This is a genomic window from Filibacter tadaridae (assembly GCF_900609045.1).
Lineage (GTDB): Bacteria > Bacillota > Bacilli > Bacillales_A > Planococcaceae > Sporosarcina > Sporosarcina tadaridae.
The window spans coordinates 1-57,304 of the sequence record NZ_UXAV01000043.1 but is presented as its reverse complement, the minus strand read 5'-3'; the positions used below and the strand labels follow the sequence as shown (position 1 = coordinate 57,304).

Annotated in this window: 57 protein-coding genes, 1 rRNA gene and 1 riboswitch; of the genes, 39 read left to right on the top strand and 19 right to left on the bottom strand. The window is 41.4% G+C overall.

From position 1 onward, the window contains the following. The first annotated feature begins 277 nt into the window (after window positions 1-277). The 18 genes from FILTAD_RS12770 (at window position 278) to FILTAD_RS12685 (ending at window position 19,079) form a co-directional block, all read left to right on the top strand. Window positions 278-1,303 carry a methionine ABC transporter ATP-binding protein gene (locus FILTAD_RS12770; RefSeq protein WP_124071357.1) on the top strand — a complete coding sequence of 342 codons (1,026 nt, stop codon included), beginning with the start codon at window positions 278-280 and terminating at the stop codon, window positions 1,301-1,303. After that, the gene (locus FILTAD_RS12765) at window positions 1,296-1,964 is read left to right on the top strand and encodes a methionine ABC transporter permease (RefSeq protein ID WP_124071356.1); all 669 of its coding nucleotides are present in this window, start codon (window positions 1,296-1,298) and stop codon (window positions 1,962-1,964) included. Before FILTAD_RS12770 ends, FILTAD_RS12765 begins: the two co-directional genes overlap by 8 nt. Before the next feature lie 27 nt (window positions 1,965-1,991). After that, the gene (locus FILTAD_RS12760) at window positions 1,992-2,837 is read left to right on the top strand and encodes a MetQ/NlpA family ABC transporter substrate-binding protein (RefSeq protein ID WP_124071355.1); all 846 of its coding nucleotides are present in this window, start codon (window positions 1,992-1,994) and stop codon (window positions 2,835-2,837) included. 278 nt (window positions 2,838-3,115) lie between these two features. Next, on the top strand, window positions 3,116-4,345 hold the full coding sequence (locus tag FILTAD_RS12755; protein ID WP_124071354.1) for a dicarboxylate/amino acid:cation symporter: 1,230 nt from the start codon (window positions 3,116-3,118) through the stop codon (window positions 4,343-4,345). Between the two features lie 241 nt (window positions 4,346-4,586). Continuing rightward, a complete protein-coding gene (sufC, locus tag FILTAD_RS12750) occupies window positions 4,587-5,366 on the top strand; it encodes a Fe-S cluster assembly ATPase SufC (RefSeq protein WP_124071353.1) in 780 nt (259 codons plus the stop codon). 19 nt (window positions 5,367-5,385) lie between these two features. Next, the gene (gene sufD / locus FILTAD_RS12745) at window positions 5,386-6,693 is read left to right on the top strand and encodes a Fe-S cluster assembly protein SufD (protein ID WP_124071352.1); all 1,308 of its coding nucleotides are present in this window, start codon (window positions 5,386-5,388) and stop codon (window positions 6,691-6,693) included. Further along, window positions 6,693-7,922: a cysteine desulfurase gene (locus FILTAD_RS12740; protein WP_124071351.1), complete on the top strand. Its 1,230-nt coding sequence runs from the start codon at window positions 6,693-6,695 to the stop codon at window positions 7,920-7,922. The genes sufD and FILTAD_RS12740 overlap by 1 nt, the downstream gene beginning before the upstream one ends. Beyond that, window positions 7,912-8,349 (top strand): Fe-S cluster assembly sulfur transfer protein SufU, encoded by a 438-nt coding sequence (gene sufU / locus FILTAD_RS12735; protein WP_124071350.1) that lies wholly within the window; start codon window positions 7,912-7,914, stop codon window positions 8,347-8,349. Before FILTAD_RS12740 ends, sufU begins: the two co-directional genes overlap by 11 nt. A gap of 21 nt (window positions 8,350-8,370) precedes the next feature. After that, entirely contained in the window at window positions 8,371-9,768 is a 1,398-nt protein-coding gene (gene sufB, locus FILTAD_RS12730) for a Fe-S cluster assembly protein SufB (RefSeq protein WP_124071349.1), read from the top strand. A 169-nt stretch (window positions 9,769-9,937) separates the two neighbouring features. After that, entirely contained in the window at window positions 9,938-11,314 is a 1,377-nt protein-coding gene (locus FILTAD_RS12725) for a bifunctional metallophosphatase/5'-nucleotidase (protein WP_124071348.1), read from the top strand. A 109-nt stretch (window positions 11,315-11,423) separates the two neighbouring features. Further along, window positions 11,424-12,134, top strand: coding sequence for a sporulation protein YunB (yunB, locus tag FILTAD_RS12720; RefSeq protein ID WP_124071346.1), 711 nt, complete (start codon window positions 11,424-11,426; stop codon window positions 12,132-12,134). 418 nt (window positions 12,135-12,552) lie between these two features. Next, window positions 12,553-12,733, top strand: a riboswitch (Lysine riboswitch). A gap of 139 nt (window positions 12,734-12,872) precedes the next feature. After that, on the top strand, window positions 12,873-14,447 hold the full coding sequence (locus tag FILTAD_RS12715) for a Na+/H+ antiporter NhaC family protein (protein ID WP_124071344.1): 1,575 nt from the start codon (window positions 12,873-12,875) through the stop codon (window positions 14,445-14,447). Window positions 14,448-14,634: 187 nt separating this feature from the next. Further along, window positions 14,635-16,176, top strand: coding sequence for a sodium-dependent transporter (locus FILTAD_RS12710; protein ID WP_124071342.1), 1,542 nt, complete (start codon window positions 14,635-14,637; stop codon window positions 16,174-16,176). Between the two features lie 12 nt (window positions 16,177-16,188). Then, window positions 16,189-16,296: a methionine/alanine import family NSS transporter small subunit gene (locus FILTAD_RS12705; protein ID WP_124071340.1), complete on the top strand. Its 108-nt coding sequence runs from the start codon at window positions 16,189-16,191 to the stop codon at window positions 16,294-16,296. 145 nt (window positions 16,297-16,441) lie between these two features. Then, window positions 16,442-17,401 carry a lipoyl synthase gene (lipA, locus tag FILTAD_RS12700; RefSeq protein WP_124071338.1) on the top strand — a complete coding sequence of 320 codons (960 nt, stop codon included), beginning with the start codon at window positions 16,442-16,444 and terminating at the stop codon, window positions 17,399-17,401. An 18-nt stretch (window positions 17,402-17,419) separates the two neighbouring features. Continuing rightward, window positions 17,420-17,740, top strand: coding sequence for a YutD family protein (locus FILTAD_RS12695; protein ID WP_124071336.1), 321 nt, complete (start codon window positions 17,420-17,422; stop codon window positions 17,738-17,740). A 122-nt stretch (window positions 17,741-17,862) separates the two neighbouring features. After that, on the top strand, window positions 17,863-18,312 hold the full coding sequence (locus tag FILTAD_RS12690) for a DUF86 domain-containing protein (protein WP_124071334.1): 450 nt from the start codon (window positions 17,863-17,865) through the stop codon (window positions 18,310-18,312). 2 nt (window positions 18,313-18,314) lie between these two features. Further along, the gene (locus tag FILTAD_RS12685; protein WP_124071332.1) at window positions 18,315-19,079 is read left to right on the top strand and encodes a TIGR01457 family HAD-type hydrolase; all 765 of its coding nucleotides are present in this window, start codon (window positions 18,315-18,317) and stop codon (window positions 19,077-19,079) included. 39 nt (window positions 19,080-19,118) lie between these two features. Here the strand turns inward: FILTAD_RS12685 and FILTAD_RS12680 are convergent, their stop codons facing one another. Beyond that, on the bottom strand, window positions 19,119-19,355 hold the full coding sequence (locus FILTAD_RS12680; protein ID WP_124071330.1) for a YuzB family protein: 237 nt from the start codon (window positions 19,353-19,355) through the stop codon (window positions 19,119-19,121). 140 nt (window positions 19,356-19,495) lie between these two features. Here FILTAD_RS12680 and FILTAD_RS12675 point away from each other — a divergent pair, with 140 nt between their 5' ends. Continuing rightward, window positions 19,496-20,563, top strand: a complete 1,068-nt coding sequence (locus tag FILTAD_RS12675; RefSeq protein WP_124071328.1) for an NAD(P)/FAD-dependent oxidoreductase — start codon at window positions 19,496-19,498, stop codon at window positions 20,561-20,563. Window positions 20,564-20,662: 99 nt separating this feature from the next. On the opposite strand, the gene FILTAD_RS12670 is transcribed toward FILTAD_RS12675, so the two are convergent. Then, on the bottom strand, window positions 20,663-20,992 hold the full coding sequence (locus FILTAD_RS12670) for a YuzD family protein (protein WP_124071326.1): 330 nt from the start codon (window positions 20,990-20,992) through the stop codon (window positions 20,663-20,665). A gap of 86 nt (window positions 20,993-21,078) precedes the next feature. On the opposite strand from FILTAD_RS12670, the gene FILTAD_RS12665 reads away from it, so the two are divergent. From FILTAD_RS12665 to FILTAD_RS12650, 4 genes are all read left to right on the top strand, one after another. Further along, window positions 21,079-21,315, top strand: a complete 237-nt coding sequence (locus tag FILTAD_RS12665; protein WP_124071324.1) for a NifU family protein — start codon at window positions 21,079-21,081, stop codon at window positions 21,313-21,315. A 251-nt stretch (window positions 21,316-21,566) separates the two neighbouring features. After that, a complete protein-coding gene (locus FILTAD_RS12660; protein WP_124071321.1) occupies window positions 21,567-21,929 on the top strand; it encodes a HesB/IscA family protein in 363 nt (120 codons plus the stop codon). A 405-nt stretch (window positions 21,930-22,334) separates the two neighbouring features. Continuing rightward, window positions 22,335-23,552, top strand: a complete 1,218-nt coding sequence (locus FILTAD_RS12655; RefSeq protein WP_124071319.1) for an NAD(P)/FAD-dependent oxidoreductase — start codon at window positions 22,335-22,337, stop codon at window positions 23,550-23,552. A gap of 176 nt (window positions 23,553-23,728) precedes the next feature. Then, window positions 23,729-24,058 (top strand): YuiB family protein, encoded by a 330-nt coding sequence (locus FILTAD_RS12650; protein WP_124071317.1) that lies wholly within the window; start codon window positions 23,729-23,731, stop codon window positions 24,056-24,058. A gap of 56 nt (window positions 24,059-24,114) precedes the next feature. Here the strand turns inward: FILTAD_RS12650 and FILTAD_RS12645 are convergent, their stop codons facing one another. After that, window positions 24,115-24,591: a divergent PAP2 family protein gene (locus FILTAD_RS12645; RefSeq protein ID WP_124071315.1), complete on the bottom strand. Its 477-nt coding sequence runs from the start codon at window positions 24,589-24,591 to the stop codon at window positions 24,115-24,117. Window positions 24,592-24,753: 162 nt separating this feature from the next. On the opposite strand from FILTAD_RS12645, the gene FILTAD_RS12640 reads away from it, so the two are divergent. Both FILTAD_RS12640 and FILTAD_RS15985 read left to right on the top strand, forming a co-directional pair. Next, window positions 24,754-26,259 (top strand): leucyl aminopeptidase, encoded by a 1,506-nt coding sequence (locus tag FILTAD_RS12640; RefSeq protein ID WP_124071313.1) that lies wholly within the window; start codon window positions 24,754-24,756, stop codon window positions 26,257-26,259. Between the two features lie 66 nt (window positions 26,260-26,325). Further along, window positions 26,326-26,601, top strand: a complete 276-nt coding sequence (locus tag FILTAD_RS15985) for a hypothetical protein (RefSeq protein WP_124071311.1) — start codon at window positions 26,326-26,328, stop codon at window positions 26,599-26,601. A gap of 48 nt (window positions 26,602-26,649) precedes the next feature. Here the strand turns inward: FILTAD_RS15985 and mnhG are convergent, their stop codons facing one another. The 8 genes from mnhG to FILTAD_RS12595 form a co-directional block, all read right to left on the bottom strand. Further along, window positions 26,650-27,033, bottom strand: a complete 384-nt coding sequence (mnhG, locus tag FILTAD_RS12630; protein ID WP_124071309.1) for a monovalent cation/H(+) antiporter subunit G — start codon at window positions 27,031-27,033, stop codon at window positions 26,650-26,652. After that, entirely contained in the window at window positions 27,017-27,298 is a 282-nt protein-coding gene (locus tag FILTAD_RS12625) for a Na(+)/H(+) antiporter subunit F1 (protein ID WP_124071307.1), read from the bottom strand. Before FILTAD_RS12625 ends, mnhG begins: the two co-directional genes overlap by 17 nt. Further along, window positions 27,295-27,774, bottom strand: coding sequence for a Na+/H+ antiporter subunit E (locus tag FILTAD_RS12620; protein ID WP_124071305.1), 480 nt, complete (start codon window positions 27,772-27,774; stop codon window positions 27,295-27,297). The genes FILTAD_RS12625 and FILTAD_RS12620 overlap by 4 nt, the downstream gene beginning before the upstream one ends. A 6-nt stretch (window positions 27,775-27,780) precedes the next feature. Next, window positions 27,781-29,265: a Na+/H+ antiporter subunit D gene (locus tag FILTAD_RS12615; protein ID WP_124071303.1), complete on the bottom strand. Its 1,485-nt coding sequence runs from the start codon at window positions 29,263-29,265 to the stop codon at window positions 27,781-27,783. Continuing rightward, window positions 29,258-29,599 carry a Na(+)/H(+) antiporter subunit C gene (locus FILTAD_RS12610; protein WP_124071301.1) on the bottom strand — a complete coding sequence of 114 codons (342 nt, stop codon included), beginning with the start codon at window positions 29,597-29,599 and terminating at the stop codon, window positions 29,258-29,260. Before FILTAD_RS12610 ends, FILTAD_RS12615 begins: the two co-directional genes overlap by 8 nt. Next, a complete protein-coding gene (locus FILTAD_RS12605) occupies window positions 29,599-30,021 on the bottom strand; it encodes a Na(+)/H(+) antiporter subunit B (RefSeq protein ID WP_124071299.1) in 423 nt (140 codons plus the stop codon). The genes FILTAD_RS12610 and FILTAD_RS12605 overlap by 1 nt, the downstream gene beginning before the upstream one ends. Continuing rightward, on the bottom strand, window positions 30,008-32,416 hold the full coding sequence (locus FILTAD_RS12600; RefSeq protein WP_124071404.1) for a Na+/H+ antiporter subunit A: 2,409 nt from the start codon (window positions 32,414-32,416) through the stop codon (window positions 30,008-30,010). The genes FILTAD_RS12605 and FILTAD_RS12600 overlap by 14 nt, the downstream gene beginning before the upstream one ends. Window positions 32,417-32,662: 246 nt before the next feature. Next, on the bottom strand, window positions 32,663-33,679 hold the full coding sequence (locus FILTAD_RS12595; RefSeq protein WP_124071297.1) for a DUF1646 family protein: 1,017 nt from the start codon (window positions 33,677-33,679) through the stop codon (window positions 32,663-32,665). Window positions 33,680-33,835: 156 nt separating this feature from the next. On the opposite strand from FILTAD_RS12595, the gene FILTAD_RS12590 reads away from it, so the two are divergent. Beyond that, entirely contained in the window at window positions 33,836-34,405 is a 570-nt protein-coding gene (locus FILTAD_RS12590; protein WP_124071295.1) for a YufK family protein, read from the top strand. 23 nt (window positions 34,406-34,428) lie between these two features. Here FILTAD_RS12590 and FILTAD_RS12585 read toward each other — a convergent pair whose 3' ends face one another. Together FILTAD_RS12585 and FILTAD_RS12580 are read right to left on the bottom strand one after the other, a co-directional pair. After that, window positions 34,429-36,282, bottom strand: coding sequence for a transglycosylase domain-containing protein (locus FILTAD_RS12585; RefSeq protein WP_124071293.1), 1,854 nt, complete (start codon window positions 36,280-36,282; stop codon window positions 34,429-34,431). Window positions 36,283-36,360: 78 nt separating this feature from the next. Beyond that, complete coding sequence (locus tag FILTAD_RS12580; RefSeq protein ID WP_124071291.1) at window positions 36,361-37,587, bottom strand: MFS transporter; 1,227 nt, start codon at window positions 37,585-37,587, stop codon at window positions 36,361-36,363. Window positions 37,588-37,875: 288 nt separating this feature from the next. Here FILTAD_RS12580 and FILTAD_RS12575 point away from each other — a divergent pair, with 288 nt between their 5' ends. Together FILTAD_RS12575 and FILTAD_RS12570 are read left to right on the top strand one after the other, a co-directional pair. Next, window positions 37,876-38,466: a peptidylprolyl isomerase gene (locus tag FILTAD_RS12575; RefSeq protein WP_124071290.1), complete on the top strand. Its 591-nt coding sequence runs from the start codon at window positions 37,876-37,878 to the stop codon at window positions 38,464-38,466. 42 nt (window positions 38,467-38,508) lie between these two features. Then, window positions 38,509-38,727, top strand: a complete 219-nt coding sequence (locus FILTAD_RS12570) for a hypothetical protein (protein WP_124071288.1) — start codon at window positions 38,509-38,511, stop codon at window positions 38,725-38,727. A gap of 26 nt (window positions 38,728-38,753) precedes the next feature. Here the strand turns inward: FILTAD_RS12570 and FILTAD_RS12565 are convergent, their stop codons facing one another. Beyond that, the gene (locus FILTAD_RS12565; RefSeq protein ID WP_124071286.1) at window positions 38,754-39,929 is read right to left on the bottom strand and encodes a MalY/PatB family protein; all 1,176 of its coding nucleotides are present in this window, start codon (window positions 39,927-39,929) and stop codon (window positions 38,754-38,756) included. An 82-nt stretch (window positions 39,930-40,011) separates the two neighbouring features. Between FILTAD_RS12565 and FILTAD_RS12560 the strand changes: the two genes are divergently transcribed. Beyond that, window positions 40,012-40,260 carry a DUF1871 family protein gene (locus FILTAD_RS12560; protein WP_124071284.1) on the top strand — a complete coding sequence of 83 codons (249 nt, stop codon included), beginning with the start codon at window positions 40,012-40,014 and terminating at the stop codon, window positions 40,258-40,260. Window positions 40,261-40,336: 76 nt separating this feature from the next. Here FILTAD_RS12560 and FILTAD_RS12555 read toward each other — a convergent pair whose 3' ends face one another. Next, window positions 40,337-41,659 carry a sodium-dependent transporter gene (locus tag FILTAD_RS12555; RefSeq protein ID WP_124071282.1) on the bottom strand — a complete coding sequence of 441 codons (1,323 nt, stop codon included), beginning with the start codon at window positions 41,657-41,659 and terminating at the stop codon, window positions 40,337-40,339. 130 nt (window positions 41,660-41,789) lie between these two features. On the opposite strand from FILTAD_RS12555, the gene FILTAD_RS12550 reads away from it, so the two are divergent. The 4 genes from FILTAD_RS12550 to yugI all read left to right on the top strand — a co-directional run bounded on the left by FILTAD_RS12550 (window position 41,790) and on the right by yugI (window position 46,793). Next, on the top strand, window positions 41,790-42,344 hold the full coding sequence (locus FILTAD_RS12550) for an RNA polymerase sigma factor (protein ID WP_124071280.1): 555 nt from the start codon (window positions 41,790-41,792) through the stop codon (window positions 42,342-42,344). Beyond that, window positions 42,334-43,623: a hypothetical protein gene (locus tag FILTAD_RS12545; RefSeq protein WP_124071278.1), complete on the top strand. Its 1,290-nt coding sequence runs from the start codon at window positions 42,334-42,336 to the stop codon at window positions 43,621-43,623. The genes FILTAD_RS12550 and FILTAD_RS12545 overlap by 11 nt, the downstream gene beginning before the upstream one ends. A 357-nt stretch (window positions 43,624-43,980) precedes the next feature. Further along, window positions 43,981-46,119 (top strand): RNA polymerase sigma factor, encoded by a 2,139-nt coding sequence (locus FILTAD_RS12540; protein ID WP_124071277.1) that lies wholly within the window; start codon window positions 43,981-43,983, stop codon window positions 46,117-46,119. Between the two features lie 299 nt (window positions 46,120-46,418). Then, window positions 46,419-46,793: a S1 domain-containing post-transcriptional regulator GSP13 gene (gene yugI, locus FILTAD_RS12535; RefSeq protein WP_124071275.1), complete on the top strand. Its 375-nt coding sequence runs from the start codon at window positions 46,419-46,421 to the stop codon at window positions 46,791-46,793. A gap of 35 nt (window positions 46,794-46,828) precedes the next feature. On the opposite strand, the gene FILTAD_RS12530 is transcribed toward yugI, so the two are convergent. After that, window positions 46,829-48,148, bottom strand: a complete 1,320-nt coding sequence (locus FILTAD_RS12530) for an AAA-type ATPase lid domain-containing protein (protein WP_345788906.1) — start codon at window positions 48,146-48,148, stop codon at window positions 46,829-46,831. A gap of 139 nt (window positions 48,149-48,287) precedes the next feature. On the opposite strand from FILTAD_RS12530, the gene pruA reads away from it, so the two are divergent. The 3 genes from pruA to FILTAD_RS12515 all read left to right on the top strand — a co-directional run bounded on the left by pruA (window position 48,288) and on the right by FILTAD_RS12515 (window position 52,419). Continuing rightward, on the top strand, window positions 48,288-49,832 hold the full coding sequence (pruA, locus tag FILTAD_RS12525; protein WP_124071273.1) for an L-glutamate gamma-semialdehyde dehydrogenase: 1,545 nt from the start codon (window positions 48,288-48,290) through the stop codon (window positions 49,830-49,832). A 69-nt stretch (window positions 49,833-49,901) separates the two neighbouring features. Continuing rightward, the gene (locus FILTAD_RS12520) at window positions 49,902-51,095 is read left to right on the top strand and encodes an ornithine--oxo-acid transaminase (protein WP_124071271.1); all 1,194 of its coding nucleotides are present in this window, start codon (window positions 49,902-49,904) and stop codon (window positions 51,093-51,095) included. A 79-nt stretch (window positions 51,096-51,174) separates the two neighbouring features. Then, complete coding sequence (locus FILTAD_RS12515) at window positions 51,175-52,419, top strand: Glu/Leu/Phe/Val family dehydrogenase (protein ID WP_124071269.1); 1,245 nt, start codon at window positions 51,175-51,177, stop codon at window positions 52,417-52,419. A 45-nt stretch (window positions 52,420-52,464) separates the two neighbouring features. On the opposite strand, the gene FILTAD_RS12510 is transcribed toward FILTAD_RS12515, so the two are convergent. Then, window positions 52,465-52,698 (bottom strand): DUF378 domain-containing protein, encoded by a 234-nt coding sequence (locus tag FILTAD_RS12510; RefSeq protein ID WP_124071267.1) that lies wholly within the window; start codon window positions 52,696-52,698, stop codon window positions 52,465-52,467. 120 nt (window positions 52,699-52,818) lie between these two features. Here FILTAD_RS12510 and FILTAD_RS12505 point away from each other — a divergent pair, with 120 nt between their 5' ends. Then, entirely contained in the window at window positions 52,819-53,982 is a 1,164-nt protein-coding gene (locus tag FILTAD_RS12505) for an iron-containing alcohol dehydrogenase (RefSeq protein WP_124071265.1), read from the top strand. Between the two features lie 51 nt (window positions 53,983-54,033). On the opposite strand, the gene FILTAD_RS12500 is transcribed toward FILTAD_RS12505, so the two are convergent. Together FILTAD_RS12500 and FILTAD_RS12495 are read right to left on the bottom strand one after the other, a co-directional pair. Continuing rightward, entirely contained in the window at window positions 54,034-55,035 is a 1,002-nt protein-coding gene (locus FILTAD_RS12500; protein ID WP_124071263.1) for a cation diffusion facilitator family transporter, read from the bottom strand. A gap of 12 nt (window positions 55,036-55,047) precedes the next feature. Further along, window positions 55,048-55,770, bottom strand: a complete 723-nt coding sequence (locus FILTAD_RS12495; protein ID WP_124071261.1) for an MgtC/SapB family protein — start codon at window positions 55,768-55,770, stop codon at window positions 55,048-55,050. A gap of 123 nt (window positions 55,771-55,893) precedes the next feature. Here FILTAD_RS12495 and FILTAD_RS12490 point away from each other — a divergent pair, with 123 nt between their 5' ends. Both FILTAD_RS12490 and FILTAD_RS12485 read left to right on the top strand, forming a co-directional pair. Continuing rightward, complete coding sequence (locus FILTAD_RS12490; protein ID WP_124071259.1) at window positions 55,894-56,796, top strand: DMT family transporter; 903 nt, start codon at window positions 55,894-55,896, stop codon at window positions 56,794-56,796. Window positions 56,797-57,136: 340 nt separating this feature from the next. Then, a 16S ribosomal RNA gene (locus tag FILTAD_RS12485) occupies window positions 57,137-57,304 on the top strand; the annotation flags it as partial.

Here is a 57,304-nt window from a genome sequence, read left to right as displayed (position 1 = left end):
CATAAGACAGTTTGCGAGGAGGCGTACTTCAGCCACCACAGCAAAATGACTTATGACCCGAGCGTCTGGCGCCTGTAGCTAGACAATGAAAAGCGAAAGGCGCCTGCTAAGACGCGACAGGCATAAGACAGTTTGCGAGGAGGCGTACTTCAGCCACCACAGCAAAATGACTTATGACCCGAGCGTCTGGCGCCTGTAGCTAGACAATGAAAAGCGAAAGGGACCTGCTAAGACGCGACAGGCACTTAACAAAGATAAACTTCCAGAGGTGAAAAAGATGATTCATTTAACAGATATTACTAAACGGTTCGGAGAGGGACCAGACAGTATTTCAGCAGTCGATAATGTAACGCTCGAAATTGCGGATGGTGAAATTTTTGGCATCATCGGCTATAGTGGTGCAGGAAAAAGTACATTGATCCGATTACTGAACGGGCTTGAAATGCCAACATCAGGGCATGTCACAATAGGCGGTCGTAAAATATCGGCGATTAAAGGCAAGGAACTACGGGAAGCACGTCAAAAAGTGAGCATGATTTTCCAACACTTCAACTTACTTTGGTCACGTACTGTAAAGGAAAATATCATGTTCCCACTTGAAATTGCAGGTGTTCGAAAAGCAGATCGTGAGCGAAAAGCAGCGGAACTAATAGACCTTGTCGGTTTGAGTGGTAGAGAAAATGCCTACCCTTCAGAGCTATCAGGGGGGCAGAAGCAACGTGTAGGCATTGCCCGCGCACTTGCGAATGATCCCGAAGTGCTACTTTGTGACGAAGCAACATCGGCACTAGACCCTGAAACAACAGATTCAATTCTTAACCTACTGACAGAAATCAATGAAAGATTAGGACTTACAATTGTATTGATAACGCATGAAATGCATGTCATACGAAAAATTTGTCACAGAGTTGCGGTAATGGAAGCGGGAAAAGTCGTTGAGATAGGGGATGTCCTTAAGGTGTTCCAGGAGCCGCAAGAATCAATTACGAAACGATTCGTATCTCAGATTACAGAACCTGTTGAAGCAAAACAGGCAATAGAACATCTTAAAGAAGAAATCCCTTCTGGCACACTTATCAAGCTTGTTTTTGTTGGTGAGCGCACAGAACAACCTGTATTGGCAAGCCTTATCCGAGAATTCACTATCGATGTAAATATCGTACAAGGGAATATAACTCATACCCACGGTGGTGCATACGGCACACTTATTCTTCAACTAGTCGGGGATGCAGAAGTCATTGGCAAGGCAATCCAATATCTTAATGAAAAAGATGTCCGGACGGAGGTGATCAGCAATGTTTGAAAACCTTTTTCCGAATGTTGACTGGACGGCGATGTGGGAGGCGACTAAAGAGACGCTCTATATGACAGCTGTCTCAACATTCCTCACATTTGTCATCGGACTTGTACTTGGTGTTTTACTCTTTTTATCAGGACCTGGTCAACTATGGTCAAATAAGATTGTCAATACGATTACTGGAGCGATTGTCAATCTGTTTCGGTCAATTCCATTCATCATTTTAATCATATTACTTATTCCATTTACGCAATTCATTATCGGTACGGTCCGTGGACCAAACGCAGCGTTGCCAGCACTTATTATTGGTGCGGCCCCGTTTTACGGACGAATGGTCTTAATTGCCTTACAGGAAATCGATAAAGGTGTCATTGAGGCTGCGAAGTCGATGGGAGCTAAAACTAGGACAATCATTTTCAAAGTACTTTTAGCGGAATCCATGCCTGCACTTATTTCGGGAATTACAGTAACATCAATTGCGCTCGTGGGTTACACTGCGATGGCAGGAATCATTGGTGCGGGTGGTCTTGGTACACTTGCCTATTTGGATGGATTCCAACGAAACCGAGCAGACGTAACGCTTATGGCGACTATTCTTATTTTAATTGTTGTGTTCATTATCCAATTCATTGGAGACCTAGCAGTGAAGAAAATGGATAAGAGATAAAATCACAGAGAAAAGAGGAGATTGTATATGAAGAAATTATTGACAGGAATTCTATTGGCAGTTCTCGTACTTGCATTAGCAGCTTGCGGGACAAAGGATAACGAAGGGGATAAAAATGCAAGTGACGGGGAAAAGAAAGAAGATACAAAAATTGTTGTTGGTGCATCCAATACCCCACATTCAATCATTCTTGAAGAAGCAAAACCTTTATTGAAAGAAAAGGGTTTCGATCTTGAAATCGAAAAGTATCAAGATTATGTTTTACCAAACAAAGACCTTGAATCGGGAGAAATTGATGCAAACTATTTCCAACACATTCCATACTTTGAAACGCAAATTGCTGATTTCGGCTATAAATTTGCAAACGCAGGTGGCATCCATATTGAACCAATCGGCGTTTATTCTAAAAAATATAAGTCGCTTGAAGAATTACCTGAAGGTGCAACAATTCTAATAAGTAACTCAGTTGCCGATCATGGACGAGTACTTGCAATGCTTGAAACAAAAGGTCTAATCAAGCTCGCTGATGGGGTCGATAAAGCAAAAGCTGAAGTAAAAGATATTATCGATAATCCGAAAAATATTGAATTTGACGCAGACTATGAAGCAGCACTATTACCAACAATGTTCAAAGAAGGTGAAGGTGATGCTGTACTTATCAACTCGAACTATGCAATCGATGTGGGGCTAAACCCACTTGAGGATTCAATAGCGATTGAAGATACAGACTCTCCGTATGTCAACATTATCGCTGTAAAAGAAGGCGATGAAAATAATGAAGCGATTAAAGCATTAGTAGAAGTGTTAAAATCAAAAGAAATCCAAGACTTCATCATGAAAGAGTGGGGCGGCTCAGTCGTACCGGTAAAATAAGAAGAAGTAATCCGCCAATCAATTTGATTGGCGGATTTTTTTAACCCTTTTTAGTTAATGGCATTCAGTTTTAATACTTTAATAGGGTAGAAGAAAATATGTTGTTCCACTAGTTGAAAGGTTATGATAGTCTAAATGAGAATACTATATATGTTGAACGTATGATTCTATATAATCTCCAAGCGCCAAGCGTTGTTGAAAGAATTCTTTATGTCAACATATATAGCTACTTTCTTTCAACCAATATACATAGAATAACTTAAAAAGGAGGCATTTTGATGAAATTTAAAATCGGTCTTATTTGGCGCATTATTATTGCGATTGCGCTAGCAGTTGGGCTTGGAATCCTTATTCCGAAGATTCATGAAGGTTTTGGGGATTGGTTCGTAAGTTTATTTGCGACATTTAACATGATTTTCGGTGGCTTTCTGAATTTCATTGTTCCGTTAATCATTATTGCATTCATAGCGCCCGGGATTGCTAAACTTGGTAAAGGTTCCGGGAAGTTGTTGGGGTTTGCAACAGTAATCGCCTATGCTTCTACAATTGTTGCGGGGATCTTCGCATTCTTAGTGGCATCGACAGTATTGCCCGGATTTATCGATGGTATTGGAAGTGCGGGTATTGACAACGCGGGTAGAGCTCCGGGAGAAGCATTTTTCGAATTGGAAATGACACCTGTCATGGGGGTCATGACCGCCTTGATCTTCGCATTCTTGTTCGGTATAGGAATGGCTTCGATTGGCAGTAAATCATTGCTTGCCGTGTTCGATGAATTTAATGTTCTCATCGAAAAAGTGATAACATACGTTATTATCCCGCTATTACCCATACATATTTTCGGGATATTCCTCAATATGACGTATACCGGAGAAGTGGGTAAAGTTCTATCCATATTCGCGATGGTGTTCGTCATGATTATCATTCTTCACCTTCTTATGCTGACGATTCAATACACAATCGCAGGTTCATTGTCCAAACGGAACCCGTTTATGCTGATGAAAACGATGGCACCTGCTTATTTCACTGCACTCGGGACACAATCGTCTGCTGCTACGATACCGGTTACATTGAGGCAGGCACGTGAAACTGGCGCATCTAAACGAGTAACGGACTTCACAATCCCGTTATTTGCAACAATTCACTTATCGGGAAGTACAATTACACTCGTCTCTTGTTCAATTGGCGTCATGCTGATGAATGGATCACCCGTTGAATTTGCGAAGTACTTGCCATTCATCTTCATGCTGGGTGTCACAATGATAGCAGCTCCTGGTGTTCCAGGTGGCGCTGTTATGGCGGCGACTGGACTTCTTAGCACAATGCTAGGTTTTGATGAATCGATGGTTGCACTCATGATTGCTCTTTACATGGCACAGGACAGCTTTGGAACAGCGACTAATGTAACGGGCGACGGCGCACTAGCTATGATTGTTGATAAGTTCACAAAAAAAGTGGATGGAATTGACAGTGAAACAGATGATGATCCGGAACAAGTAGCTCTATAATGAAAAGCCGATGCTTCGTGCATCGGCTTTTTAGATGACATTGATTCTCAATGAAATGTGGACATATGAAAGTATCTGAGAATAAGTGAAAAGCCTTTGTGTAAGTCTTGAATTAAGTATAATCAGTTCAAGCCTTATCATTCTTAATGATTTGCAAGGGACTGCATTATCAGTTAAGATTAGAATGATACTAAATAGAGAATGGATATCCATTCATCTTTAACATATTGGAGGTATTGGAATGTCGACTTTGGAAATTAAAGACCTTCACGTAGAAATTGAAGGTAAAGAGATATTAAAAGGCGTCAACTTGACGATCAATACAAATGAAATCCATGCAGTCATGGGGCCGAATGGTACAGGGAAATCCACTCTTGCATCAGCAATCATGGGTCATCCTAAATACGAAGTGACTTTAGGTACAGTTACACTTGACGGTGAAGATGTTTTAGAAATGGAAGTGGACGAGCGTGCTCGCGCTGGAATCTTCTTAGGCATGCAGTATCCAAGCGAAATTACGGGTGTTACGAATGCCGACTTCTTGCGTTCAGCGATTAACGCACAACGTGAAGAAGGCAACGAAATTCCATTGATGAAATTCATTCGTGAAATGGATAGCAAAATGGAAATTCTTGAAATGGATGAAGATATGGCGACTCGTTACTTGAACGAAGGTTTTTCAGGCGGCGAGAAAAAACGTAACGAAATCCTTCAACTTACGATGTTGAAACCTAAATTTGCAATACTAGATGAGATTGACTCAGGTCTAGATATCGATGCATTGAAAATTGTTTCAAAAGGCATCAATGAAATGCGCGGAGAAAAGTTCGGTTGCTTAATCATCACGCATTATCAACGTCTTCTTGACTACATTACACCAGACAAAGTCCATGTAATGATGCAAGGGAAAGTTGTGAAATCCGGTGGCGCTGAACTAGCTCAGAAACTCGAAGAGCAAGGGTATGACTGGATCAAAGAAGAACTAGGTATTGTAGACGAAACTGTCGAGCTAGAAGTTTAAGAAAGGGGGACGATTCAAAATGACGGTTGAAACTAAAGTGGCATTGACCGAACAGGACGTCCACTCCTATTCCGTGAAAGTGAATGAAGCTGATTGGATGGCGGATTTCCGTACAAACGCATTAGCAAAAGTGGAACAACTTCCAATGCCGAAACCAGATAAAACAAAGATTGATAAATGGAACTTCACGGAGTTCCCTGTGCATGCAGTGGAATCTTCCTTGTATGCCGCGTTGAGCGAGCTTCCTGAAGAAGCACGTGCAATTGTCGATGCAGACGAACAAAAAAATATTTATGTGCAACATAATAACACACCAGCATATCTTTCACTTTCTGAAGAGTTGAAAGTACAGGGTGTTATCATGACAGATATTTTCACTGCATCTCGCGAGCATAGTGAGCTTGTGAAAAAGTATTACATGACAGATGGCGTCAATGTGGATGAAAATAAGTTGACTGCACTTCATGCAGCACTTATGAACGGCGGCGTTTTCGTATATATTCCAAAAAACGTTGTCGTTGAAAAGCCACTTCAAGTATTATTCCTACATGATAATGACGAAGCGTCTCTTTTCAACCATGTTCTTCTAGTTGCAGAAGCAAATAGTAAAGTGACTTACGTTGAAAACTACTTGTCGACTGTAGACGAAGCAAAAGGATTAGCGAACATCATTTCCGAAGTGTTTGCAGGCGATAATGCACAAATCACTTACGGTGCGGTTGATGTTCTTGCAAAAGGATTCACAACATATGTAAATCGTAGAGGAGTCGCAAGTCGTGATAGCCGCATTGACTGGGCACTTGGCTTGATGAACGATAGTGATACGATTTCTGAAAATATAACACAACTTATCGGCAATGGTTCACATTGTGACATGAAAACTGTCGTTGTAGGCCGCGGTAAACAAAAACAAAACTTCACGACTGAAATTGTCCATTTCGGACTTGATACTGAAGGGTTCATCTTAAAACACGGTGTCATGCTGGATGAATCATCCGCAATCTTTAACGGAATCGGACGAATTGCAAAGGGCGCAACTAGATCGAATGCTGTTCAAGAATCACGCGTTCTTATGTTCAGTGAAAAAGCACGCGGAGATGCAAACCCGATTCTTCTTATTGACGAAGATGATGTAACAGCGGGTCATGCTGCTTCGGTTGGTCGTGTAGACCCACTGCAATTGTTCTATTTAATGAGCCGTGGGATTTCGAAACACGAAGCGGAACGTCTTGTCGTCCATGGTTTCCTTGCGCCAGTCGTTAGTAAATTACCGATCGAAGGCGTTAAGAAACAATTGACGGAGGTTATCGAAAGGAAAGTGCGCTAATGCTCAACAAGGAGATCCGCAAACATTTCCCGATACTTGACCAAGAAATTAATGGCCATCCACTTGTTTATCTAGATAGTGCTGCGACATCCCAAAAGCCTCAGCAAGTAATAGATGCGCTTAGCAACTACTACAGTTTGGATAATTCAAATGTCCACCGGGGTGTGCATACACTCGGAAACCGGGCTACAGAAGGTTATGAAAATGCACGTGATAAAGTGCGTGCATTCATTAATGCAAAATCAACAGAAGAAGTTATTTTCATGCGTGGAACGACGACTGCACTAAATATGGTAGCACAAAGTTATGGACGAGCTAATGTAGGTGAGGGCGATGAAATCGTCATTACCTATATGGAGCATCATTCCAATATCATACCTTGGCAACAGTTGGCGAAAGAAAAAGGGGCAGTATTAAAATACGTCAATCTTGAAGAAGACGGTACACTGTCACTTGAAAAGGTTCGCGAAGTCATTACAGAACGGACTAAGATCGTTTCCATTATGTATGTCTCCAATGTATTAGGGACCATGAATCCAATAAAAGAAATAACCGAAATTGCTCATTCACATGGTGCTGTCATGGTAGTTGACGGCGCTCAAGCTGCTCCGCATTTGAAAATTGATGTTCAGCTTCTTGACTGTGACTTTTTAGCCTTTTCAGGCCACAAAATGTGCGGTCCTACTGGCATCGGTGTTCTCTATGGCAAAAAGGAATTACTCAACAACATGGAACCGGTTGAGTTCGGCGGCGAAATGATTGATTTTGTCGGCCTTTATGATTCAACGTGGAAAGAGCTCCCTTGGAAATTTGAAGGTGGTACACCGATCATTGCAGGGGCAATTGGTCTAGGCGCTGCAATCGATTTTCTTGAGGAAATCGGGATGGATAACATTGAACGCCATGAACACGAACTCGCAGGCTATGCGATGAAACGCATGTCTGAAATTGAAGGACTTTCAATTTACGGTCCGCTTGATCCTGGGAAACGTGCAGGGATGGTCACATTCAATCTGAATGATGTACATCCACATGACGTTGCAACTGTACTTGATATGCACGGAATTGCTGTTAGAGCAGGTCATCACTGCGCACAGCCGCTTATGAAGTGGTTGGAAGTGTCGTCCACTGCACGCGCCAGCTTCTATATTTACAACACGGAAGAAGACGTTGACCGCCTCGTGGACGGACTCCGCATTGCAAAGGAGTATTTCAACGATGTCTATTAAAAATTTAGATCAGTTATATCGCTCGGTTATTATGGACCACTATAAGAACCCGAGAAACAAAGGAATCATCGATGAAAGCAATGTAACTATCGATATGAATAATCCGACTTGTGGAGACGTCATTCATTTGACGTTGCAAGTGGACGATGGCATTGTGAAAAATGCCAAATTCGATGGCGAGGGCTGCTCGATTTCTATGGCATCTGCGTCAATGATGACACAGTTAGTCATAGGTAAGAAAGTAGATGAAGCCTTACAAGCTGCGCATACTTTTTCAGACATGATGCTTGGTAAAGAAGTCGACGACACAATGGACCTTGGAGATCTTGAAGCGCTAACTGGCGTTTCCAAATTCCCTGCACGCATTAAATGTGCAACACTTGCGTGGAAGGCAATGGAAAAAGGGGTCGGAAGCGACTCTGAGTAAATTGAGGACGGAGGAATATTAATGGCTAAGAAAATGCCGGATATCGGCGATTATAAATATGGCTTTGCTGATAAAGACGTCTCTGTTTTCCGTTCGAAACGTGGCTTGACACGTGAAATCGTTGAACAGATTTCGCAAATGAAACAAGAACCTCAATGGATGTTCGACTTTCGCCTAAAAGCGTTGGACTTGTTTTATAAAATGCCAATGCCACAATGGGGCGGAGATCTAAACTCCCTTAACTTTGACGAAATTACGTATTACGTAAAACCGTCTGAAGCAACAGAACGTTCATGGGATGAAGTTCCAGAAGAAATCAAACGCACGTTTGATAAACTCGGAATTCCTGAAGCTGAACAAAAATACCTTGCAGGTGTTTCTGCGCAATATGAATCTGAAGTTGTTTATCACAATATGAAAGAAGAACTTACAGATTTAGGAATTGTGTTTAAAGATACGGATTCAGCTTTGAAAGAAAACGAAGAGCTGTTTAAAAAGTATTTCGGAAAAACAATTCCAAGTGCAGATAATAAATTTGCCGCACTCAATTCAGCTGTTTGGTCCGGCGGATCATTCATCTATGTACCACCGGGTGTGAAAGTGGATACACCACTTCAAGCCTATTTCCGCATCAACTCGGAAAACATGGGGCAGTTTGAACGTACACTTATTATTGTGGATGAGGGCGCAAGCGTTCATTACGTTGAAGGCTGTACAGCTCCTGTTTACACAACAAACTCATTGCATAGTGCGGTTGTAGAAATCATCGTTAAAAAAGATGCATATTGTCGTTATACGACTATCCAGAACTGGGCGAACAACGTTTATAACCTTGTTACAAAACGTGCTGTTTGTGATGAAAATGCAACGATGGAATGGATTGATGGTAACATCGGTTCAAAACTGACTATGAAATACCCTGCAGTCATCCTTAAAGGGGAAGGCTCGCGTGGAATGACATTGTCCATTGCAATTGCCGGTAAAGGCCAACACCAAGATGCAGGCGCTAAAATGACGCATTTGGCTCCAAATACGTCATCTACAATTGTATCGAAATCGATTTCACAACATGGTGGTAAAGTAACCTATCGCGGGATTGTCCATTTCGGACGAAAAGCGGATGGTGCACGTGCAAATATCGAGTGTGATACGCTTATCATGGATGACCAGTCAACATCGGATACAATTCCATATAATGAAATCTTTAATGATAATGTCTCACTTGAGCACGAAGCGAAAGTTTCCAAAGTTTCAGAGGAACAACTCTTCTACTTAATGAGTCGCGGTGTTCCGGAACTTGAAGCGACGGAAATGATTGTTATGGGCTTCATCGAACCATTCACAAAAGAATTGCCGATGGAATATGCTGTAGAGATGAACCGTCTCATTAAATTCGAGATGGAAGGTTCAATCGGGTAACTATAAACAACTCAAAAGCCGGCCCATGTGGTCGGTTTTTTTGCATTCAATTCAATTTCCGCAGAGCAAATAAGCAATGTGGTAAACTAGTCATACTGCTTTAACTATATTTTGTGTGGGTTCAAGACTAGCTGAATAATTGATGGTTTATGGGGGTGAAGGCTAAACAATGGAAAATAATATAGATAAAATCCACATCTATCACACAAATGATATACATAGTCATTTTGAAAGTTGGCCTGAAATAAGCAGGTTTCTTCAAAGTCGAAAAAGCCTGCATGAATCGGCTGAAGAGAGCTGTTTTGTGTTTGATATTGGTGATTATGTAGATCGGTCGGATCCATTTACGGAAGCGACAAATGGGAAAGGGAACGTCGAACTGTTAAATAGGGCCGGGTATGATGCAGTTACGATTGGTAACAACGAAGGCATTACGATGTCCCATGACGCGTTGACTTCCCTCTATAAGGATGCACAGTTTGATGTAATCCTAGGTAATTTATTTAAAGATAATGGGGAAAGGCCTGAATGGCTGGTACCCTATAAACTATACAGCACAGCAAACGGAACAAAGGTGGGCATCATCGGTGCAACCGCAGAATACCAACTGTTCTATTCAAAATTAGGATGGCAAATAACTCCACCACGGGAGCAGTTGAAAAAGCTAGCAGAACAAATTAAGGGTGAAACGGATCTACTAATCTGCTTATCACATATGGGTATTGGAGAAGATGAACGCTTAGCAAACGAGTGCAATTGCATTGATGTTATTTTAGGCGCCCATACCCATCATCTTTTCCATGAAGGAAAACAGATTAATAATTCCTTATTGGCAGCAACGGGGAAATACGGAGAGTATGTCGGGCATGTAACGATAGAATATAATTGCGCTACCCATCAAATAAATCACCAAGAAGCAAAGCTTTATCAAACTGAACTATTGGAGAAATCAACAATTGATAGGGAAGACTTTATTTACCTGATGGAAATTGGAAAAGGGAGATTAACGGAACCCGTTTTTTACAATCCTAAACAAATGCCACGAAAACTATTTTCCGACGGACCGCTAACATCATTTTTCAGTAAAGCGCTTCTTTCCTATACAAAAGCAGACTGTGTCATGTTCAATGCAGGTATTTTCCTTGATGATTTGGAAGAAGGATGGGTGACCCGAGGTGATTTGCATTCAATTCTGCCGCATCCCATCAACCCGTGTACCATTACCTTGGATGGGGCGGATTTGGCGGAGGTTTATGAGCTTTCGTTGAATGAGGATTTACCTGATATTCAAGTTAGAGGGCTTGGTTTTAGAGGTGCTCAAATGGGTGCAATGATTCGTGAACGACTTTATAAAGACGGGGAAGGCCAGCTGTTTGCCGGGAATCAGAAGGTTGTTGCTGGACAGAACTATACGCTCGCTACACTTGATATGTTCACATTTGGATTTTTCTTCCCATCACTCAAAGATGCAGAAATTGAGTATTATATGCCAGAATTGATACGCGATGTCTTTGGATGGTATGGAATGGAACACTTTAAACATTGACAATGGAAGAATGAACGGCTCCCCTGCTGCATAATGTGAAGCAGGAGGAGTCGTTTTGAAATTTCAGGGGCAAGTTAGTCGGAGGTCCAGACGTAAAAAGAGGAAAATTATGCCGTTCCTGATTCCAGCAATTATACTTGCAATTGTTCTGTTTTTCATTTTTATAAACGCAAGACTCACCCCGACATACGTTCGATATGCAGAAGTACAAACGAAAAAAATTGCTTCTCATGTTATTAACCAAGCAATCAGTTCTAGGACCGCAAATGTACTGGAAGTAAATGATGTTATCGAGAATATCCCGTCGGAAGGAGGGACAGTAACCACAAAGTTCAATACGGACGTTATTAATAGAGTGATGTCCGAGACGCATAAGCTTGTAGAAATGCATCTCAAACAGGTTGAAGCGGGGAATATTGAACTATTACCGAAAGAAGATAATATCGAATTCGATCCGCAAGCGATGGAAGATCAAGGTGGAGTGGTTTTCTTTGTGTCACTAGGGCAGGCAACGAATATTCCGTTACTAGGAAACCTGGGACCGAAAATCCCGATACGTTTCCATGTTATCGGTGAAGTCCATTCGACTATAGAGCCCACAATCACGGAGTTTGGAATCAATAGTGCATACGTGGAAATAAATGTTCTCCTTACAGTGAATGTGCAAATCATTGTTCCTCTTGCAACAAAGAAGAGCTCCATAACACAAAAGATTCTAGTAGCGTCGGGTTTAACGCAAGGCGTAGTTCCAGATATCTATACGAACGGCGGAGAAGGACCATCCTTCGAAGTACCAATGAAATCTGGCGGTGGACAGTAAAGAAAAGTTCCAGCGCCTGGGTAGGGACGACAGCCATAAGACGGACCTGCTGGGCGGCGTCCTTTGCCGCCCAGCAGGGTTGGCTTATGACCCGAGTCCCTAGGCGCTGGAACTAGCCAGTAAAGAAAAGTGATAGCGCCTGAGTAGGGACGAAAATTCCCAATCAAATCCCTACTAAAATTAGATTTTGTGAACCTATCTATGTTAACTAATTACTCTATATAATCTCCGGAGAAGGCGCCTACCGGGGTAGCCGAAGCAATAAGACTAACAGCGGTCTTCTGTCTGGGCTTATTGCGGGAGGCATCCCCAAGCGCCAAAGCGGTGTTGAGAAGATTCAATATGTCAACATAAATATCTTTAAAAAGAGTTGAAACTGCATCCGATTATTGTTAGTCTAATATAGAAATGAAAATATCGATTAGGTAGAGGCTGCATTGCTTATCAGTCACACACGAGAGAATGACATCTATGACCGTGCGTAAAAGGAAGCTTTGCCGAAGTTTGATGGGATCGTCGAATCCATCAGGCTGGGGTCATTCCAAATAGGGATGGCACTGTCATATGTCTAGATAGACATATGATGAGCTACAAATCGTGGGTTAGATAAGCAGTATCAATTATCCGACAAACGAAACGTAGATAAGGCCGGCTCCTAACGCATGCAACTAGTGCGTATAGTAGTCGGTTTTTTATTTCCCTAAAGGGCCTCATCCTGACGAAATGGAGGAATTTGAAATGGTTGGAACATGGGTATCGATTTTACCACCACTTATCGCAATTGTAATGGTATTGGCTACAAGGCGTGTATTGCTATCACTTGGCGCGGGTATCGTTGCAGCTGCCATTCTAGCAGCGTCATTCGCACCTGCAGAATCGGTACAGAATTTGTGGACTGCAATGATTGTCTCTTTCTGGTCTGACGGTGAATTGAATACGTATAACATTTTCATCATGCTATTTGTACTTTTACTTGGTGTTATCACTGCATTCGTAAGTTTGTCAGGAGGCAGTAGGGCATTTGCTGAATGGGCTGTAAGTCGCATTAAAACAAAACGCGGCGCTAAACTATTAACGGTAGTACTTGGAATTGCGATTTTTGTAGATGATTATTTTAACGCACTTGCTGTAGGGCAGATCTCACGTCCGATTACGGACCAACATCGTATTTCACGTGCGAAGCTTGCTTACTTCATCGATTCCACATCGGCACCTATTTGTGTTATTTCGCCGATTTCAAGTTGGGGTGCTTACTTAATTGGTCAGCTTGCTATTATTTTAGGCGGCGTTGCGGCAATCAGTTACTCACCGTTGTCAGCATTCGTCATGATGGCCCCGATGAATTTTTATGTGGTAGCAACGCTCGCAATGGTGGTGTTCCTTGCTTTTACAAACTTTGATCTTTTTGAAATGAAAAAACATGAACAACGTGCAACTGAAACGGGAGAACTTTATGATCCCGAGAAAGAAATTCCCGGTCAACTTAAAGAAGACTTTCCGATTCATAAACATGGACGTGTACGTGATTTGGTTCTACCAATTGTTGCGCTAGTAGCAGTAACTTTTGCTATGATGGTCTGGACGGGGTATGTAGCAGGTGGATCAATGAACATCTGGTCTATATTTGAAAATACGGATGTACCGAAAGCATTGCTTACTGGCGGTCTTACAGGTACTGCAATAGCCGTAATTCTTTACATGTCGCAAATGAAAAAGAACGAAACTGCAACACCTGCCCTAATTGGTCGTGCGTTTTCCAGTGGTTTGAAAGCGATGATGCCCGCAGTATTAATACTCATATTTGCTTGGGCATTGACTTATCTAATCGGGTTATTGGAAACAGGGTTATATTTATCTGAAGTTGTGACCAAAGCGAACCTGCCTGTTGCGTTCCTTCCAGTCATTATTTTTATTCTTGCGGGGTTAATGGCATTTTCTACAGGTACGTCTTGGGGGTCATTCGGTATACTATTACCGATTGCAGGTACAATTATGATAGATGCAGCACCGGAAATGTTATTACCGGCACTTGCCGCAGTTCTTGCAGGCGCAGTTTTCGGAGACCATTGTTCACCAATTTCCGATACTACCATTCTTTCTTCAACTGGTGCGGGTTGTAATCATATGGATCATGTGGCTACACAATTGCCATACGCACTGATTTGTGCAGGGATTTCTGCAGCGGGTTACATTGTTTTAGGAATTACGGGGTCGGTATGGTTAGGCTTACTTACAGTAATTTTAATTCTCGCTATACTATTTTCAGTTTGGACGATAAAAGCTAAAAAGGCTGCAATGCAGCTTTCCTTATAATTTCAGGTAAAAAAGCGGTGTTCAGTCACCGCTTTTTTATTATCCTAAATATAGTAGTTTGATATAAAAAAATTTTGACAACAGTCTGTTATTCATTTATACTAACTTTAAATCATATAATAATCTGAAAATATCAAACTTTCTATTCTTCATTCCAGGAGAATGAAAGGGAAAAGGGGGAGAAAAAATGGAACAACGTTCGCAGTGGGGTACAAGGGCCGGATTCATAATGGCTGCAGTAGGTTCAGCGGTTGGTCTTGGCAACATATGGCGTTTTCCCTACGTCGCATATGAAAACGGTGGTGGCGCATTTTTCATACCATACTTATTTGCACTATTAACGGCGGGTATACCGATTTTAATAATGGAATTTACAATGGGTCACAAGTATCGTGGCTCGGCACCGTTGTCTTTTTTCCGAATGAGTGGAAAAAAAGCGGAGTGGATAGGGTGGTGGGGCATATTCGTCGCATTTGTAATCTCTACCTATTACGCGGTCATCATCGCATGGGCGATGAAGTATACCGTCTACTCGTTCAACTTAAGATGGGGGAAAGACACGGAAAGTTTTTTGTACGGCAATGTACTGAATTTGGCTGAAACACCTGGCCAAGCGGGTGGATTTGTTCCGGGAGTCGTGTTCCCATTATTACTCGTTTGGCTAATTGCATTTATCATTTTGTTTGCGGGAGTTAAACGGGGAATTGAGTTGGCAAACAGGATCTTCATTCCCACATTGGTCGTCGTCTTCTTACTTGTCGTGATAAGGGCCGTTACACTAGATGGGGCAATGCTCGGTCTGGATGCTTTCTTCAAACCGGATTTAACTAAATTGCTGAATCCTACGGTTTGGGTAGCTGCTTACGGGCATATTTTCTTCAGTTTATCAATTGCTTTTGCAATTATGATTACGTATTCGAGCTACTTGCCTAAGAAGTCTGATATAACAAACAATGCATTCATTACAGGGTTTGCAAACTCAGGCTTTGAGCTTCTAGCAGGGATTGGTGTTTTTGCAGCTTTAGGCTTCATGGCAACACAAGCGAATGTCGCAGTAGGGGAAGTTGCTACCGCCGGAGTTGGTCTTGCGTTCGTTGTGTTCCCGCAAATTATCAATGAGATGCCGGGATTCAATGGGTTTTTCGGAGCCCTGTTCTTCCTATCTCTCGTTTTAGCGGGACTTACATCACTAGTCTCCATTTGTGAAACATATATCGCAGGTATTTCCGATAAGTTTAATATCTCACGAAAAAAAGCTGTTATTATTGGAGTAATAATTTCTGGGTCTGTTTCTACACTATTTGCGACACGAGGGGGTCTCTTCTTCCTAGATGCAGCAGACTACTTCATCAACCAATTCGGTGTTGCAGCACTTGGTCTAGTTGAAGTAATCATGATTTCGTGGGTGTTCAAGAAATTGGGTACGTTCGAAAATCATGCAAATTCGGTATCGGATATCCAACTTGGCGCATGGTGGAAAATTTGTTTAAGCGTTGTGACACCAATTGTCCTTGGATACATGATGTTCGGACTTTTGAAGATCAATTTGCTGAAACAGCATACAGATGGTGATGGAAATGTTATAGGGAATTATGAAGGGTACGCAGATTCATTCATTATGGCGGGCGGTTGGTCTGTTGCTATTTTTGCACTTGTAATGGCAATCATACTGACACTGTTCAAATGGAAGCCAAATACACATCAAATTGATGACTATGATGGAAAATAAGGGGGATTCGTTATGAGTGGTGGAGCAATCTTAATGATGGTTATTGGAATCCTTGTGATATGGGGAGGACTTGGTGCAAGTATTGCCTATGCAGTAGTAAAATCGAAAAGTCGTGCATGATGGAAAGCGCCTCTAAACAGGCGCTTTCTTTTTGGTGTATAATGGAGGGGTAGCCACCGGTTCGCATAGGCAGTGAAGGTTGTTTGAAGTCTGAATATATGATACATTGACATCAGCAAAAGAATTATTTTATTAGTTTTTGGGAATGGAGTCGATTATCGTGTCTTGCAGACCAGAACAAGGGAAAAAAGCTGAACATATTAGAAAACCGGATTGGTTAAAGATTAAGTTAAATACAAATGAAAACTACACGGATCTTAAGAAGATGATGCGTGAGAACAACTTGAATACAGTATGTGAAGAAGCAAGATGTCCTAATATCCATGAATGTTGGGGAGAACGTCGCACAGCAACCTTTATGATTCTAGGGGCAATTTGTACACGGGCATGCCGTTTTTGTGCAGTTAAGACGGGTCTACCGAATGAACTCGATCTGGCAGAACCGGAACGCGTTGCGGATTCAGTAGCACTCATGAACTTGAAGCACGCGGTTGTAACCGCTGTTGCGCGTGATGACCAAAAAGACGGGGGATCAGCAGTGTTTGCTGAAACAGTTCGTGCAATTCGCCGCAAAAATCCATTCACGACAGTTGAAGTGTTACCATCGGATATGGGTGGGGATTACGAAAACTTGAAACGTCTTATGGACGCGAAACCGGATATCCTGAATCATAATATTGAAACGGTAAGACGTCTAACGCCAAGAGTTCGCGCACGCGCAAAATACGATCGTTCTCTTGAATTGTTACTTCGGGCAAAAGAAATGCAACCTAAAATTCCTACGAAATCTTCTCTGATGCTTGGCCTAGGTGAAACGCATGAGGAAATCCTTGAAACGATGGATGATTTACGTGCACATAAAGTTGACATTATGACTATCGGGCAGTATCTTCAACCAACAGCAAAACATTTAAAAGTACAGAAATATTATTCTCCACAAGAGTTCGGGGAGTTAAGAACAATTGCAATGTCCAAAGGGTTCTCACACTGCGAAGCTGGACCACTCGTGCGCTCGAGTTACCATGCTGATGAACAAGTGAATGCTGCCGCAAAAGAAAGACAGCGTCAAGGTGATGAGCAGCTTGAAACAACACTGCAAAGCTAAAATGGCGGTGATGATAAAATGATTATACTAGATGGTTGGCAATTTAAAATAATTACAAACTATAGTGAAGGGTTTAATGAAGAAGCATTGCTTGCGAGATATAGCGATGTACTCCTTAAATATGACTATATACTTGGTGATTGGGGATACGGTCAACTTCGATTAAAAGGTTTTTTCGACGATCGGAACCAAAAGGCAACGTATGAAACAAAAATCGGCACGTTACAAGATTATCTTTTTGAGTATTGTAACTTCGGATGTGCTTATTTTGTACTGGAAAAAATGGGTCGTGTGCCACAAGTGTTACAAACGACACAGGATTCTTCGGTAGAAAAATAAGATGACCCGTTTATCGATTCGCATAATCGATAAACGGGTCTTTTGTTTTGTATGAAGGAGCGTACATCATTCAAAATATGGTATCATAAAAGAAGTTATGTTACACACAAGGAGGAAATTATATGTATTTTGTCGACCGAAAAAAAATTAATGATGTGCTTGAACATATGGACGAATTATTAGCATTGTTCTTAAGTGAAAAAGGGTGGCGGGCAGACAAGCTTCATGAACTTGCACTTGAACGGTTGGCCCATGTCGTAATTGAAATGATGATAGATGTCGGAAACGCGATGATTGACGGATTTATCATGCGTGACCCGGGAAGCTATGAGGACATTATTGATATTATGGAAGATGAACGTGTTATTACAACTGAGATGGCCGAACCGCTAAAACGTGTAATCGAGCTTCGTAAAATGATTATTCGTGATTTTGTTACTGTCGATTTGGATACTGTGGAAAAGACATTAAATGAGTCTATGGAAGAACTCAGAACGTTCCCGGGAAAAGTCCGCGACTATCTTGAAAATGAACTAGGGCCCGTATCTGCATTTTTGCCGGAAGAGAAATGAATATGCTTGCGTACAAAGCAATATGTCTTGATTTAGATGGCACTGTGTACCGTGGAATCGAGCCTATTGCCGAAGCGGTTTCTTTCATTGCGAAAGCACAAGCCCAAGGAATTGATCCCTTTTTCATTACAAATAATTCTTCCATGACACGGGAACAACTGCAAATTAAACTTGCATCGTTTGGTATAAATGCCGACCGGGAAAAAATCATGACGTCTGCGGTCGCAGCGGCAAAGTATTGTAGCGAATATTATAATGGTGCATCTGTTGCGATAATAGGAGAAAAAGGATTGGAAGAAGCACTTACTACGGAAGGTGTGCGAGTCACAAAGGACAATCCAGATATTGTAATCATGGGTATCGATCGTTCGGTAACATATGAAAAATTGACGGATGCGTGCCTACATATTCGTGCTGGCGCACATTTTATCGCCACGAATAGTGATCTTGTTTTCCCGACAGAAAGAGGACTGGTTCCAGGAAACGGTTCATTTGTGAAATTAATGGAGTCTGCAACGGGGAAAACGCCAATATTTGTCGGTAAACCTGAACCGCATATGCTAGGTTTCATTCAACAAGATAATGGCTATAAGAAAGAAGATATGGTAATGGTCGGGGATAACTACAATACAGACATACTGGCAGGCATTCAATTTGGTATTGATACGATTCACGTTGCAAGTGGTGTTTCTTCTCGGGAAGAAGTACTCGCTAAAGAGGTACATCCCACTTATCTTTACCAGACCCTTGCTGATTGGAACATATAAAAAGGCTTTCTGTCGGAAGTGGACAGAAAGCCAAACTACTCAAAAGAGCGGATTATCTTCAATGAATTGATAGATGCGTTTCGTCAGTTCTTCTGGCGTATCAGCTTCTACAATCTCACCATTTACAATTGCATATAAGGACTCTGCACATTTTGTACAATAACTTAGACAGCCATATTCCAAAACATCCAGATTTGGGTCTTTCTCCAATGTTTCAAACGTTTCTTGTGAACCATTTGCAATATTACTTATGCAAAATTCTACGATTGGATTCACGATGATCACCTCACCTACTTGGCATCCTACTCTTTTTTTCTTCGCGCGTCAATTTCCCCGTATTATTGTGAAACTTGTCACAAACTGATATAATCGTAGATGGGAAATTAACGGATTACTGAAACACAAAGGAGAACTTTATGAAAAAACTTGTCTTATTAGGCGCAGGATATGGTAATATGCGTATTTTGTTACGTCTACTTACGAAGGAACTTTCGGATGATATTGAAATTACACTTGTTGACCGCACACCTTTTCACAGTATAAAAACAGAGTTTTATGCACTTGCTTCGGGGACTATACCGGATTCTGATGTACGTGTAGCACTTCCTATCCACGATAAATTGAAAGTTGTCGAAGGTGAAATCATTGAAATTAGACCTGATGAGAAATGTGTATATCTTGATAATGGTTTACAAATTTCGTATGACGATCTGGTTATTGGTCTTGGATGTGAAGATAATTACCACAATGTACCTGGAGCGTCGGAGAATACGTACAGTATTCAAACAATCGGTAAATCTCGCGTGACTTATGAAAAACTGCTTGGCCTTGGCAGTGGAGCGACAGTGGGTATCGTAGGTGCTGGTCTAAGCGGAATTGAACTTGCAAGTGAATTGCGGGAAAGCAGACCCGATCTAAAGATTAAATTATTCGATCGCAGTCCGCGAATTCTTAGAGATTTTCCTGAACGCCTAAGTAATTATGTAAAAGCGTGGTTTGATAAACATAACGTGGATGTTGTTGCAAACTCGAACATTACAAAAGTGGAACCGAATATACTCTTCAACCATGAGGAGACCATTTCTGTTGATGCAGTCGTTTGGACAGCTGGAATCCGACCTGTTGAGCCAGTACAAAATATCGAGACGGAAAAAGAGAAATCAGGCCGTGTTATTTTGAATATGTATCATCAGTTACCGGCATTTTCAAATGTGTACGTTGTTGGTGATTGCGCCGCTCTTCCATATGCTCCAAGCGCACAAGTTGCAGAGGAACAAGCTGAACAGATTGTACGTGTATTGCGACTCGTGTGGAATGAAGAGCCGCTTCCCGAAAAAATGCCGGAAATCAAATTAAAAGGATTCCTTGGTTCCCTTGGAAAAAAACAAGGATTTGCTTATCTGGCAGACAGAACCGTGACTGGACGTATTGCACGTCTATTGAAATCTGGGGTACTTTGGATGTATAAATGGCATAACGGCTAATAACAAGAAATCCCTCATTCACTAAATTTATGTGAATGAGGGATTTTCTCATTTGACGAAATGTATTATCGATAAAAGACATTAAAATGTGAAAAACCGTTAAGGGGCAACTGCAAAACCATGTTCTTCAAGTTTAGTGAAAATAGGTTTGAGTTGAATATGGCCTTCGCCAATCATTTCATTTTCAATCATTACGAGTGGAAAGAAAAACTCATCATTGCGGACTTGCTCTGCAATCTTTTGTTGTCTTTCATCGGATACATCCGAGTCAATATTAATATAGTCGATTGTATAGGGTTGACCAGGGTATTTACGATCGATAGCAGCTTGTAACCATTCGAATGTATCTTTTGAAGAAGGTGCTCCTACGCAGCTTGCACAAATGACATCCGCGCCATAGATTTCGATGTTTACGTTACTTTCTTTCATTTCAAATTGCTCCTTTCAAATTCAAAGTTGGATTTTTTTCTTTATCCAGTTTATAATAAGTATAAGGAAAGGAGAGTTAAAAAACAATGACAGATACAATGATGACAGAACCAGTACAAGAAGTATTAGATAAATTACGCCCATTCCTTCTACGTGATGGAGGCGACTGTGAACTCGTCGATATTGAGGATGGCGTCGTAAAACTCCGCCTACTTGGTGCTTGCGGTACTTGCCCGAGTTCGACAATTACACTTAAAGCAGGTATTGAACGTGCACTTCTGGAAGAAGTTCCAGGCGTCGTTGAAGTGGAACAAGTATTTTAACGTCTTAAAACGGACCGATTTCGGGTTCGTTTTATTTTTTTTTAGCACGTATTTCCTGCCATCGTTCTTTTGCCTATTCAATTAGTTGTGGTTCAGTTGTTATCCGTTGGCTTTCAATAACACGCAAGAAGTTTAGGACTACAAATATTCGTATAACGTAAGTTCATTCAGACATGAGTGAATAAGATTGCACAATGCATAAAATCATTGATATGATTACAAAATAGAAAACAAAAGGATGGTGAACGTAGATGAAACAAGTTGTTGAAGTTACACAAGCAGCTGCATTTCATGTTAAAGAGATGATGCGTCATAACGAGGAAGAAGGTTCTTACCTGCGTGTCGCTGTAAACGGCGGAGGATGTAGTGGTTTGACATACGGCATGGGTTTTGAAACTGAAAAGTCGGAAGATGATTTACTATTATCACAACACGGTTTGGAAATCCTTGTTGCAAGCGAAGACGCACCTATACTTGAAGGAACACAAGTTGACTATAAAGAGTCCCTAATGGGGGGCGGTTTTACAATAGAGAATCCAAACGCCATAGCATCATGCGGATGCGGAACCTCGTTCAGAACAGCCAAGAAGTCGGGAACGCCGGCAGACTGTTAATCCTTTTAATACCTTCCTAAGAAGCCATTTAGGAAGGTATTTTTTCGTATTAAAACAACTATATATTGAATTAATGATTCTATATGAAAACTAGCGAAGGCGCCTTAAAAAGGGGTAGCTGAAGCCATAAGTCTGACGGTGAAGCTGTCTGGCTTATAGCGGGAGGCATCCCCTAGCGCCGAAGCGGGTTCAATGGAATTCTTTAGTTCAACCTACATATTTCAAATTCAGTATTTTCAAAGAGTTTCTATTTTATTTATAGTATTGAAATGATTACCCAAAAGGGCTACTATTAGAGATAGAGTTTGTCGAAAAAATGACAAAAGCCAGGACTGTGTAAATCGCCGGTGTAATCGATTTCACGGAGGCCAGGCACAATATAAATCAAAGGTGGTTTCGATCTTCGTGAAAAGACCGACAATTTTAGTATTAGGCGCAGGTTACGGTGGTTTATCGACAGTCGTTAAATTACAAAAAACAATTGGCGCAGATGATGTTGATATCGTACTTATTAACAAAAACGATTATCATTACGAGTCAACATGGTTGCATGAAGCAGCTGCGGGAACAATGTCTCCTGAATCAGTCCGTTATGATATCAAGAGCGTCATCGACAATAACAAAGTTAAATTCGTTAAAGCCGAAGTTACAGAAATCAATATCCAAGAGAAAGTTGTCACTTCAAGTGCAGGTGCTCATACATATGACTACCTTGTTATTTCTCTTGGATTTGAAGGCGAAACATTCGGTATTACAGGACTTGATAAATATGCATTCTCTATTGCTAACGTCAAAGCTGCACGCCAAATTCGCGAACATATCGAATATCAGTTTGCAACATGGTCTCTTGAAGAAGAAAAAGATGATAGCCGTCTAACGATTATTGTTGGTGGTGCAGGATTCACAGGAATCGAATTCCTTGGTGAGTTAGGTAACCGGGTTCCTGAACTTTGTAAAGAATTCGATGTTCCAGCTGAAAAAGTACGCGTTATTTGTGTAGAAGCAGCTCCTATGGTTCTACCAGGATTCGATCCAGAACTTGTTGAGTATGCAGTTAAACAATTAAAAGCTAAAGGGATTGAATTCTCGATCGGTACGCCAGTCGTTGAAGCAACTCCTGAAGGCGTTAATATTAAAAAAGGCGAAGATGAATTTGAATTCATCAAAGCTGGTACGGTTGTATGGGCTGCAGGTGTTCGCGGAAATCGTCTTATCGAACAAACTGGCATTGAAAACATGCGTGCGCGTGTTAAAGTTGACAAAGATCTTCGTGCACCAGGTCATTCTGATGTATTTATCGTCGGTGATTGTGCGTTAATGATCAATGAAGCGGTAAATCGTCCATATCCACCAACAGCACAAATTGCGATGCAACAAGGTGATGTATGTGCAAACAACATCATTGCACTTATTAAAGGCAATCCTACAACTGAGTTCGTTCCGGACTTAAAAGGTAGCATTGCTTCTCTAGGTGATGATGATGCAATCGGTACTGCATTCGGTAAAAAGTTCACTGGTAAGAAAGCTTCATTCATGAAGAAAATGGTTGATAACCGTGCACTTTATATGATCGGCGGAGCTGGCCTTGCGATTAAAAAAGGGAAGTTCAACCTTCTTAAATAATAGATTCATGAAGCACCTGCCTGTCGGAGACAGCAGGTGCATTTTTTTAGAATTGAATGGTCAAAAGTGCTCGACTCAGTATGGTCAATTTCGACAAATCGGCAAACTGATTAAGGATTGTTGAAAGCTTTCAACCATTCATGTAAAATGGTGAATGGAAAACGGGGGTAATCATATTGGCAGGATCAATCTCATTAGTGCATGTTATCTTATCGGTACTTATTTTCATTGTCATGTTTTTCGGTATAGGATTTCTATTGAATATGCTTCTTCGAATGACATGGTTAATGGCTATCATATATCCAGTTGTCGTCATATTAATCATAGACAAAGTAAAAATCTATGAGTATTTCACAAAACCTAGCTACGCGTTTCAGCTTTTAGGAGAAAAGATTACGGCACTTCATACAGTGGATGTAATCATTCTGACAAGCGGTTTAGTGGGCGCTATCATATCTGGATTCGTTATAAAACTGTTGCGTAAACAAGGCTATCAAATGTTTTGACGATAAGAAAATAGGTTGTATTCAACAAAAAAGGTGTGCATATGCACACCTTTTTTTCATACTATAAATGTGTAGATAATTACTGAAATAAGAATACCAAGTACCGCTCCTGCAAATACCTCGTTGGGCTTGTGGCCGAGTAAAGTTTTGAGCTCCTGAATCTTTTGCGGTCCGTCCTTTTGTTGCCAACCCTTCGCTTCCTGAACAAATGTCTGGAAGTCCAATCGCATCTGATTGATGATGAGTGCTTGTTGTCCCGCTTGGTAACGGATGCCTGTAGCGTCGAACATCACGATAACGGCAAAGATTGTGGAAACGGCGAAGAGGGGTGAGCCAAGACCAGCCTCATAAGCAATCGCTGTTGTCAGGGATGTGACGGCAGCCGAATGTGAACTGGGCATGCCGCCAGTCGAAGTCATCAGTTTCCAGTCAAGTTTGCCACTAATGAAAAAGTGAATAGGGATTTTAATGAATTGGGCAAATAATATTCCGAACAACGCTGCAAGGAGCGGAGTATTTTGAAGCAATGCCAACTACTATCACTCCTTTTTTGGATAAAGCGAAATTGTATAAGTAGTATAACATAATGTGTTGTGTAAAAAAGAATAGAATAGTACGGGACCCGAACAAATTACTCCCTCCGGCTGAAAATTTGCGGTACAATGAAGAATGTATAAAATTGGGGAGGTAGAAAAATGAATAGTACAATTAACGCAGAAGGTTTCGATACAGTACAGGCAGAGGTCCTTATTGTAGGTGTACCCGAGCATCCGGAAAATACGCAGGGCTGGGACAAGTTTGTTGAATCTTTCACAACACGTGTACCTGAATGGATCAAATCTGGTGATATTAAGACAGAGTTCAAAAAGATTGTCAACGTGCCATCCCCTGGGGAGCATCGTTATAAACGAGTTCTTTTTGTAGGTCTGGGTTCTCACAAACAATTGACGGAAGATCGCCTGCGTCAAACGTTTGCTTCTGTAGGTAAGGAACTTGTCGGCATGAAAGTGGCCTCTGCTGCAATTTGGACAGCCCCGTTTACAAACGACAAACTAACATGTGAGGATGTGGTTTTCACAGCTTCTGAAGGTATCGGTATGGGGATGTACCGTTTTGAAGGGTATAAGACAAATTCAAATGAACGTGAAATAAAGTTAGAAACGATTCAATTCCTTTCATCTTCAGATGAGGATGAACTAAAAGCTGCATTTGAAGTCGGGAAGGTACATGCGCATGCAGTGAATGAGGCGCGTACGCTTGTTAATATGCCACCCAATATCCTAACAGCTACAAAGATGGCTGAGTATGCACGTGAACTCGCAGAAAAGCATGACTTTGAAATAGAAGTACTCGGTAAAAAAGAAATGGAAGAGCTCGGAATGGGTGCAATCCTTGCTGTTAATAAGGGGTCTGTTGAGGAGCCCAAATTGATCGTCTTAAAATATGCAGCAACCGATGAATGGAAAGATGTAGTTGGACTCGTTGGGAAAGGTATTACATACGACACAGGTGGATACTCTTTGAAAACGAAAGACGGTATGGTTGGCATGAAAGGTGATATGGGTGGTGCAGCTGCCGTTCTTGGGGCTATGGATATCATTGGTGAATTGCGACCTGCGACGAATGTTATTGCGGTCATCGCATCCACGGATAATATGATTTCGGGAGAAGCGTTTAAACCCGATGACGTGATTACATCATTAAGTGGAAAAACGATTGAAGTACTGAATACTGATGCTGAAGGGCGTCTTGTATTAGCGGATGCTGTGACTTACGCCAAGCAATCCGGCGCAGATTACTTAATCGATGTTGCGACACTTACAGGCGGTGTCATTGTTGCGCTTGGTGTGGATAAAACAGGAGCGCTAACAAATAACGAGGAATTCTTCGAAGAATTCATGCAGGCGGCAGTTGAAACAAGTGAATTTGTATGGAGATTACCGTTAACGGAAAACGATAAAAAACGCCTTCGTAAAACAGATGTAGCCGACTTGAACAATTCGCCGGGACGTGACGGTCATATGATCTTTGGCGGTGGTTTTGTTGGAGAATTCGTTGGTGATACACCTTGGGTTCATCTAGACATCGCGGGAACGTCAGATGCAGCCTCTGCACATGATTTAGGACCTAAAGGCGCGACAGGTGTCATGGTACGTACGCTTGCAACATTGGTGGAGCGCATGGCGGAGGACGAAGACTAACCCAACTGTTTGGGCGATTATCCCTATACCCACTGACTACACCGAATAAGCTAAGTGGGAAAGGGGATGACAATGCCTCGAAATAATTACAGACATGATCACAACAGCCGGAACAATCAAGGATTCGGATTTGGAATCGGAGGGCCGTTTCTAGGAGGATTCGTTGGAGGTCTTCTTGGGAATACATTATTTCCATCAACTTATGATACGCCATACTACCCATCCAGCTACCCGTACGGCTATTATCCGTATGGCTATGGCTATGGCTATGGTTATCCATCGTATGGGAATTATCCTCCATACGTCGGCTATCCACCGTACGGATATTACGGACCTTACTAGAAAGAAAACAGGCAATGCAACGGAGTTTCCGTTAGCATTGCCTGTTTTTCATTGTTCTTTTTGACTTGTTACTGCTTTGCTTTGTTTTGCTTTTTTAACGACTTCTGCAAGATCATCTTTAACAGTAAGTTCTGTTGGTTTCACGCCAGACATGTATGCAGCACGGCTCATCAAATGACCACCGATTGGAGAAGTGATGAAAAGAAACAAAATGCCGAGAAGGATTTGAATACTGAAATGGCCTTCATTTAGCCAGAAGTGAAAAAAGACACCCAGTAAAATACCGAGAACGCCCAGTGTAGAGCTCTTGGATGCAGCGTGAGCCCTAGTATACACATCGGGCAACCGTAAGACACCGATGGACGTAACGATTGTAAAAACGACACCAACGATGATTGTAGCGACAATGAGTATATTAGCTAGTACGATCACGTTCGATAATCTCTCCTCTCTCAATGAATTTAGAGAATGATACAGTACCGATAAATGAGATGATCGCAATCAGTAAAATCACATCGATGAAAAATCCTGTTTCAAACAAAATGGAAACGAGCGCAATTACAGAAATGAGCATAACACCAATTGCATCAAGCGCAATGAGGCGATCGGGAGTAGAAGGACCGCGGAATACACGGAACAGTAGAGCACCCATCGATAAGATGACGAGTAGTAAACAAATCCATATAAAAGTCATCATGTACGGCTCACCTCTCTAATCGCTTTTTCGAATGTGTTTTTAATCGATTCAATCGCTTCTTCAGCATCCTCTGCATCTATTGCGTGAATATACAACGTTCGCTGGTCATCGGATACGTGAACGACAATCGTACCAGGCGTTAGCGTTATCAGGCTTGAAAGTAATGTAACTTCCCAGTCGGTTTCGAGCTCCGTAAGCATTGCGAAAATCCTCGGTTGGATATTCAGCTTCGGACGAATGACTAGAAGTAGTACGGAAATATTTGATAACGTCAGTTCTTTAAAGAAGAGTAAAGTCAGCTTTAAAGCCGCCCATAAACGACCAGTGTACAGTCTTTGTTTAAAAAATCGTCTTGTCAAAAAGATAAGAAGAAAACCAATCAAATAACCGATTATGAACGTCGTTGCTGTCATCGACGAACTCATGAACATCCAGACGACAGCGATGATAAAGTTCAATAATAGTTGGAAAGCCATCGTGATCTACTCCTTTAGCACCGCATCAATATAGATGGATGGTTGTAGTAATACGTCTGTGGCATCCGCCATATATGGAATAAGCCATTCAGTGCCAACACCGTAAAGTACAGACAGAATAACTAATAGAACGGCTGGGATCATCATCTTCCGGTATGAACGATGATTTGTTACAGGTAATTCAGCTGTAGGGGCACCCCAAAATGCATAAATGAAAATCCGGATGACCGATAACAACACAACTAAACTTGATGCAAGAATAATAATACTTCCTAAAATAGTGCCGGCCTCAAAAGCTCCTTTGACTATGAGAAGCTTTCCAATGAATCCGCTGAGTGGAGGAACTCCTGCCAGCCCGAATGCTGCGATTAAATACATCCAACCAAGTGGTGCATGCGTTTTCATCAAGCCGCCCATTTTCCGCAAGTTTGAAGTGCCCGTGACATAGATGATAATGCCAATTAGTAAGAACAATGCACCTTTAATGAGCATATCGTGAATCAGATAGAAAATACCGCCTGAAATGCCTGCTTCATTCATTTGGGCTACGCCGAACAAAATAACGCCGATTGCAATCACGATATTGTAGATAATAATCTGTTTCACATCAAAATAGGCCAGGGCACCAATGCAACCACCGATAACCGTTAAAATCGATAATACGAGTAGAATCTCATGCGTAAACCCGATATCGTTGATGAAGAACAACGTATACGTCCGCATGATCGCGTAGACACCGACCTTGGTCAGCAATGCACCGAATAAGGCTAAGACAGGTACAGGAGGCGCAGCATAAGACCCTGGTAGCCAAAAGTAAAGCGGGAACATAGAACCTTTAATACCAAATACGATTAACATAAGAACAGCAATTACTGTAATGATGCCTGGTTGTCCAACTTGTGCAATCTTGACGGAAATATCAGCCATGTTCAACGTACCGACAACGGAGTAGAGGTAAGCGATTGTAATGACAAAGAGTGCGGAAGAAATAACATTGACCAGTATGTACTTGATAGATTCGCGAAGCTGTTGTTTTTCGCCGCCTAGCACAATAAGAACGTATGAAGCGATCAAAAGCACTTCAAAAAATACGAACATGTTGAAAATATCACCAGTCGTAAATGCGCCATTAACCCCGGTTATCATAAATAGGATTGCAGGATAATAGAAATAACGTTCACGCTCTTTTCCGATAGATGTAAAGCTATATACAACAACCAACAATGTGATGAGAAGTGTTGTTGTGACAAGCAGTGCGGAAAGCATATCGGAAACCATTGAAATACCAAAAGGCGCAGGCCAGCTTCCTAGCGTAATCACTTGGATGCCGTCTGTTTTCACTTTAGCAACAAGGAAAAGTGCTGCCACTAAGCTTACCGTCAATCCGATAAAGGCAAGTAAACGTTGCATAAAGATATTCTCCTTGAAGAAAAGAAGAAGAATCGCGAATAGGAACGGCAAAATGATTGGAAATAAAAGTAGATTAATCATGTTCGTCATTTCCCCTCATTAGATTCATATTGTCTGTCTTGTGTTCAGCGTATGTCCGATAGGCAAGGACAAGTATAAATGCCGTTACTCCAAAGCTGATAACGATTGCTGTCAGAATAAGTGCCTGTGGCAGCGGGTCTGCGTAGTCTGTCACACCGTCTGCAAGAACAGGCGGGGCGATACCGCCAAGTCCGCCCATTGTCAAGATAAGTAAATGAGCTCCGTGACTCAACAAGCCTGTTCCGATGATGATTTTCAGAATACTTCTGGAGAGGATCAGGTACACTGCCGCCATAAATAGAATGCCAATTACTATAGCCATTATAAGTTCCATTATGCGTCCCCTCCAATCGTCTGGATCATCGTCAGTGCTGAGCCTACGACAACAAGGTAAACGCCCGCATCGAAAATCATCGCAGTGTGTAGTTCCGTTTCACCAAACAAGGGTAATGTAAAGTGATCGAATGCATGTGTGAAGAACGGGACATTAAAGAAAATTGAACCCGCTGCCGTCCCGAGAGACAGTAATAAGCCGATGCCGATTACGATTATAAAGTTGAAAGGCAACGCTTTTTGAACAGTCTTCAAGTCGAATGCAAGAAGAAGAAGAAGGAGTGCCCCTGTAGTGAGCAACCCGCCAACAAATCCACCGCCGGGCGCAAAATGTCCGGCGAAGAAAATGTGGATGGAAAATAGGAAGATGATGAAAAATACGACTTTCGTTGTCGTTTGTAAGATAACATCATTTGTTTTCATCCGTATTCTCCTTTCTTGATAAACGTAATTTAATCATGGCAAGTACACCCATGCCGGCTATCGATAGGACAGCGATTTCAAATAATGTATCAAATCCACGATAATCCACTAAGATGACGTTGACGATATTTCCGCCACCCGCTTCAGTTGCTACGGTGTCTTTATAATACTGCGAAATAGAAGGGATCAGTTTTTGAGAATGAGCTGAAAGAGCGACCAACGCTACTGTAATCCCGACACCTGCCGCAATAATAGCGTTAACCAACTTCGTACGCTTCGTTTCCCCGTGATTACTAAGTGCAGGTAAATGCTTGAATGCCAGTAAGAAAAGCGCAACGGATACCGTTTCAATAACGAGCTGTGTAAGAGCCAAGTCAGGTGCTTTGAAAATGACGAAGAACAAAGCAACTGAATAGCCGACCGCACCAAGCGCGATAATCGCCGACAACCTCGTCTTGGCGAAAATCACCATGCCGACAGCAATGACAAGAATAATGGCTATCATCATGCCATATACACTGACGGGTGCAAAACTGTTCATATCCACGACAAACGCCTTCTTTATGAATAATGTTGCCGTAGTAATCGAAATGATAAAAGCGAACATATACAGTAAATAAGTTCGTATAAGACCTGTCATATAAAAACGGGACAGGCCGTTCATGCCCTTTTCACTGAACGTCATGACTGCATCATACAACGCATTCAACGATACGTATTCCGGTTGAATGTCATAGAGTTTCTGCCATTTATGCATAGTCAAATACATAATGAACCCAACGATAATCAATGCAATCGTCATCCATAATTCCTCTGAACGGATACCATGCCAGGCTAGAACATGTACCGCAACGTCAGATGGCTGCGTGTACAAGTCAGGTTGTATAGCCACAACTGCTGGCTTTACCAACCATTTGCCAACTACATTCGGGATGAAGAAAATGGCGACGACAAGTGAAGCGAGAATAACAGGCGAAATCAGCATTCCAAATGGGGCCTCATGCGGCGTGTGTGGAAGCGGTTTTTCTTTCTGCTTACCTGTAAATGTTTTGAATACAAAGTAGAAGCTATAGATGAATGTGAATACACTTGCTACCCATGCGACGACAGGAAGTACAATTCCCCACGTTGCAAAGTTGAACAACTCGAAGTGTTGTAGTGCAAGCATCGATTGTAGGAACATCTCCTTACTGAGGAAACCACCGAATGGCGGCAATCCTGCCATCGACATAGAACCGATGAAAGCAACTGTGAAGCTGACAGGCATGATGCTCATTAAACCACCTAGTTTACGAATGTCACGGGTGCCTGTTTCATGATCGATAATGCCTGCTACCATGAACAAACTACCTTTAAAGACCGCATGGTTTATCAAATGGAAAATCGCTGCAAATGCTGCAAATTTGAAGAGGGCATCGTCCGTGTGGTAAGCGACAGCGCTTGCACCGAGCAACGACATGATCAGACCAAGTTGACTGACGGTTGAAAACGCGAGAATCGCTTTTAAATCCGTTTGCTTCACTGCAAATAGTGAACCCCAGAACAGCGTTAAAAGCCCGATTCCAGTGACAAGCCATACCCAAACTTCCGATACTGCAAAAATGGGCGTGAACCGTGCAACAAGGTAAAGTCCTGCTTTTACCATCGTCGCAGAATGGAGATAAGCACTAACAGGTGTTGGCGCTTCCATTGCATCGGGCAGCCAGATGTGGAAAGGGAATTGCGCCGACTTTGTAAATGCACCCAGTAAAATTAAAACAAGTGCTAGTGTAAAGAAGTCTTGTCCAACTAAAGCGGAGCTACCTGCAATGAGTTCACGAATGGAGTATGTGTCTCCCATAATCCCTAAGAGGATGAATCCCCCAAGCATCATAAAACCACCGAACACCGTAATCATCATCGATTTCAGCGCACCGAATCTAGAACGGTCACGTGTATTCCAATAACCGATTAGAAGGAAAGAAGAAATGGATGTCAATTCCCAAAAAAGATAGAGGGAAATTAAATTTTCTGATTGAACAACACCCAGCATTGCGCTCATGAAAATAAGTAGATATACGTAAAAGTTATTCAGTTTTTCACGATTTTTATCAAGGTAAAAAATCGAATACAGAACAACAAGCGCACCAATACCTGTAATCAGTAATGTAAATAAAAGACTGAGTCCATCAATATAAGAGACGAACGAAATGCCAAGGGATGGAATCCATCGTAATTCTGACACAGCTGTGCCGCCATCCAAAGTCGTCGTTACGAATCCTAAGTAATAGATGAATAAAGCGATTGGAACAAGCAAGACGAACCAACCAGTATGTATGCCTTTTATCTTCTTGAAGAGTAGAGGGACGAAAAATGCAGCCAAAATCGGCAAAAAGATCAACAAGACGAATTCCAAAAAAATTCTCCTTCCCATGAATGGAACAGTATTCTTTCTAATGCTTAAAAGTATAACGTAAATAAGATGTATTTGCATAGGACACCCTCGGAAACAAAAAAACCCCCGGCGGAAACTATTCCACTGGAGGAGTTCGTTTATTTAGTCTGTTTCTTTAACCACCCGTCAATATCACACCCGGTGCCAGTTACTGACACGATTTGCGCTCTTCAAATTGTGGCAGCAACTGGCACCGGATTCAACGGTTTAGCCACCCGTCAATATGACAAGGAAATAGACGGTCATAGCGATTAAACCTAACGGGACGCCGGAACGTGCCCATTCCTTACTTGTGATGTTCAATTTACCCGCCGCGATTATATTTGGTATATTGCCTGGTATTAACATCCCTCCACTAATGAGGAGACCCAGTAAAATTGCTTTAACCGTTGCTGCATCCATTGAAGGACTGATTTCTGCAGCAGCTAGCGTGGCGTTATCCAAAATAGCTGAAATCATATTGATCCAATACAGGACCAATGGGCTCATTCCCAAAAGGTATTTTTCAATGAACGGCTCGAACCCAGCACCAAGTAGCGTCAAAGCCATTACAAACAAATAGATTTTTACACTTCGGATTAGTATCGCAAAATAGGATTCCTTAGCCAGTTTTGAAGAAAGCCCCAATGCACGTTTTTTGGGCTTAATAAGCATTGCGGCAAGGAGCCCAAATAAAAATACTGCCGGAATAACATCGGGACCTATCAGACGTAGTAAATAGAAAAAGTCCACGTCCAATTTGCTGACGGCGATAGTTGAAAGGGGTTCCCCGATAGGTGTAAGCGCGGCCCCAAGTCCAATTGAAAAACAAGCTAATATGACAAGGTGGATTTCTGACTTACGATCAAGACGTAGGACGCTGACAATTGTGACTAGAACGATTGCTGCAATAATGGCTGTGATTATACTTGCAAGTAGTCCGAGGGAAATAACGATAAAAGCAGAGAAAAGCCTAATAGGAATTGCTTTACTTGCGCCCACAATTCCCTTTTCAATAGGATTTTGAAGCCAGCGGAAAACCAAACCCGCAATCAGCACAGCGATTGTAATATGAATAGGGTCTTTAATCGCTTTAATGAAAAGGGAATAGTCAAGTACCTGACTAATAATAGCGGCCGAAATCCCCATGATGAATAAAAAGACTTCCAAGTTACGTTCAACCAACTTCACTGTAAAAGGCATCAATAATACAAAAATTAATATAATTGTTAACCCTACGATCAATATGTCTCCCCGTTTCAATAGAGTGGTTAGTCAGAGTCGACTTCATTCAGGTACTGCGTGAGTTAAGTCTGTAATCCAATCTAGAAAAAGTTGCATGTTCGTCCTTTTTTCTTATAATATGTAGGTATTGAAATAATATGCTTCCCGAGGTGCTCCATGAAAAATCCATACATATTCGGCTACCTGCCGTTCTTTACTATCGTGCTGTTCAGTTTGACGTTTAGCGTATATACGGTAGGCATCTCAGTCGATTTATTCAAAGAAATTGGTTTGTACACGGGAATGCGCGAGTTTTTAACAGAAATGCAATTGCGTATTTTTCTACTCATCATCTATACACTTCTTTTTTTCATGGTTTTCTCTGCATTGAAACTAATTGCCGAAACTATCCATGAGACGGCCATGCTGTTTTTTTCGAAAGATGCAGAGGGAACGTCTTATAGCCAAGCCCGTGGTGGGAATGTCATTTATTTTTTTGGAGCCTTGCTTTCGGCAGGAGGGATTCACTCTATCTATCTGCTGGTAGGCATTTTTTTACTAACAACGTTCATCTACTTCGTTTACGTTGTGTATAAGCTTAGTGAGTTCATGACAATCATCAGTACAATGGGTCTTCTTATATTTGAAATTATCGTTTGGAGTGTATTTATATCGGTAGTCCTTTATATTCTCCTAAAACTTTATAACGGTGTGATTGCAAGTCTTCCTTTCATTGATGAAAAATAAGACTAGCCGCTGTAGAATTGCGGCTAGTCACGAAGTAAAGCTGTAAAGGCCTTCAAATGAGTTTTTTTAGCACTCATCCATTGCATCGACTGCGGGTTGTCATAACCGATCCAAACCGCAGTCGTATAGTGATCATTCATACCTGCAACCCATAGATCCTTATAATGGTCTGTCGTTCCCGTTTTTGCTCCTGTATACCCAGTCGTATAGGATATTCCCCGTCCACTCCCGTTTAACACTACATCCTTCATCAGGTTACGCATCGTCGATACGGTCGAAGGGCTCCACACAACCCGTTCATTCTTTTTCCATTCGTATAGGACGTTCCCATCTCTATCTTTTACTGCCCGTATTGTATGGGGAGGTGTATAAGTCCCGTCGATAAACCCCGTATAAGCTCCTGCAAGTTCGAGAGGCGTTACTCCTTTGGAAAATCCGCCAAGAGCTGCTGGGTAGTTGCGGTCCTGTTTAGTCATATACTTGAATTCGTATGGCGCTATAAATGCAAAGGCTTCGTCAATACCGACGGAACTAAGTAGACGGACCGCCGCTGTATTATGGCTATGACGAAAGGCTTGTTTCAGACTCACTGTCCCATACCTATACCCACCAATATTTGTCGGGCAATAGGAGCCAATACAGATGTTGCGGCTGTCAATCGGTGTATTTTCTGTATAAGGTCCAAGCTCCAAGAATGGTGCATAGACGAGGAGCGGCTTAATGGCGGATCCTGGTTGCCTGACTGCTTGGAACGCCCGATGGAAATCGGCTTTTCGATACGCTTTGCCGCCATATAAGCTGATGATTTCACGCTTTTCGTTATCGATGACGGCGGCACCTGCTTGTAATTTCTCGGGCCTTAGAAGAGCTGACACTGCCCGTTCATCTTGGGCCTGTTTTTTTGGATCGAGTGCTGTCTCAATCGTGACACCGGAAGCAAGCACCTCGGCAGTTCGTTTGTTCAATTTAACTTCCAATACCTGTTTTTCATCAATTGATTGGGCACCATTTTTCTTTTCAGCCAGTCCCTCTGCTTGGGCAATAAGATCTTTCAACTCCGCGAAGACGTATGTGCTATAAGCGGGGAAGTTATCAACCTTTTTCTTTATTTTCAGTTTGACTGGAAAGTCTATAACTGTTTGGGCCTCTTCTGCTGTAATAACCCCGCTCGCTGCCATGATTGTAACTAACCGTTCCTGCCTTTTTTTAGTTTGATCGAAGTGACGAAGCGGATCATAAAGTGAAGGATTGTTTGGAATCGCAGCAATGAAAGCCAGCTCCGCTTTGTTCAGTTCATCAAGCGGACGGCTGAAGTAATAAGTGGAGGCTGCACCGATGCCGTAAACCTGATTACCGAAATACATTTCATTCATATACATTTCTAGAATCTCGTCTTTACTTGTTTGTTTTTCGAGTTCTGCTGCATAGAATAACTCTGTCAATTTTCGTTCGTAAGTCTTTTCAGTCGAGAGAAAGCGCATTCGAACTACTTGTTGAGTAATTGTAGAACCCCCTTGGCTAACAGCATCAGTCGCTGTATTTACGACAAATGCACGAAAAATTGCTGATACGTCATATCCACGGTGTTCAAAAAAACCTTTGTCTTCACTTTCTAAAAAAAGTTGCTGTACGAAGACGGGGATGGCGGAGAGTGTCAGCGGTTCACGCCACTCAACATAGTTTTCAGAAAAAATATTGCCTTGTCTATCTTTCAATGCAACCGGTTTATTAACAAGTGGGGATGAAAGTTTTATAGAATCATCCATTTGTTCATTGAAGGATTCTGCACTCGTCACTTCAACAGCAATTCCGTGTTGAAGAAAATAGAGAACAGGGATGATTAGGAGAATCATAATAAAGCCGATGACTTGTTTCAACGTGAGGTCTCCGTTCTTAGATTGTTATAACAAAAATAATAGCACACTCCTAAACGAGAGTGTGCTAAATAATCGACACTACAATTTTTGCTCTTCAGCGGCGAGAAAATCCTCGAAATCCTGGATTGGTTTTCGTTTCGCGTAATAGAGAAAGCCAAATCCGAGAAGAAACAAAGCGCCAGTAACGATAAAGACAGATGAAATTCCGATGAATCCACTGACAATCCCACCAAATATTGGACCGATAATATTCCCTAAGAACCGGAAGCTTGTATTGTAGCCCATGACTTCACCTTGAATATCGATAGGTGCTTCACGTCTGACAAGAGCAGTCGTCAATGGGATCATACCCCCAACTGCCGTTCCGAATAAAAGTCGACAGACAACCAGTTGCCATAAATCCGTTACAAATGCCTGTGGAATGATAAAGACAAATGACAGAATTAGCAAGATGGATAGCACCTTTTCATACCCGATACTATCTCCTAACTTACCCCAATAGCGCGCAAACAATAAATTTCCTACGCCTGCCGCACTAAAGGTGATTCCCGCAAGGAACGCGACATCTTTGGCATCCGTTAAATGAGAGACATATAAAGACAAAAGTGGTTGAATACTAAAATTACCGATTTGGATGAGTGCTGTAACAACCATGACATTTAACATGAGGCGATGACGAAAAAGCCCTTTTAAAATTGATTTTCGAGAATACTGTATCGCTTTAGCGTTTTTAACCTTTTTCTGTTCTTTGAGTCCAAACAATACAATAATAGCTGCGATTATAACGGATATGGCGGTAATAACAAACGTATATTGGAATCCGAATGCATCAGCTAATAATCCACCCAGGACAGGGCCGAACAAAGTCCCGGTTACACTACCCATCTGCAAGGTTCCAAGCATTTTCCCAGCTTCTTCTTTTGCAGTTTGTGAGGAAATAAATGCAAGTGAAGTCGGTATGAATCCAGTAACCACACCATTTAAAAGCCGTAGCATGAAAAAAACTTCAACAGAGTCAACAAAACCCATAAGAAAGACGGAAGTTGCAATCCCAAACCCATTGATCAAAAGAATTGGTTTGAACCCAAACTTATCGGCAACACGTCCCCAAATTGGCGACATTATAAATGCTGTGATAAAGGAAGCTCCAAAAATAAGGCCAGACCATTTTTGAACATATGCATCGGAATGATTTCCGAATGTTTCAATGTATAGGGATAGGAAAGGCATAATCATCGTCATCGTTCCGGCAACAAGGAAGTTCGCCACCCAAATGATGATAAAGTTCCTTTTTTGCACGTTCATTTTAAAACCTACTCTCCACAGAGTGCTATTTGATTAGTATAAAACAATTCGAAACTCGAAGGAAGTATCGTGCTTAAATATCGAAATGGATGAGTCTATATGTTAAACTGTTTCAGGGTAAGTGATTGAGAAAAAAACCTTATAAGCTAGTGTGACTCTATTTTTGCTTGCTATACTTACCGCTAACAGGAAAAAAGCGACAGGGAAGCATGGCACAGCTAAAGCGTAACCAGCTGAAGGTTCACGACAGAACAAAATAATAGGAATGACCAAAAGGAGGCAACATCTATGTATCCACAATTATCAAAAGAAGTAGCCGCAAATGAAGCACTCGTTGTCATGAACACAACACTGGGATCGATTAAAATTAAACTTTTCCCGGAATTTGCACCAAAAACAGTAGAAAACTTTTTAACACATGCGGAAAACGGTTATTATGACGGTATCATTTTCCACCGTGTCATTAAAGACTTCATGATCCAAGGTGGAGACCCGACTGGAACAGGTATGGGCGGAAGCAGTATTTACGGTGATTCTTTTGAAGACGAATTCTCAACAAATGTATTTAATCTGCGCGGGGCTCTTTCAATGGCTAACGCAGGTCCGAATACGAATGGCAGTCAATTTTTCATCGTTCATGCTCCAGAAATTCCAGGAAGCGCAGTGAATCAGTTGAAAAAAGCTGGATTCCCAGAAGAGATTGTTGCTGCTTACGCTGAAATGGGCGGAACACCGCATCTTGACCATAGACATACTGTGTTTGGACATGTTATTGAAGGAATGGACGTTGTCGATAAAATTGCCGACGTGAAAAAAGGTCGTCAAGATAAGCCGGTTGAAGATGTGAAAATCGAGTCAATTGAAATTCTTCAGAAATAACGAGTATCACTTGAAATTGATACAGTAAGGAAGTGTTTGTAAATGAACGCTATCTTAATGCCGTTCCTTTACTTTCCGGAAGACAAGACTGAATATATACCAGCAATCTTTTCGTCTTTATTCTTTTTCATTCTTCTTGTGCTTACATTTATGTGGTTCATGCGCAATTCGAAGAAGCAAGAACAGGAAACGAAAGAGTTGGAACAACGTATTCTTCGCGAACGTAAAGAAGCAAACGAAAACCAGCCCCCTCAAGATTGAGGAGCTGGTTTTTTCATACTTTCGTATTAGTTGCTCATGGCTGTGATAAACCGTTTGACGCCTTCTTCAGCAAGAAGACGAGGTGTTGCAAGGTTCATCCGCAAGAAACCACGTCCTGATTCTCCATACTTTGTACCGGGCTCAAGTGCAAGTCTTCCTTTTTGCAAGAGCTTGTTCATCATATCTTCTTCAGTCAGACCTGTATCTCTGTAGTCAATCCAAAGCAAATACGTTGCGTGTGGCTTGTTGATTTTCAAACCGGGAACAGACGATGTCAATTCTTGAATGACATAGTCCATGTTAGCAGATACGATTTCAAGTAATTCTGCCAGCCAAGGACCACCTTCTGAATAGGCGGCAGTCAAAGCAGCAGCTGCAAAAGAATTCAACTCCATTTGACCATGTGACATCGCATTTAATGAAAGTTTTTCACGCACATGCTCATCAGTCGTAATCATGATTGCCGCTTGAATACCAGCCAAGTTAAATGTTTTTGTCGGTGCGATGCACGTAATGATACGACCTGCTTCTTCACCCGCAATCGACGCCAATGGGATATGCTTGTAACCGCCGAATACAAGGTCCGCATGGATTTCATCCGATAAAATAAGGACATTATATTTTGTACATAATCGTAGTATTTCTTTTAACTCATTTTCTTTCCAGACAATCCCTCCAGGATTATGTGGATTACAGAAGATGAACAATTTCACGTTGCGCTGCAAGCACTTTTCGAATTCATCGAAATCGATTGAATATGAACCGTTTTCTTCCACCATTGTACATTCAATAACCTCGCGTTCCTGAAGTGCCGGAATTTGAGTGAACGGCGGATAGACGGGAGGTGTTACGAGAATTGCATCACCTTTCGCTGTAAATGTTTCAACAGTGGAGGCGATTGCAGGAACAACGCCGTGATGAAACAACATCCATTCGTTTTTTGTTTCCCAACCATGTCGTATTGAAAGCCAAGAACGGACAGCATCCTTGCAACCTTCACAGACATAGGAATAACCAAAAACACCGTGATCTAGACGTTCTTTAAGCGCATTGATGACTACATCAGGCGCGGCAAAGTCCATATCAGCTATCCACATCGGTAAAATATCTGAAGCATTTTCGAGTCCGTAAACCATTCCCATTCGATCCCATTTTACTGAACGCGATTCACGTCGTTCAATCACATGTTCAAACACACTCATGAATATCCCCTCTTTCCTTTTTCCCCTACTATGCTATCATAAATGAGACTAAAGAAAAATAAGGTGAATTGGCGTGCAAACAATGGAGATAAAAAAAGCGATTGCGCTTTTGGAAGACTGGGATCCTTTCCAGGCGGGGAAAAAAGCCTACGAACATGAAATTACCGATGTCATAGCAGAATTGCATCGCCTCGATCATCCGACAGACCTTGCGAAACGAATTCGGGAAATTTATGAACAATCGCATCAATTGTGGATTCCAATCGAACAATGCGTACAAATTTCCTACAAGCTTATAGCAATTAAATACGAAGCGAAATCCATCGTATAAAAAAGAAAGCTCCATCGCCTAGGCGATGGAGCTTTTCTTTTTATACTGCTCTAGCACCAAGGCACTTTCGCTTTTCTTACAGTTCAACAATCCAAACAAAGAAAATCACAATAATAGCAATTGGAGCGGCAAATCGTACAAGGAACTTCCAAAGACCGTTCATAAAAGGATTCATGCGAAGCTCGTCGTCTGTTTGTGCTTTTGTTAATACAAAACCTGCAAACAATGAAACGATAAGTGCTCCAATCGGCATTCCGATACGGCTTGTTAGTAAATCCGCAAAGTCGAAAACTGTACCACCGAAAATCTGGACATCAGCTAATACGCCGAACGACAATGCACTTGGGATACCCACAACGAAGATAAGTAGTCCGAAAATCCAAGAAGCCTTTCTTCTTTGATGATGTTTTTTACGAATGCCTGACGACACAACAATTTCAAGCATCGCAATGGATGAGGTCAGTGTTGCGAAAAGCATCAGGATGAAGAAAATAATCATAAATACATTTCCTAAAGGAATCTGACTGAAAATAGCAGGTAAAATAACGAAAATTAAACCAGGACCTTCTGCAGGAGAATGACCCAATGCAAACACTGCTGGGAAAATAACAAGACCAGCCAATAAAGAAATTACAATGTTCAATATCGAAACATTCACAGCGGATTGACCTAAACTTTCTTCTTTAGGCAAGTAAGATGCATACGTCATCATTGCTGTTACACCAACACTTAATGAGAAAAATGCTTGTCCAAGCGCCAATAACACTGTCGATCCCGTCAATTGAGACCAATCGGGTACGAATAAGAATCGAACACCTTCCATAGCGCCAACCAGCGTTAACGAGCGGATTGCCAAGATGATGAAGAAGATGAACAATAAGGGCATCATCCATCGACTTGCACGTTCAATCCCGCCTTTTATCCCACTTTGCACAATCCCGATTGTCAAAATCATGAACATGGCTTGAGCAATCAGCACTTCGAATGGATTTGAGATGATTGAGTCGAATAACGCCCCATGGTCCGTCACATCCAGTCCGAAGAACAAAGCCCGTACCAAGTAGGAAAGGATCCAACCACCTACAACGCTGTAAAACGATAGAATGATAAATGACATGGCGAGACCCAACCAGCCAGCAAGATGCCATTTTCGGCCTGGCGCCAAACGTTTAAGTGAAGTAATTGCATCAGATTGTCCCATTCGACCAATAACAAATTCCGCCAATAAGATTGGTAAACCAATTGCGAAGGTACTAATAATAAATAAGATGACGAAAACACTACCGCCATTCATCCCTGCCATATAAGGGAATTTCCAGATTGCGCCGAGCCCAATCGCACTACCCGCGGCGGCAAGAACGAATCCGAGTTTAGAAGTCCATTGATCACGCTGTTTCATAAAATAATCACTACTTTCTTAAAGATGCAAACTTAATTTTACACGAAAGAAAAATGAAAGCTATGCATTTTGCAACATTTTTCAACAAAGCTTCGTTTCACATACAGATAAAAGAAAGCGAGGGGGAAAAATGGACGAAACCGAATTGATAGTAAGAGCGCAACAAGGTGATAGGGCCGCCTATGGAGAGCTAATGAATCTACATTATCGAACGGTCGAAAAGTTTGCCTATCAATGCGGTGTCAGTCTCGATGACGTTCCGGATGTGACGCAAGAAGTTTTTATCAAACTATATAGATTCCTCAATCAGTTCAAACAAGACCGATTCACAACGTGGTTGTATAAAATCACTTTGAACACTGCACGCGATTATTACCGGAAAGAGAGTCGCGAACGAGCCAAAGAAAAGAAATTGTTGAAAGGTGAGCGTATAACCTCATACGATTCACCGGAAACAAAGGTGTTGTTGTTTGAAGAAGACCGTGAGCTACACACGGCGATTATAGAACTCGATGAAAAATACAGAATCCCTTTGATCCTTTACTATTTTCAGGACTTATCCTATCAACAAATTGCAGACGTGTTGAACATCACATTATCCACAGTGAAAACAAGACTTTTTAGAGCGAAGGATGGACTTAAAAAAACAATCGAGATAAATGGGGGTATGGATCGTGGAAAATAACGATTTCGAAAAACGGCTTGGATTTTTGAAAAAGTCTTATGAACGTGTTCCGTCCACATTCGATAGTGAAAAAGTGCTTCGTAAAATTGATGAAGAAACGAACAAAACACGGGAAGAAAAACCAACCATCAAAAAAGTAAATAAGTTTGGACAAAAAGTCACTGTCTGGGTTGTTAGTATAGCAAGTATTTTTATTATCGGATTTATATCCGTGGCTTATATGGCAGAACAACATACGAGTGGTGAACAAGAGGTACAGTCAGTCATTACAGATGATTATCTCGAGAAATTGAAGGAAGATTATACTTTTGAACGAGAGAACCGTCGTAAATTATTGGGGTTGGAGGAAGGACTTTTCAGTGAGCTCGAGTTCATAGGCTATGCAGATATGAATTACTCTTTTGTAACAAACGCTGATAATATTGAAAGAGCCAAGTCCTCTGCTGAAGGAAAAGAAGGGCTTGCACGTGATGTAGAAGGTGCTATTTTAGCATTAAAACTACCATCTGAAATGGTGGAAACGTTGAAAGAGAATCCACTTGTGGGAAATAGGGAAAAGAGTATCGAATTTCTTGCTGAATATAGAGACAAAATACAGGATTTAATTATCCTAGATAATAAAGTTTTAGATGAACATCGTGATGAAGTAATTCAAAACAGTGTGGAGTCACCAACTAATAATGGGGAAGTTATCATCAATCATCAATCTAACTATCCTAAACAACTTCAACAAATTATAGATTCGATGGAGAAACAGTCCATACATCTCTATAAAAACAAATATACAGATGAAATTGTGTCAGGCTATGACGATTCAGATTATTATCATCAAGTGAAAAATGCCGTCCATCCAGACACAATTAGCTATGTTGAGATGATTCTTCAAGAACCGTATACGTTTGGAGAAAACTTGAAGTACTCATTAGATAAGTCGGTGGAAATCATATTAAGTATGCAACATACTTTATTGAATGTCGAAAAAGAACCAACACTGTATTCAATTATGGAATCTTATTTTATTACGATTTTCAATAACCTTATGAAAGGCTCCGGTGATCAACCAATCTTCAACGAACAAGGACAGGTAAAAGAAGAGTATAGAGATTTGTGGAGAAAAATGGCTGTCGGAGAAAGGATGACCCCTTTGAAATATGTCATAAATCCGATTATTGAAGAGATGGAAGCATCCGATTGGAAACAGTCAAAAAGTTATGATGCACTTGACTATACGGATTTGAAAGATGCATTAGTCATTGGTAGAGATGGCAAGCTAAAATAGAAAACTATATAGGACGCACTAAAGAATTGCACGTATAACTACTTGTCTGCGCGGTTGTATGGGAACCCCTCGTATGTATTCCATTTGAGTGGCTGCAGTTGCTTGTAGTGGAAGCGCTCGACTCCTGCGGGAATAGCATGAGCCTTGAGACCCCGCAGGGAGCGAAGCGGACGAGGAGGCTTAAGCCATGCCCGCGGAAAGCAAGCGCTGGAACGAAAAGCAACTGCTCCTTTTAATTGTTATAAACCTACCTTTGCTTTCTAGTATAAAAAGACTGAATAGTATTCATTCTTTGGTATACTAGAAGACATTGGTACTTTGTTTTAGGGGAGATGGTAATCCGTGGGGGATATTGAATTGAATCAAAAAGTGAAATCAGGGGATATAGAAGCGTTCAAACAATGGATGGATAGCAATGCGAAACGAATTGAACGTCTAGCGGTTCAATATGGTTGCACGCAAGAACTAGCAGGGAACGTGACGGAGGATATATTCCGCACGTTATATAAGGAATTGGTGAATCTTGACGAGGATGAAATTCTGATAGATTCTCTCTATGAAATAGCAGTAAATAAGCTTGCACATGTACCATTACGAATACCGCCAGAAACTACTATTTTCCGTTTTGAAGAAGATCAGGTACTTCATGAAAGAATCAACCAGCTAGAAGAAAAAGATAAAATCACTTTTATTCTTTCGCAGTTTCATAACATTGAGCTAACAAAAATTGCACAGATTACGGGTTTAACGAAAGAAAAAGCCGAATATGCAATCCGGGAATCTTTCCAACAAATCAGTGTGCAAGCAGATCGAGCGGTAGTTGAAAAACAATTGGAATTCCTCGCTAAAACGTATAAGAGAATCAGCTATTCATTTAACAAAGAAGCGGTCTTTGAGTCTTCCAAAAATGAGAGACAGACTTCTCAACGAAAGGAAACACCTAGGAAGAAGTGGACCGTTTTAGCATGGATTTCGGGGATTGTTCTTTTACTTACACTTATTATCGTTCCAGTGGTAACGAGTGAAGAATATAAACAGGCATCAGCGGAAAAGTATCTAGAACGTATAAAAAGCTCGTTTAACGAAAAAATGAAAAGGCAATATAAGGAACTGGGACTTAGTGAAACAGAAAAAGAGTCTGAAGTGGACTTTCATATCGGAGAATACGGAGCGCAAGAACGTCTAGATTTTGATTTGATGATAAGTAGGTATGAACGTCTTTTAGCTGAATCGGGTACGTTTAACAAAGAAAAAATGGATGAAGAATACAAAAGTATTGTTAAAAATATGGAAATCCCGTCTGACATGGTTAATTCATTAGTACGGAATCCTTTGACGGAAGACAAAAAGAAAAGTGAGACATTTATCAGTGAATATTGGGGGAAAGTCGAATTGCTTCAACAACATTATATTAATCTACTGATGCACTATCAAACCCTTGTCAACAAAGCAGTCGTAGATGGAAAAGTGGACATTGAAAAGTTAAATGCGGAGAAAGATACCTATCCTAAAGAGTTGCAAGAGGCGCTGAAGGGAATGGCAAATCAAAACTTCCAATTAACAGCTGTGAGTGGTTGGGGTGTAATAGCCGTGTATGAAAAAAACGAAGTAGGGGATCAAATCCGGAATTCGATTCATAAGGATTTAGGAGGTTTCGTATCGGCAATAGAGTCAATACGGCTTATTTACGAAGATAAGCGTGAAGAAATGGTTGAAGAAATGCTAGCTATGGAAAACACATTAATCGCAAGTGACCACAATAATCCACCTTATGACATGCTGGAAGGTTTTTATACGGGAGCTTTCGCTAGTCTTTTGAATTGGCATCAGCCAGACATGCTTGTGGATGACGATGGTAACTTAAAACCGGCATATAGGACGGCGTGGAAAAAAGCCGCTGCTATTGGTGGAAAATCACCGCTGTCAGTTGTCATGCAAGGTATCGTAAATGAAATGGAAGCGAGAGGTTGGACGAAAGCCGAAACGTTTACAAGATTCCAGGATTATAAACTACGGGATGCGCTACAACTTGCAAAAGCTGACGACCTTAAATCCTTCTCATTTTACGGAATTAAGAAAAATGGAACTGACTCGGATATAGTCACATTACCCGATCCTGAATTTGAAAAAGTCATTGCGGAAACATACAAAAGCTTTTCAGAAAACCACGACTTATCCCTATTAACCGACGTAAATCCATTAATCATAACGGGTGTATTTTACTATGCAAATGACCTGGAAGATTCAGAAACAATGTGGTATTTGGATTCAGCTGGATACAGCAATTTGACATTAGAAGAATATAAAAGCGATTGGATACAAGCAGAAAAGGCGCTAGCTACGGTGACTAGCCTATCATTCATGCATGAGGACGAAAAAAACGGGTTTATTGAGTTTCAGAATGAAAACAATTTTTTTACCACTATGATAAATAAAGGCGAAGATAATGTGTGGAGAATATATACCGAGGAATTAAATACTCATAAATTTGACTGATTTCAACGATACTGGAATTATATGTTGAACCCATAATTCTATATAATCTCCAGCGAAGGCGCCTAACTGGGGTAGCTGAAGCAATAGGACTGTCAGCGGTCTTCTGGCTGGCTTATTGCGGGAGGCATCCCCAAGCGCCGAGCGTTGTTGAGAAGTTAACATAATATAGCTAGGAAATTGACATCAATTATTCATGGTACAATAGTCAGCATTTTTGCTCACTTCCCGCAATCATGTTATAATTTTGGATGGCCTTAACGGCAGATACGAAACCAAAAATAGATTGGGAGCTGTTTCAAATGACGAAAAAATATGTAGCAGGAGAAGAGCTTTCCGGCAAAGTAACAGGCATTCAACCTTATGGTGCATTTGTTGCGCTAGATGACGAGACACAAGGTCTTGTTCACATCTCTGAAATAACATACGGTTTTGTGAAAGACATCCACGAATTTCTTACTGTTGGACAGGAAGTGAACGTGAAAGTGCTTGAAGTCGATGACCGTGCAGGGAAAATCAGCCTATCAATTCGGGCATTGATGGAAGAACCCCCTTCGAACAAAAAGGACGAACGCCCACGCAAGTCACTACAGGCAAGTGTTAACGAACGTGATGCAGAAGGATTCAATTCATTAAAAGACAAATTACAAGATTGGATTGAAAAATCGGGTCAGTAATTGATTTTCGTAAAATGAAAATGAGGGATGGGCAATTATGCCTGTCCCTCATTTTTCATTTTACGAAGTCTATATTGTAGATTTTGCCTGCTCATACCGAGTGCATGGGCGGTTTTAGTGACATTTTCATCATTATGCCGCATTGCTTTTTGTATATAATACACTTCTGCCTCACGCATGAATTGATCCAACGGTAATAATTCTTTGCCAGGCTGTACGATAAAATCGGTAGCCTGCTTTGGATCATCAATCATAAAGCCACTTTTCATACGGAAGTGTAAAGGTAGCATGTCATAAGTAATAACTGCTTCTGTAGTAGCCAAAGAAGTCGTTTCATCCAAAAGAAATTCAAGTTCCCGAATATTCCCAGGCCAACTATATCCAAGAAAAAGCTGTTCGACTTCAGGTGTAATCCCATCCAATGCATATCCGAATCGTTCACTGCGTCGCGCTAAATAAGCTGTAACAAACGGTATAATATCTTCTTTTCTTTTCCTGAGCGGCGGAATCCGAATCGTGAATGACGCGAAGAAATAATATAAATCCTTTAGTAAGGTCCCTTTTGCTATTAATTCAACAGGGTCGTCCCCAATACTTGCGATGAATTGATGACCTTCTACATCTAATTTTACAAGTATGGAAAGTAATTTTTGTTGCAAAGAAATGGATAGAAGATCGATTCTTTCACAAAATAGCGTTACCTGTTCCGAATCATTTAAATCATCAAGTAAACGACTGACAAGATCAGAATCCGAGCTATGGCAAAAAAGTGTATAGAACAAATCAGTCGGCTGGACCAGTCCATTGTGGATACTTTCTGCAAGCAAATCTTTACCAGTGCCTGTTTCACCAATCAGTAGGATGGGTAACTTTGCACGTGTAGCTTTCTTAGCAGTAGAAATGACAGCCTTCATTTGCGTGGATTCCGCAACGATATCACTGAACGTAACAGAATTATGGTTTTTACGGTAAGGTTGATGGACAGCTTTCTCTAGAGCCGTTACATCATGCGCAAGTTCTATTGCTCCAATAAGTACCCCATTTTCACTAATTGGATAGGTATCATTGATGGTCGTTATTTCAGTCCCATTTCGATTCCAATAGGTCTGTTTTACATTCGTTTGTTCAATTCCGCTTTGCAGTACTTTCAACAATGTACTTTCCTCTTGTTCAAAATTGAATAACTCCAAAATTGAACGGTCCCCGACATCTTCAAGTGCGAGTCCTTCAATCGCTTTCATTTTATCATTATAGATAATGGTCCGACCATTTTTGTCGACAGCATGGATGCCGACCGCAACGTGATTGACCGCAAACCTATAATAGGGAAGGAGTGATTCAACGTTTCCAATCAAAATTAACCACCATCCAAAAGTTTTTTTTAAGAAATAATGAATAATACTTGAAATCCGCAACAATCTTTTGCATTATTATATAGGTAACCAAGTAATAAGTGCAAATAATTTTTGCGTTCCAATTAAAAGGAGGATCACCATGATTCCATACAAACATGAGCCATTTACAGATTTCACAAAAGAAGAAAATAAGAAAGCGTATTTAGAAGCTTTGAAACTAGTAGAAGGATACCTTGGTCAAGATTATCCACTCATCATCGGTGGAGAGCGTATTACAACTGAAGATAAACTGGTTTCAACAAACCCGTCCAATAAAGAAGAAGTAATCGGCCGCGTTTCAAAGGCAAGTAAAGATCTTGCTGAAAAGGCAATGAAAATTGCTGACGAAACATTCAATACATGGAAAAAAGTTAAACCTGAATTCCGTGCGGATGTTTTATTCAAAGCTGCTGCGATTGTTCGCCGCCGCAAACATGAATTTTCTGCTCTACTTACAAAAGAGGCAGGAAAGCCTTGGAACGAAGCGGATGCAGATACAGCTGAAGCAATTGATTTCCTTGAATTTTATGCGCGTCAAATGCTTACACTAAAAGACGGTATTCCTGTTGAAAGCCGTCCGGGAGAATTCAACCGCTTCGACTATATTCCTCTTGGCGTCGGCGTTGTCATTTCTCCATGGAACTTTGCATTCGCAATCATGGCGGGCACTACGGTTGCTGCACTCGTAACTGGTAACACAGTTCTTTTGAAACCAGCTTCAACAACACCAGTCATTGCTTACAAATTTATGGAAGTACTTGAAGAAGCGGGCATGCCTGCAGGCGTTGTGAACTTCATCCCAGGTTCTGGCGCTGAAGTGGGCGACTATCTTGTCGACCACCCAAGAACTCGTTTCGTTTCTTTCACTGGTTCACGTGCAGTTGGAACACGTATTTACGAACGTGCTTCCAAAGTGAACGAAGGCCAAATCTGGCTTAAACGTGTTATTGCTGAAATGGGCGGTAAAGATACAATGGTTGTGGATAATGAAGCAGATCTTGAACTTGCTGCACAATCCATCGTTAAATCAGCGTTCGGTTTCAGTGGACAGAAATGTTCTGCTTGTTCACGTGCGGTTATCCACGAAGACGTTTATGACGAAGTGGTTGCACGAATCGAAGAGCTAACAAAAGAATTGACTTACGGGGATTCAACAGAGCAATCCAACTTTACAGGTCCTGTAATTGACCAAGCATCATTCGATAAAGTAATGAGCTACATTGAAATTGGTAAAGAAGAAGGACGCGTTATTGCGGGCGGAACAGGCGATAGTTCAAAAGGATTCTTCGTCGCGCCAACAGTCATTGCGGATCTATCTCCTACAGCACGCGTTATGCAAGAAGAAATCTTCGGCCCAGTCGTTGGGTTAACAAAAGCGAAGAGCTTTGAAGAAGCAATTGAAATTGCAAATAACACCGATTATGGTTTGACAGGCGCAGTTATTTCAAATAACCGTTTCCACATTGAACAGGCACGCGAAGATTTCCATGTAGGAAACCTATACTTCAACCGTGGTTGCACAGGTGCAATCGTTGGTTACCAACCATTTGGCGGATTCAACATGTCAGGTACGGATTCAAAAGCGGGCGGACCAGACTACTTGCAACTTCATATGCAAGGAAAAACAACATCAGAAACGCTTTGATAATAAATTAATAAACAGACCCATCTTTGCGGTGGGTCTGTCATTACATACAACTTTGGAGGGATTCAGTTGACAATTTCAGAAAAAGTAATCAGCCAGGCAGACAAATATGGTGCAAATAACTACAATCCACTAGCAATCGTTGTTTCAGATGCACAAGGTGTTTGGGTTAAAGATCCAGAGGGAAATAAATATATGGATATGTTATCTGCCTATTCAGCAGTAAACCAAGGACACCGCCACCCGAAAATTATTCAAGCATTAAAAGACCAAGCGGATAGAGTTACACTTACTTCACGTGCTTTTCACAATGACCAATTAGGCCCTTGGTACGAAAAAGTTTGTAAATTATCCGGAAAAGATATGGCACTTCCAATGAATACTGGCGCAGAAGCCGTTGAAACAGCTATTAAAACTGCACGCCGTTGGGCATACGATGTTAAAGGTGTAGCAGAAAACCAAGCGGAAATCATTGGTTGCGTCGGAAACTTCCACGGTCGCACGATGGCTGCTGTTACTTTATCATCTGAAGAAGAATACAAACGTGGATTTGGTCCAATGCTACCGGGCTTTAATCTAGTGCCATACGGTGATATCGAAGCACTTAAAGCGGCAATCACTCCAAATACGGCTGCATTCATAATTGAGCCAATCCAAGGTGAAGCGGGTATTCTAATACCTACTGCAGGTTTCATGAAGGCAGCACGCGAACTATGTAAAGAAAACAACGTCTTATTTATTGCTGATGAAATTCAAGCTGGACTTTGCCGTACTGGTAAAATGTTTGCCTGTGAGTGGGAAGGTATCGAACCAGATATGTACATCCTAGGTAAAGCATTGGGCGGCGGCGTATTCCCAATTTCATGTGTGTTAGCAAATAAAGATATTTTAGGCGTGTTTGAACCAGGTTCACACGGTTCAACATTTGGTGGAAATCCGATGGCATGTGCCGTTTCAATTGCAGCACTTGAAGTGCTAGAAGAAGAAGAACTTGCCAAGAATTCACTTGAACTCGGAAATTATTTCATGGATGAGTTAAAGAAACTCAACCATCCGTCGATTAAAGAAGTACGGGGTCGCGGATTATTCATAGGTGTCGAGTTAAACGAAGCCGCACGTCCGTATTGTGAAAAACTTAAAGAACTAGGTCTTCTATGTAAAGAAACACATGATACGGTTATCCGTTTTGCTCCTCCACTCATTATTAAAAAAGAAGAACTTGATTGGGCACTCGAAAAAATCAACAAAGTTTTTGGAAACTGAAATAAATAGCCAATAAAGTACTTATGTATGGTACAATGTATGCGAAGAAAAATTATGAATCAAAGAGGCGAATCATCAAATGACTGAAAACCTGAATCTGTTTACGTCTACACAAGCTGTCATTAAAGAAGCACTTGACAAATTGGGCTACGATGAAGGAATGTATGAACTTTTGAAAGCACCAATCCGCATGGTCGAAGTGCGGATTCCAATACGGATGGATGACGGGAATATTAAAGTATTCACTGGTTTCCGTGGACAACATAACGATGCAGTTGGACCAACTAAAGGTGGCGTTCGATTCCACCCGGGTGTGAATATCGATGAAGTACGGGCATTATCTATGTGGATGACTTTAAAAGCCGGCATTGTCGATTTACCATACGGCGGTGGTAAGGGCGGGATTATCTGTGATCCACGTGAAATGTCAATGGGAGAACTTGAACGTTTGAGCCGCGGTTATGTACGCGCGTTAAGCCAGGTAATGGGACCAAACAAAGACATTCCAGCACCTGACGTTTTTACAAATGCACAAATTATGGCATGGATGATGGATGAATACAGCCGAATCGATGAATTCAACTCACCTGGTTTCATTACAGGTAAACCAATCGTTCTAGGTGGTTCACAAGGACGTGACCGCGCGACTGCCGAAGGTGTAACAATCATTATTAACGAGGCAGCAAAACGTCGTGGAATCGATATGAAAGGTGCTCGTATTGTAATTCAAGGATTCGGAAATGCAGGTAGTTTCCTTGCTAAATTCCTTCACGATGCAGGCGCAAAAGTAATCGGAATTTCCGATGCATACGGCGCACTTCATGATCCGGAAGGACTTGATATCGATTATCTACTAGATCGTCGCGACAGCTTTGGTACAGTAACAACGCTGTTTGAAAATACACTTACGAATCAAGAGTTGCTCGAACTTGATTGTGATATTCTTGTTCCAGCTGCAATTGAAAATCAGATAACAGAAAAAAATGCACATAATATTAAAGCGAAAATTGTTGTTGAAGCTGCAAATGGTCCAACAACAACAGAAGGAACGAAGATTCTGACTGATCGTGGAATCCTTCTTGTTCCGGACGTGCTCGCTAGTGCAGGTGGCGTTACTGTTTCTTACTTCGAATGGGTCCAAAATAATATGGGCTACTACTGGTCTGAAGAAAAAGTGCGTACAGAAATGACTGAAAAAATGGTTGGGGCATTTGATAATGTCTACACAACAGCTGAAACACGTGGTATAGATATGCGCCTTGCTGCGTATATGATTGGTATCCGCAAGACTGCAGAAGCATCACGCTTCCGAGGTTGGGCTTAAAAAACATGATAAAAGGCGTCTCCCGCTCTAGTCGGGAGACGCCTTTTATGCTTTTTCAGCTGTTGGTACGTTAACGTCATCACGGTCTTCTCGTTTAAACAACAACCCTAAATTTAAAAGCCCTGATAGCCCGACAAGAATATAAAACAAACGTGCAAGTGGTTCCGAGGTGCCACCAGCCATTTGCCCAACGACGTCAAAACGGAATAACCCTACAAGTCCCCAATTGAGTGCCCCGATAATAAGTAATGCAACAGCAAGTTTTCGAAGAATGACCATAATTTAAAACCTCCTATACGTACTGTTCCCGAAATAGTACCTTTCATACACACAACTTAATTTTTGCATAATCACATGAAGTTTCGGATAATAGGTAGGGAAAAGGGAGGCTTTTTTATAATGAATGATTTTGTATTTCAAAACCCGGTAAAGCTAATTTTCGGTAAAGAACAACTACAAAAGCTACCTACAGAACTTGCGAACTACGGGACAAAGGTTCTTGTTGTATACGGTGGTGGAAGTATTAAACGAAATGGTCTTTATGATGAAGTGATGACGCTATTAAATGACAATGGAATGGAAGTCCATGAACTATCCGGTGTGGAACCGAATCCACGTGTATCTACAGCCCGAAAAGGTGTGGAAATCTGTAAAGAGCAAAATATCGATGTTGTTCTAGCAGTCGGTGGAGGATCTGTCATTGATTGTGCAAAACTGATTGCATCAGCAGCTAAATATGATGGAGATGCATGGGACTTCGTATCGGGAAAGGCATATGCAAAGGACGCACTTCCAATAGGTACTGTATTAACGTTGGCGGCGACAGGTTCAGAGATGAATGCTGGTTCGGTTATTACAAATGAAGAAACGTTAGAGAAGAAAGGGTGGGGCGGACCGTTTAATTTCCCTAAATTCTCTATACTTGACCCAACGTATACGCTATCCGTACCTAAAGACCAAACTATTTATGGCATCGTTGATATAATGTCCCATGTTTTTGAACAATATTTCAATGAAGCGACAAACACATCTGTACAGGATGAAATGTGTGAAGGGGTTCTTCGTGCAGTAATGGAAGCAGGACCTAAACTTGTACAAGACCTTGAAAACTATGATTTGCGTGAAACGATTTTATTCGCAGGCACAATGGGGTTAAATGGCTTTCTACAAATGGGCTATAATGGCGATTGGGCGACGCATGATATCGAACACACAATTTCAGCAGTTTACGATATCCCGCACGGAGGGGGACTTGCAATCTTGTTCCCACATTGGATGCGACATAACGTTAAAGTGAATCCTGCCAGGTTTGCAAGACTGGCAGTTAATGTATTCGGGGTAAACCCACAAGGGAAGTCCGAAGAAGAGATTGCATTTGAAGGAATCGATAATTTAAGAACGTTCTGGACATCCATCGGGGCGCCCGTGAAACTTTCAGATTACAATATCGATGGCTCGAAGATTGAATTGATGGCCGATAAAGCTATGGCAAACGGTCCATTTGGGAAATTCAACAATCTTGAAAAAGATGATGTAGTAGCAGTACTGCAAGCTTCACTATAAACGACATAAAAAAACGTCACGCTAGTAGTTAATGAGCGTGACGTTTTTTTGTTACTCGGGTAGTTTTTTATTGGCTTCTTTATTAGGTCCTGTTGGGTTCGATTTTTTCCATGTCAACACGCCGTCATCTTCATCAAAAGAAATGATTGCATCCCGAACTCCTTTTTGATTTAGAATAATAGCCATCAGTCGATCGCGAATGTCATCGACATATGCTACCGTAAGGGATGGGTCAACCTCTGCCACTACCTCGACGTGAAGGAATTCACCTTCCTTAATTACTTCAACGCGCTGAATATCTTTCACATCAGGATCCTCCGCGACAAGATGGGCGATATGATTCAGCATCTCCTCATCCGTTTCACCGATGGCACCTCTAGCATTTTCGAGGAACACTTTTCCGACTACGTAAAACATCATTATACCAATTAGAATAGATGCAATGCCTTCCGCAATAAGCAAACCAAGGAAGTGAGCTAGTAAAACGGAAATAAAAGCAAGCAGGCCGCCAATTGTTGCAACAAGATCTTCCATGAATACTAATTTTGTTGGGGGGGTTGCTTTATCAAGGGACCCGAAGCTCTTTGTAATAGGTGCAAGACCACTGTTTTCAATTCCAGCTTCATGTAAAATCTCTTTTCCGGCTTTAAATAATACCGAAAACTCCAGGATTATTGCAACACCCAGTACAGAAAGATTGATGATTAATCCTTTAGATTCAGTTGGGTTCATAATATGATGCCATCCACTTAAAATCGCCTCATAAGACATGATTGCCACTACGATGACGGCACCAAGACAAACCAGGTTAACAACTCGGCCGAAACCGTTGGGGTATTTTGGAGTGGGTGCTTTTTTAGATAATGCTGATCCGATATAAACGAAAAACTGATTCGCTGCATCCCCGAGTGAGTGTAGCATTTCTGCAAACATAGCGACATTGCCTGTCAAGAAGAAAGCAATTGCTTTTAAAATCGCGATAACTGCGTTAACGACACCGGCAAGTAGTGAAGGTTTGTTACCATTTTTCAATAATTTCAGTATGTCCGACATAAAGTCCCTCCGTCATATAAATAATTCAATTTCGACTGATTCGATATAAGGTAGTGAAGATAGCTGGATATATAGTTCCGATGTTTTCTTTTTGGGTAATGCAGTAAGTCGGATATCCAATTCATGTTTCAAAGGCTTACCCGTTTCAACAATTTTTCGAATACGTAAATTCTCAATCGACATCCCTTCTGCATTTAAATGACCAATAAGATCTTCGATTTTCATCATATCTGTTAAAATAAAAATGAATGCGGCATCTTTTGTCCTTAGACGTTTTGGACCGAATTTACCAAGCAGTGGAGCAATAACTTCAATAACGAACATGACGCTTAAGACTGCAAATGCAGCTTCAATATAAAAGCCTGCACCTACGGCGATTCCAATACTTGCAGCTCCCCAGATCATAGCGGCCGTAGTCAATCCAGTTATATTGTCATTGTCTTTCCTTAGTATAGCTCCCGCGCCAAGAAAGCCGATGCCGCTAACAATTTGCGCTGCAAGGCGGAGGGGGTCCATTGTAACATTGATATCATCCCGGGCGGGTACAAGATAGGCAGCTTCTATGGAGACAACTGTTAAAAGACAGCTGAACGTAGCGATAACCGCACTAGTCTTTAATCCAATCGGTTTTTTCTTTATTTCCCTTTCTACACCAATTACTAAACTTAATACAAGTGCAAGAGCGATTTTGATTAATACCTCAGGATACATTTCACCATTTGCAATCCATTCCATTTCTGTTTCCCCCTGAACTCATAGTGTCTGAGTAAAACATTCATGTTATACTTTTTAGTATTACCTATTACCTTTATCAGCGATATAGTAACATGAAATTTTACCGAAAGTGATGTGTTTAAAGTGGAAAGACCAGCAATACATCCATACATACCGATTATCATAGGTGTACTATCTGTAGCGTTATCCGCTATATTCGTTAAACTGGCTACAGCAGATGCTGGCGTGATTGCATTTTATCGAATGCTTTTTTCGGTTATCATTATGCTTCCTATCTTCTTATATAAGTATAAGAAGGAAGTTTTGCTTCTAAGCAAAAGGGATTGGATTTTCTCCGCTATTGCCGGCGTGTTTCTAGCGTTCCACTTTATATTATGGTTCGAATCTTTGAATTACACATCCGTCGCCAGTTCAACCGTTCTTGTGACGCTCCAACCGATATTCGCATTTATAGGAACCTATTTCTTTTTTAAAGAGAAGTTATCTTTCAAAACGCTCTTATCGGCAGCAATTGCGATAGCGGGAAGCGTAATTATCAGTTGGGGAGATTTTAAACTAAGCGGCACTGCTTTTTACGGTGATATGTTGGCGCTTGCTGGGTGTGCATTAATAACGACCTATCTTCTATTTGGTCAAGATGTTAGAAAGAGACTCACTCTTATTACTTATACGTTTGTTGTCTACTCAATAAGCACGATTACATTATTTTTTTACGTCCTTTTAAAAGGGGAGTCGTTTGGTCCGTACCCCGGAGCAGATTGGTTCTGGTTCATCCTGCTCGCACTAATACCGAACCTGTTAGGACATACGTTATTTAACTGGGCACTTAAATGGGTGAGTACAAATGTAATATCGATTGCTATTCTATTTGAGCCGGTCGGTGCTGCAATACTTGCGTTTTATGTATTCCATGAAACACTGTCTGCCTCACAGATTACCGGCGGAATCATTGTTATAGCGGGGATATTGCTGTTCGTGGTAGACATGAATAAGTTGAAGGATAAATTATTTTTGAAAAAGACTTGATTTCTTATAACGTTATGTTGTATATTAGTACATGTCCTCAGGGAGCGAGAAACAACAACGGAAAAACAACAACAAAAAAGAAATTAAAAAAGTTGTTGACTCGTTCTGGAAGAGATGTTATACTAAGGAAGTCGCCGAAAGACGACGGACGATATGAACCTTGAAAACTGAACAGCAAAACGTCAATGAAATACAGCGAGAGTACCAAGTGTACTCGAGCAAAACATTTCTGAGTAACTGACTTATGTCGGAGCGAAGAAATACAAATTGTCATTAATGAAGAGTTGAAATACATTCTTTTAATTAATGCCAGCAAGAAATGAGCTTATCATTTTCTTCTATTATGGAGAGTTTGATCCTGGCTCAGGACGAACGCTGGCGGCGTGCCTAATACATGCAAGTCGAGCGGACAATAAGGAGCTTGCTCCTTATTGTTAGCGGCGGACGGGTGAGTAACACGTGGGCAACCTGCCCTACAGATGGGGATAACTCCGGGAAACCGGGGCTA

What these genes read in the sequence shown, in the direction of transcription:
- FILTAD_RS12565 (WP_124071286.1), bottom strand. Translation starts at nt 39,929, where the DNA reads ATGAGTGTGTTTGAACATGTGATTGAACGACGTGAATCGCGTTCAGTA.
- FILTAD_RS12765 (WP_124071356.1), top strand. Translation starts at nt 1,296, where the DNA reads ATGTTTGAAAACCTTTTTCCGAATGTTGACTGGACGGCGATGTGGGAG.
- FILTAD_RS12685 (WP_124071332.1), top strand. Translation starts at nt 18,315, where the DNA reads ATGCTTGCGTACAAAGCAATATGTCTTGATTTAGATGGCACTGTGTAC.
- FILTAD_RS12620 (WP_124071305.1), bottom strand. Translation starts at nt 27,774, where the DNA reads ATGGCTTTCCAACTATTATTGAACTTTATCATCGCTGTCGTCTGGATG.
- sufC (WP_124071353.1), top strand. Translation starts at nt 4,587, where the DNA reads ATGTCGACTTTGGAAATTAAAGACCTTCACGTAGAAATTGAAGGTAAA.
- FILTAD_RS12515 (WP_124071269.1), top strand. Translation starts at nt 51,175, where the DNA reads ATGACTGAAAACCTGAATCTGTTTACGTCTACACAAGCTGTCATTAAA.
- sufD (WP_124071352.1), top strand. Translation starts at nt 5,386, where the DNA reads ATGACGGTTGAAACTAAAGTGGCATTGACCGAACAGGACGTCCACTCC.
- FILTAD_RS12760 (WP_124071355.1), top strand. Translation starts at nt 1,992, where the DNA reads ATGAAGAAATTATTGACAGGAATTCTATTGGCAGTTCTCGTACTTGCA.
- FILTAD_RS12550 (WP_124071280.1), top strand. Translation starts at nt 41,790, where the DNA reads ATGGACGAAACCGAATTGATAGTAAGAGCGCAACAAGGTGATAGGGCC.
- FILTAD_RS12710 (WP_124071342.1), top strand. Translation starts at nt 14,635, where the DNA reads ATGGAACAACGTTCGCAGTGGGGTACAAGGGCCGGATTCATAATGGCT.
- FILTAD_RS12660 (WP_124071321.1), top strand. Translation starts at nt 21,567, where the DNA reads ATGAAACAAGTTGTTGAAGTTACACAAGCAGCTGCATTTCATGTTAAA.
- FILTAD_RS12770 (WP_124071357.1), top strand. Translation starts at nt 278, where the DNA reads ATGATTCATTTAACAGATATTACTAAACGGTTCGGAGAGGGACCAGAC.
- FILTAD_RS12580 (WP_124071291.1), bottom strand. Translation starts at nt 37,587, where the DNA reads ATGAACGTGCAAAAAAGGAACTTTATCATCATTTGGGTGGCGAACTTC.
- FILTAD_RS12690 (WP_124071334.1), top strand. Translation starts at nt 17,863, where the DNA reads ATGTATTTTGTCGACCGAAAAAAAATTAATGATGTGCTTGAACATATG.
- yunB (WP_124071346.1), top strand. Translation starts at nt 11,424, where the DNA reads ATGCCGTTCCTGATTCCAGCAATTATACTTGCAATTGTTCTGTTTTTC.
- FILTAD_RS12605 (WP_124071299.1), bottom strand. Translation starts at nt 30,021, where the DNA reads ATGAAAACAAATGATGTTATCTTACAAACGACAACGAAAGTCGTATTT.
- lipA (WP_124071338.1), top strand. Translation starts at nt 16,442, where the DNA reads ATGGAGTCGATTATCGTGTCTTGCAGACCAGAACAAGGGAAAAAAGCT.
- FILTAD_RS12510 (WP_124071267.1), bottom strand. Translation starts at nt 52,698, where the DNA reads ATGGTCATTCTTCGAAAACTTGCTGTTGCATTACTTATTATCGGGGCA.
- FILTAD_RS12590 (WP_124071295.1), top strand. Translation starts at nt 33,836, where the DNA reads ATGAAAAATCCATACATATTCGGCTACCTGCCGTTCTTTACTATCGTG.
- FILTAD_RS12640 (WP_124071313.1), top strand. Translation starts at nt 24,754, where the DNA reads ATGAATAGTACAATTAACGCAGAAGGTTTCGATACAGTACAGGCAGAG.
- FILTAD_RS12560 (WP_124071284.1), top strand. Translation starts at nt 40,012, where the DNA reads ATGGAGATAAAAAAAGCGATTGCGCTTTTGGAAGACTGGGATCCTTTC.
- FILTAD_RS12615 (WP_124071303.1), bottom strand. Translation starts at nt 29,265, where the DNA reads ATGATTAATCTACTTTTATTTCCAATCATTTTGCCGTTCCTATTCGCG.
- FILTAD_RS12670 (WP_124071326.1), bottom strand. Translation starts at nt 20,992, where the DNA reads ATGAAAGAAAGTAACGTAAACATCGAAATCTATGGCGCGGATGTCATT.
- FILTAD_RS15985 (WP_124071311.1), top strand. Translation starts at nt 26,326, where the DNA reads ATGACAATGCCTCGAAATAATTACAGACATGATCACAACAGCCGGAAC.
- FILTAD_RS12610 (WP_124071301.1), bottom strand. Translation starts at nt 29,599, where the DNA reads ATGGAACTTATAATGGCTATAGTAATTGGCATTCTATTTATGGCGGCA.
- FILTAD_RS12575 (WP_124071290.1), top strand. Translation starts at nt 37,876, where the DNA reads ATGTATCCACAATTATCAAAAGAAGTAGCCGCAAATGAAGCACTCGTT.
- FILTAD_RS12740 (WP_124071351.1), top strand. Translation starts at nt 6,693, where the DNA reads ATGCTCAACAAGGAGATCCGCAAACATTTCCCGATACTTGACCAAGAA.
- pruA (WP_124071273.1), top strand. Translation starts at nt 48,288, where the DNA reads ATGATTCCATACAAACATGAGCCATTTACAGATTTCACAAAAGAAGAA.
- FILTAD_RS12725 (WP_124071348.1), top strand. Translation starts at nt 9,938, where the DNA reads ATGGAAAATAATATAGATAAAATCCACATCTATCACACAAATGATATA.
- FILTAD_RS12505 (WP_124071265.1), top strand. Translation starts at nt 52,819, where the DNA reads ATGAATGATTTTGTATTTCAAAACCCGGTAAAGCTAATTTTCGGTAAA.
- FILTAD_RS12625 (WP_124071307.1), bottom strand. Translation starts at nt 27,298, where the DNA reads ATGATGACTTTTATATGGATTTGTTTACTACTCGTCATCTTATCGATG.
- FILTAD_RS12705 (WP_124071340.1), top strand. Translation starts at nt 16,189, where the DNA reads ATGAGTGGTGGAGCAATCTTAATGATGGTTATTGGAATCCTTGTGATA.
- FILTAD_RS12495 (WP_124071261.1), bottom strand. Translation starts at nt 55,770, where the DNA reads ATGGAATGGATTGCAAATGGTGAAATGTATCCTGAGGTATTAATCAAA.
- FILTAD_RS12715 (WP_124071344.1), top strand. Translation starts at nt 12,873, where the DNA reads ATGGTTGGAACATGGGTATCGATTTTACCACCACTTATCGCAATTGTA.
- FILTAD_RS12695 (WP_124071336.1), top strand. Translation starts at nt 17,420, where the DNA reads ATGATTATACTAGATGGTTGGCAATTTAAAATAATTACAAACTATAGT.
- sufB (WP_124071349.1), top strand. Translation starts at nt 8,371, where the DNA reads ATGGCTAAGAAAATGCCGGATATCGGCGATTATAAATATGGCTTTGCT.
- FILTAD_RS12500 (WP_124071263.1), bottom strand. Translation starts at nt 55,035, where the DNA reads ATGTCGGACATACTGAAATTATTGAAAAATGGTAACAAACCTTCACTA.
- yugI (WP_124071275.1), top strand. Translation starts at nt 46,419, where the DNA reads ATGACGAAAAAATATGTAGCAGGAGAAGAGCTTTCCGGCAAAGTAACA.
- FILTAD_RS12555 (WP_124071282.1), bottom strand. Translation starts at nt 41,659, where the DNA reads ATGAAACAGCGTGATCAATGGACTTCTAAACTCGGATTCGTTCTTGCC.
- FILTAD_RS12570 (WP_124071288.1), top strand. Translation starts at nt 38,509, where the DNA reads ATGAACGCTATCTTAATGCCGTTCCTTTACTTTCCGGAAGACAAGACT.
- FILTAD_RS12675 (WP_124071328.1), top strand. Translation starts at nt 19,496, where the DNA reads ATGAAAAAACTTGTCTTATTAGGCGCAGGATATGGTAATATGCGTATT.
- FILTAD_RS12665 (WP_124071324.1), top strand. Translation starts at nt 21,079, where the DNA reads ATGACAGATACAATGATGACAGAACCAGTACAAGAAGTATTAGATAAA.
- sufU (WP_124071350.1), top strand. Translation starts at nt 7,912, where the DNA reads ATGTCTATTAAAAATTTAGATCAGTTATATCGCTCGGTTATTATGGAC.
- FILTAD_RS12755 (WP_124071354.1), top strand. Translation starts at nt 3,116, where the DNA reads ATGAAATTTAAAATCGGTCTTATTTGGCGCATTATTATTGCGATTGCG.